42 protein-coding genes (1 of these 42 running past the window's edge) are annotated in these 48207 nt (G+C 29.0%); 8 read left to right on the top strand and 34 right to left on the bottom strand.

Annotated features, from left to right (window positions below; all coding sequences use genetic code 11):
• Positions 1-49: 49 nt before the first annotated feature.
• The 28 genes from VJY32_RS10380 to VJY32_RS10245 form a co-directional block, all read right to left on the bottom strand.
• Complete coding sequence (locus tag VJY32_RS10380) at positions 50-334, bottom strand: ATP-binding cassette domain-containing protein (RefSeq protein WP_353677845.1); 285 nt, start codon at positions 332-334, stop codon at positions 50-52.
• 10 nt (positions 335-344) lie between these two features.
• Entirely contained in the window at positions 345-1361 is a 1017-nt protein-coding gene (locus VJY32_RS10375; RefSeq protein ID WP_353677844.1) for a hypothetical protein, read from the bottom strand.
• Between the two features lie 656 nt (positions 1362-2017).
• Positions 2018-2188 (bottom strand): hypothetical protein, encoded by a 171-nt coding sequence (locus tag VJY32_RS10370; protein WP_353677843.1) that lies wholly within the window; start codon positions 2186-2188, stop codon positions 2018-2020.
• Positions 2189-2204: 16 nt separating this feature from the next.
• Positions 2205-2366 (bottom strand): hypothetical protein, encoded by a 162-nt coding sequence (locus VJY32_RS10365; RefSeq protein WP_353677842.1) that lies wholly within the window; start codon positions 2364-2366, stop codon positions 2205-2207.
• 49 nt (positions 2367-2415) lie between these two features.
• A complete protein-coding gene (locus tag VJY32_RS10360; RefSeq protein ID WP_353677841.1) occupies positions 2416-2952 on the bottom strand; it encodes a TlpA family protein disulfide reductase in 537 nt (178 codons plus the stop codon).
• Between the two features lie 2 nt (positions 2953-2954).
• A complete protein-coding gene (locus VJY32_RS10355) occupies positions 2955-3359 on the bottom strand; it encodes a MauE/DoxX family redox-associated membrane protein (RefSeq protein ID WP_353677840.1) in 405 nt (134 codons plus the stop codon).
• 1 nt (position 3360) lies between these two features.
• Positions 3361-3741 carry a hypothetical protein gene (locus tag VJY32_RS10350; protein ID WP_353677839.1) on the bottom strand — a complete coding sequence of 127 codons (381 nt, stop codon included), beginning with the start codon at positions 3739-3741 and terminating at the stop codon, positions 3361-3363.
• Positions 3742-4022: 281 nt separating this feature from the next.
• Positions 4023-4991, bottom strand: coding sequence for an ATP-binding cassette domain-containing protein (locus VJY32_RS10345; RefSeq protein ID WP_353677838.1), 969 nt, complete (start codon positions 4989-4991; stop codon positions 4023-4025).
• Positions 4992-5609: 618 nt separating this feature from the next.
• The gene (locus VJY32_RS10340) at positions 5610-6458 is read right to left on the bottom strand and encodes an aminoglycoside 6-adenylyltransferase (protein ID WP_353677837.1); all 849 of its coding nucleotides are present in this window, start codon (positions 6456-6458) and stop codon (positions 5610-5612) included.
• Between the two features lie 47 nt (positions 6459-6505).
• Positions 6506-6754 carry a phosphopantetheine-binding protein gene (locus VJY32_RS10335; RefSeq protein WP_353677836.1) on the bottom strand — a complete coding sequence of 83 codons (249 nt, stop codon included), beginning with the start codon at positions 6752-6754 and terminating at the stop codon, positions 6506-6508.
• Positions 6755-6760: 6 nt separating this feature from the next.
• Entirely contained in the window at positions 6761-8695 is a 1935-nt protein-coding gene (locus tag VJY32_RS10330; RefSeq protein WP_353677835.1) for a S8 family serine peptidase, read from the bottom strand.
• Complete coding sequence (locus tag VJY32_RS10325) at positions 8682-10247, bottom strand: hypothetical protein (RefSeq protein WP_353677834.1); 1566 nt, start codon at positions 10245-10247, stop codon at positions 8682-8684. The genes VJY32_RS10330 and VJY32_RS10325 overlap by 14 nt, the downstream gene beginning before the upstream one ends.
• Positions 10244-11680 carry a radical SAM/SPASM domain-containing protein gene (locus VJY32_RS10320; protein ID WP_353677833.1) on the bottom strand — a complete coding sequence of 479 codons (1437 nt, stop codon included), beginning with the start codon at positions 11678-11680 and terminating at the stop codon, positions 10244-10246. Before VJY32_RS10320 ends, VJY32_RS10325 begins: the two co-directional genes overlap by 4 nt.
• A 118-nt stretch (positions 11681-11798) precedes the next feature.
• Complete coding sequence (locus VJY32_RS10315) at positions 11799-12200, bottom strand: hypothetical protein (protein ID WP_353677832.1); 402 nt, start codon at positions 12198-12200, stop codon at positions 11799-11801.
• 73 nt (positions 12201-12273) lie between these two features.
• Positions 12274-13284: an HlyD family secretion protein gene (locus tag VJY32_RS10310; protein WP_353677831.1), complete on the bottom strand. Its 1011-nt coding sequence runs from the start codon at positions 13282-13284 to the stop codon at positions 12274-12276.
• Between the two features lie 85 nt (positions 13285-13369).
• Entirely contained in the window at positions 13370-15073 is a 1704-nt protein-coding gene (locus VJY32_RS10305; RefSeq protein WP_353677830.1) for an ABC transporter ATP-binding protein, read from the bottom strand.
• 156 nt (positions 15074-15229) lie between these two features.
• Positions 15230-18376: an efflux RND transporter permease subunit gene (locus VJY32_RS10300; protein ID WP_353677829.1), complete on the bottom strand. Its 3147-nt coding sequence runs from the start codon at positions 18374-18376 to the stop codon at positions 15230-15232.
• Between the two features lie 27 nt (positions 18377-18403).
• Positions 18404-19636: an efflux RND transporter periplasmic adaptor subunit gene (locus VJY32_RS10295; RefSeq protein ID WP_353677828.1), complete on the bottom strand. Its 1233-nt coding sequence runs from the start codon at positions 19634-19636 to the stop codon at positions 18404-18406.
• Positions 19637-19653: 17 nt separating this feature from the next.
• On the bottom strand, positions 19654-22992 hold the full coding sequence (locus VJY32_RS10290; RefSeq protein ID WP_353677827.1) for an efflux RND transporter permease subunit: 3339 nt from the start codon (positions 22990-22992) through the stop codon (positions 19654-19656).
• A 172-nt stretch (positions 22993-23164) separates the two neighbouring features.
• Complete coding sequence (locus VJY32_RS10285; RefSeq protein WP_353677826.1) at positions 23165-24262, bottom strand: 6-bladed beta-propeller; 1098 nt, start codon at positions 24260-24262, stop codon at positions 23165-23167.
• A 180-nt stretch (positions 24263-24442) separates the two neighbouring features.
• Positions 24443-24706 (bottom strand): hypothetical protein, encoded by a 264-nt coding sequence (locus tag VJY32_RS10280; protein WP_353677825.1) that lies wholly within the window; start codon positions 24704-24706, stop codon positions 24443-24445.
• Positions 24696-25793, bottom strand: a complete 1098-nt coding sequence (locus VJY32_RS10275) for a 6-bladed beta-propeller (RefSeq protein ID WP_353677824.1) — start codon at positions 25791-25793, stop codon at positions 24696-24698. Before VJY32_RS10275 ends, VJY32_RS10280 begins: the two co-directional genes overlap by 11 nt.
• Positions 25794-25973: 180 nt before the next feature.
• A complete protein-coding gene (locus VJY32_RS10270) occupies positions 25974-26378 on the bottom strand; it encodes a hypothetical protein (protein WP_353677823.1) in 405 nt (134 codons plus the stop codon).
• 176 nt (positions 26379-26554) lie between these two features.
• Positions 26555-27688: a DUF4934 domain-containing protein gene (locus VJY32_RS10265; RefSeq protein WP_353677822.1), complete on the bottom strand. Its 1134-nt coding sequence runs from the start codon at positions 27686-27688 to the stop codon at positions 26555-26557.
• 85 nt (positions 27689-27773) lie between these two features.
• Complete coding sequence (locus tag VJY32_RS10260; protein WP_353677821.1) at positions 27774-28148, bottom strand: hypothetical protein; 375 nt, start codon at positions 28146-28148, stop codon at positions 27774-27776.
• Positions 28149-28607: 459 nt separating this feature from the next.
• Positions 28608-28958 (bottom strand): YkvA family protein, encoded by a 351-nt coding sequence (locus tag VJY32_RS10255; protein ID WP_353677820.1) that lies wholly within the window; start codon positions 28956-28958, stop codon positions 28608-28610.
• A gap of 2 nt (positions 28959-28960) precedes the next feature.
• On the bottom strand, positions 28961-31012 hold the full coding sequence (locus VJY32_RS10250; RefSeq protein WP_353677819.1) for a prolyl oligopeptidase family serine peptidase: 2052 nt from the start codon (positions 31010-31012) through the stop codon (positions 28961-28963).
• Between the two features lie 123 nt (positions 31013-31135).
• Entirely contained in the window at positions 31136-31498 is a 363-nt protein-coding gene (locus VJY32_RS10245) for a co-chaperone GroES (RefSeq protein WP_353677818.1), read from the bottom strand.
• 73 nt (positions 31499-31571) lie between these two features.
• Between VJY32_RS10245 and VJY32_RS10240 the strand changes: the two genes are divergently transcribed.
• The 4 genes from VJY32_RS10240 (at position 31572) to VJY32_RS10225 (ending at position 34954) form a co-directional block, all read left to right on the top strand.
• Entirely contained in the window at positions 31572-32189 is a 618-nt protein-coding gene (locus VJY32_RS10240; protein ID WP_353677817.1) for a class I SAM-dependent methyltransferase, read from the top strand.
• 79 nt (positions 32190-32268) lie between these two features.
• The gene (locus VJY32_RS10235) at positions 32269-32904 is read left to right on the top strand and encodes a TetR/AcrR family transcriptional regulator (protein WP_353677816.1); all 636 of its coding nucleotides are present in this window, start codon (positions 32269-32271) and stop codon (positions 32902-32904) included.
• A 1-nt stretch (position 32905) separates the two neighbouring features.
• Positions 32906-33904 (top strand): HlyD family secretion protein, encoded by a 999-nt coding sequence (locus VJY32_RS10230; protein WP_353677815.1) that lies wholly within the window; start codon positions 32906-32908, stop codon positions 33902-33904.
• Between the two features lie 150 nt (positions 33905-34054).
• Complete coding sequence (locus VJY32_RS10225; protein ID WP_353677814.1) at positions 34055-34954, top strand: ABC transporter ATP-binding protein; 900 nt, start codon at positions 34055-34057, stop codon at positions 34952-34954.
• A 40-nt stretch (positions 34955-34994) separates the two neighbouring features.
• On the opposite strand, the gene aroE is transcribed toward VJY32_RS10225, so the two are convergent.
• From aroE to VJY32_RS10205, 4 genes are all read right to left on the bottom strand, one after another.
• Positions 34995-35873: a shikimate dehydrogenase gene (aroE, locus tag VJY32_RS10220; protein ID WP_353677813.1), complete on the bottom strand. Its 879-nt coding sequence runs from the start codon at positions 35871-35873 to the stop codon at positions 34995-34997.
• An 8-nt stretch (positions 35874-35881) separates the two neighbouring features.
• Positions 35882-37303 carry a tetratricopeptide repeat protein gene (locus tag VJY32_RS10215; RefSeq protein WP_353677812.1) on the bottom strand — a complete coding sequence of 474 codons (1422 nt, stop codon included), beginning with the start codon at positions 37301-37303 and terminating at the stop codon, positions 35882-35884.
• Between the two features lie 147 nt (positions 37304-37450).
• A complete protein-coding gene (locus tag VJY32_RS10210; protein ID WP_353677811.1) occupies positions 37451-38671 on the bottom strand; it encodes a galactokinase in 1221 nt (406 codons plus the stop codon).
• Between the two features lie 225 nt (positions 38672-38896).
• Positions 38897-40945: an alpha-amylase family glycosyl hydrolase gene (locus VJY32_RS10205; protein WP_353677810.1), complete on the bottom strand. Its 2049-nt coding sequence runs from the start codon at positions 40943-40945 to the stop codon at positions 38897-38899.
• 288 nt (positions 40946-41233) lie between these two features.
• On the opposite strand from VJY32_RS10205, the gene VJY32_RS10200 reads away from it, so the two are divergent.
• The 3 genes from VJY32_RS10200 to VJY32_RS10190 are packed head-to-tail and all read left to right on the top strand — an operon-like array spanning position 41234 to position 45714.
• A complete protein-coding gene (locus VJY32_RS10200) occupies positions 41234-43075 on the top strand; it encodes a sodium:solute symporter family protein (protein WP_353677809.1) in 1842 nt (613 codons plus the stop codon).
• Between the two features lie 8 nt (positions 43076-43083).
• Positions 43084-44499, top strand: a complete 1416-nt coding sequence (locus VJY32_RS10195; RefSeq protein WP_353677808.1) for an MFS transporter — start codon at positions 43084-43086, stop codon at positions 44497-44499.
• Between the two features lie 15 nt (positions 44500-44514).
• A complete protein-coding gene (locus VJY32_RS10190) occupies positions 44515-45714 on the top strand; it encodes a glycoside hydrolase family 130 protein (RefSeq protein ID WP_353677807.1) in 1200 nt (399 codons plus the stop codon).
• A 112-nt stretch (positions 45715-45826) separates the two neighbouring features.
• Here VJY32_RS10190 and VJY32_RS10185 read toward each other — a convergent pair whose 3' ends face one another.
• A complete protein-coding gene (locus VJY32_RS10185) occupies positions 45827-46855 on the bottom strand; it encodes a PorV/PorQ family protein (RefSeq protein ID WP_353677806.1) in 1029 nt (342 codons plus the stop codon).
• 120 nt (positions 46856-46975) lie between these two features.
• A complete protein-coding gene (gpmA, locus tag VJY32_RS10180; protein WP_353677805.1) occupies positions 46976-47722 on the bottom strand; it encodes a 2,3-diphosphoglycerate-dependent phosphoglycerate mutase in 747 nt (248 codons plus the stop codon).
• A 122-nt stretch (positions 47723-47844) separates the two neighbouring features.
• On the opposite strand from gpmA, the gene VJY32_RS10175 reads away from it, so the two are divergent.
• On the top strand, positions 47845-48207 hold the 5' portion of the coding sequence (locus VJY32_RS10175; RefSeq protein ID WP_353677804.1) for a TPM domain-containing protein. The gene runs 102 nt beyond the window's last position; 363 of the gene's 465 nt are visible here — the first part of the coding sequence; the start codon lies at positions 47845-47847; the stop codon falls past the right edge of the window.

Here is a 48207-nt window from a genome sequence, read left to right as displayed (position 1 = left end):
TCCCTTTTTTAGCTCTTTAAACAGTCCCTTTTATTTTTCTATGTCGGAATTAAGATAGATATTCATTACAGGTAAGATAATCCAATAAGCCAAGCTCTTCAGGAAGTACGCCTATTTTATTCTTTATTTTTATATTATCAATATTCATTTCTTCACCGAGTATCGTTACTTTACCGTTATCAACTTCAAGTATTCCACTTATCAAATTAACCAATGTTGTTTTACCTGCTCCATTAGGGCCAACCAATCCGAAACATGATCCTCTTGTTATACTTAAACTTACATCATAAATTACATAAGTTCCGCTATAACTTTTTTTAACTTGTTCCAACAATATTGAATATTTATTCATAAGTTTTTATTTCACTTTTTACTAATTGTTTTATCAAGTATTCTTTTCTTTTTATAAATAATCTCTTAAAAAATTTTACATGTAGAGACTTATAAACAATTACAGAAACTATTGCTAATAAAATAGTTACCGACAGAAGTATAAATTTATTTTCATAAAATAATAATATAACTAAAGCTAACAACCCTTCTGAAAAAGCAAAAGCAAATAATATATACGGTTGTGACACCATAGGATTAAATTGTCCTACTATACTTTTGTAATTAACTTTATAGGTGAACCACATAGAAATTATTGTCCCAAATATGTTTATAACACAAAGTTGATATAAAAGAATCGGAATTGAAATTAATATAATAATAATATTAACAGAATTTATTATTAACGTCCAAATTATAATTGGAATTGTATATACGATTCCTACAATTGAAATAGCAACATTTTTTTGAAATATAGAACTACATAGAGAAATAGGAGCAATGAAGTAAAGCAATAATCCACTCGCATCAAAAGCAAATAAATTACTGGCTAACGGCAGTAAAATTATTATTGGTGTGCTAATCATAATAACATGTCTAAAAAATGTATCTATTTGTGAAATTGAAACAAACCAAACACAAACACAACTAAGTAAAAACCATAATTGTATTCTTGGATTTCTAATTATACAAAAAACATCTTTTACAATAAAAGCGTTGCTTTGGGGAAAAAGATTTAATAGTCTAATAAATAATTTTTCTTTTTTATTAGTTTTATAATTAAATGGAAATAATTTACTCGATAATCCATTTTTTTTAAATCCATATTCGAAGCTGTGACGCAATGTATATAAATAGAAAAGAAAAACAATACCAACTTCACTTATTAGAACAACCCACCATAATACCCCAAGCAATAATTCACCCAAAGCAATATTACTTATTATACTAACAACTAGTATAGGCGGGTAAAGAAAAAACAGTTTGTTAACTTCCTCAAGAGTTACACCCGCATTAAATCCTTTTATCAACAGAACTAATAGAAAAATATTAAATAGAAAAATGATAAGTAAATAAAATAAACCTAAATAATACTTTGTTTTTAAATATCGTTCTCGTGTATCAATAAGTAGTTCAATAATATTGACTATTATTATCAAAAGTATTAAAAATGTTAAGAAAGTCAATAATGAAAACAATATACCAGTTAGACTAGTTATATTAAAAGTGTATAGTAATAAAATAAAAAATGGAGAAAATAAGATGAATCCAACATCAAATAGTTGAAAAATTACATTCATTAATGCAAAATTAAAAATTTTTATAGGGTACCTAAGTATAAGATTTTTACTCAAGGAGTGAGACAAATCTATTCCACCAATAGTCGATAACAATATCCAAACAGTCATTATAGATATAGTAATAATTTCTGATATTAGTAATTTAAAGTCGTCACTTTTTAAATGAATAATAGGTGTATTAAATAAGGAAATTGAAGAAAATAGATTTTCAAGTAAAAAGAGACTAATAAAGATCACTGAAAACAAATATGGGGCATCATTTCTATATTTCAATATATAAATTAATAATCTTCCCTTTAGTTTCAGTACTAGATTTATTTGACTAAATAATTTCATAATAATTTTAATAAGGGGGTCTAGACCCCCTCCATTATATCCATTATTTTTTAGCTATCGCCTTTAAGACATGCTAATGAAAACATTGTCCCTAAAATTGCAAAAGCGAGAAAATTGCCTGTTAGTCCACTACCCAAGGCAGCCATACCTAGGTATGCACATGCTTTTTCTGTAGTACCTCCAGTTACATTATTCATTTTAGTGTATGATAATATTTTCATTTTTTCCTCCTATTATTTAATAACAACCATTTAAATATCCAGCAACTACAGCCCCCATGGCTGCTATTGGATTCCCCATTCCTAAAGCAACACCTAAAATAAAACCAAGAGCTGCACATCCAGCAGTAGAGCCTCCTCCAATAATTTCTTCCATTTGAAAAATATTTAATTCCCTCATATTACACCTCCATTAATTTAGTTAATAATTTCCCCTGCGGCAACAGGGATTAATTACTGCCGCTAATCTGACGCTGCGCATCGTCAGATTTCCATATTGACTCCAGGAGTCGAGAAAACTTTATTTCACCTATTAACTTATCTACCAATTTTCCATGTATATTAAAAAAATAAAATACAGGCGTAACAGTAATTCCAAACTTTGCTTTATATTCTTCTTTATTGACTATGCCAAATTTTATATTGCTCATTTTCATAATATTATTATACTTTTCATACAATTTTTTATTTACAAATTTATTATCAGTTGTTAATAAGTATACATCGACATTTTTCAATTCATTCACTCTTTTATTAATTTCCATTAAATCATACTCACAGTGAGAACAATCCGGCGAAAAATACATTATCATTATGGGCTTAGCATCAACTTTTATGGATAAAGTATCACCCAGCCATATATATTTAATTTCTGTTAACTTAGCACCTATCGGCAAAATTTCTTCTCGTGTTCCAAATATAATTGCAGTAATCAAAACCACCATGAAAAAACATATTACAAATAAATTTATAAATTTCTTTTTCATTGTTATGCTGCTTGCATTACTCTATTTTTAATTTTTTCTTTAAGCATATAAAAAATTATTAATAAGCTTTTTGTAAAACTTACCAAAGGACTGCTTTCTATTTTCGTTCCATAGCAGCCACAATTGGAATAACCAATTATTATTAAATATAAATTTGTCAATACAAAGAAAGTTAATAGAGCAAGTGTAGAATTATATATTAACTTTTTCTTCCAATAATTCATAAAGAAACAAAAACCTATTAAAACTTCACTTATAATTAAAAAAGCTAAAGATATTTTTACTATGCTTACAGGTAAACTGCTAAAAGATACTATGAAATAAACGGTATTTTGTAAATCAAAGAACTTTGCTAACCCAGATAAAGTGAATATAATACCAATAATTATTTCGAATATTTTATTCATATTAAAATGCATTTGTAAAATAAAATAGTATCATTAATTGCAATATTGTTAATCCTATCCAAATACTAAATGTTAAAATAAAAGCATCATACTTATCAATTTTTTTCAGCTTATTAATTCCCATATACACTATAAAAATCCATGATGCTTCATAAATATTTATATTTTCCAAAAATTTATAAGCAACTAAAGAATATCTATCCTTACTAAAAAAATTAGTAAGTGCTCCAGGGATTAATGTTAATAAATCATTAGTATATTCAACTTTCGGTGTAAGCAAAAGAATTACAATTCTAACTATTCCTAAAATGATATAGGGGACATTGGCATAAGCAGCAATCTTAAATACTTCTTTAAAACCTACTTCTACATTTTTTAACAAAAGAGGCATCTGAATAAGTAATGCAATAAATGTAATTTTTATCCATATTAAGAATGGTAAAGCTAAATAAGTATATAAAGAAAATTTTTTTATTATTTCATAAAAATCATCTATTCTATAGCTTTATTTTCTCAGAGAGCATTATTTGATATACTTCATGTGTCATAATATATTTATCATTTATCAAGGTTATAATTAAATACATAAGTGTAATAAATAAATATAACTGCCAATTTTTTAAGGCAGCATCATTGTTTTCTTCAATATTGTATGCTATTGTATTATTCATCTGTTTTATTAGCATTTTCAAAATAATAATAATTTTTCAAGTTAATCCCGAATGAGTTGCCATTTTTAATCAATAAATCAGGTGACTTATATTCTTCAATTCTACCATCCCTAATTACATATAGATAATCGGTTCTCATTAAATTTGATATATTGTGAGTAATTAAGAACACTGCATTATTTTCTGAATAACTTCTTATTGTATTAAAAATAAGTTCTTCTAATTCAAAATCTATTCCGCTTAATCCTTCATCTATAATTAATACCCTTGGTTTAAATAAAAGTGCTCTGATTAATGCGAGCATTTGCATTTCACCACCTGAAAGTTTCCTTCCGTTTTCCCCTAACATTGTATATAATCCATAATTAAATCGTTTTAAAAATGAAGACAGATTTAATTCATCAATTACATCAATCAAAAAGTTGTAATTCTGAATTGTTCTTCCAACAAGGATATTATCTGCTAGTGTACCATTAAATATTTTTATTTCTTGTGGTACAACTCCAATATTATTTCTATAATCAATTAAATCAAATTCATTTGCATTTATTTCATCAAGTAGAATTTTACCATTATTCAATAAATATTTTCTTTGAAGAAGTTGCACAAGGGTACTTTTACCAGAACCGCTTGGTCCCCAAAGTGAAGTAATTCTTCCAACAGGAATTTCCAAGTTTATATTTTCGAATAAATAATTTCTTCCATCCCAGGAAAACTTAGCATTTTCTATCTTTATTTTATTCTTCAATTGAAACTTTCTTGTAGATTCACTTTTCTCTCTTTCAATTAGCAACATATCCATTAATCGAGTTACAGCAATATTTGCACTTTGCAGAGAAATATTAGCATTAATCAATCCATTAATAGATGGTAAAGCACCAATAGTTAATGAATAAGCCGCCATCATTTCGCCAAGTAATAAATTACCGCTTATAATCCATATAGCTCCAAAAAGAAGCATACTAATTGTTATTAATGCCGTTGAAATTTTAGCAAAAAGATTTAATCTTGCTTGAGTAAATCCAAGTTTTTGTACCCTTACTTGATATGTACTGTAAAATATTTTACTGAAGTCAGCAAAGAATTCGGAAGTATTAAACTATTAATATCTTCCATTCCGCTAAGTTTTTTCTTAACCTGACATCATTACACCTATTGGAATATGATAGTTAATATTACAAGCGAATAAAAAATCGAACTTGACTTTTTTACATAATTATATTAAAAAATAGTATGGGATAAATAAAAACTGGTAAAAGAAATTACTGTTTCATCTTAATTGCTTGTATGCAAAAGCATTGCTTCTTCGGTTTTTACTGAAGAATAAAAATGGTTTAATCCTGAATCCGAGAGAATGATTCAGAGGATAGCAAGCTGTCGAAAGCAAAAAAGGGTAAAAATAAAGTAATATATTTTTTTAATATTTTTCATTTTAATCCCTGCAGAAATCTCACAAGTTGATTTCGTTAGTTATAGTATATTTTACAATTCATTATTAGTTATTATTTCTAGTGGTAGAAATATTAACTTGAACTTCGCTCTACTAATCAACATTTGTTTGAAATTAGTTATAAAAATTTCAAAAAATACTAATAAAATGTGATACTCTTTTTTCAATATATTCTGGATAAGAGTAATTCAAATACTTTGCTACTTCGCGTGCTAATTGGCGGAATAAATCATTACTAGCAAATAGTGTTTTCCAGCTATCTTCCAAATTATAATGTCCAAACAAAGAATTTAATTTTTCTAAAACAAAAGTATCAGCCCATTCATCGATAAATTTCCCCATATGCCATACATCTTTTGACCAATTTGACTTAACACCTGCATGCCACTGTATCATGGTTAATAAACTTTCCTTTAAATATGCGTCACGAACTTTAGCATGCCATAGTTCATTACGAAATAATTGCTTTGCTATATGATATGCTTGGTACCAATACATATTAACAGTTCGTATGTATATCTCATTACTAGGAGGAAAGAAATATTGTGGCTTTTTTTGAAATGAGTTGAGCTGTTTAGCTAACCCGTCTTTATCAAGAATTACCCGGAATCCACGTTGAAATGCAAATGGTAAGGTTTTTGTATTAACCATATTCTCCAACTCTTTTACTGTTTGGAAAAAGAAATCTATATTTTTTCCATCTTCAAAAAGTGTTGAAATACCAGGTTGATTTAGAAAAGATAAATTGACAAGCGAAATTAATATATTCCCAATATTACTAAGCCAGTCATTTTTTTGAATATATTGTTTGATATTTATAGCATATATCATAAAATCAATATCAGACCATTCATCAGCAGGAAAAATCTTTCTAGCTTGAGAGCCAAAAATAATGACTGCTCTAATATCATTTTGAGATTTGGCCCATTGTATGAAATTTTTTTCCAATTTTGATAAAATATTTATAGAGGTTTCCATTTTACCGCTCCTATAAAATTTTCATTTTAATAGCATTAAACTTAAGATTATAATCTTTGTTCAATATATTTTGCTAAAGTTGATATGTTTTGAAATAAAGCCAAACTAAAATCCTCATCGTTAATTACAATATTAAAATTTTCTTCTAAGGCAACTGCCAGCGTTACTGTACCAACAGAATCTAATCCTAAAAAGTATAATGAATCATTTTCATTAATGTCTTCTAACGCAATCTTAAGTCCTACCTTTTGAACAATAATTTTTTTTATTTCCCAAACAATTTCATCATAATTCATATATATTCACGAAAAATAGTTAATAACAGTATCAAGTAACTTTTTTTTACCGTTATCACTTATAACTTCAGTAGCTGGTATAGAGAATTTTGATTCGAGATGCTCTATTTTACTATATATTTCTGATGGGGTTAATTTTCTAAAGGAAAAACTTTTATGTCCTGAAAATTTAGTTTCATTAGTATGATCACTAAAGACAAGTAATATTGTTTTTGCCTTCCCCAAAATTTCCAGAGCGTGAATACAATCAGAAACAAAAGAATCACTGTCATTATAATTTATACATAAAATATATGCATCTGGATTAGTGCTAAATAACATTGCAATTGAAGTTAAAGTATAAGTAGGGGAGTAAGTCTCTATTTCGTAAGGAATTATACCAGATTGACCCGCTAAAATAATAATATCATATTTTTGAGTATCCAATAGAAATAATACACCTCTAAATATAGCTGAATATGCATCGATGGGTAGATTTACACTATTTCCATAACCCATTGGGAAGGTAAAATTTACTCCGAACAATTCAGACTGATGCTCTGTAGAAATTGTAGCTACTTTATATCCAGCTTTTGTCATCTCATCATATAAGGTCAATTGTGTCGTAAATTTCCCCTGATTAGAGCTAGTACCAAATATTCCAATCTTAGGTGTACTATGATGTTTATTGAATGCGTATTTTAATAAACTAATATTTCTAATTAAGTCTGGGTCGATAGATGAGTATCTAATAACTAAATTCTTTTTCAATGCTAATTCATATAATTCTTTGTAGGGTTCTTTATAAATTTGAGAAAGACTATAAATATTTTTTCCCATATTTAGTACTTTGAGTGCAACTTCTTTTAAAACATCCTTTTTTTTGATGCGACTCACTTCATCCAAATAACCCAATATGCAAGTGTCAAATTGATTAGTATACAAGTCTATTTTATTTATAGATTCTATAATAATCCCGGTTGGTTCGATACCAATAACATCACCAGAATCACTGCTAATAAGCAACTTTGAAGGTTCATCAAAAATTCCAACTATATCAAAAGGAAGAAGTTTTCTAAATCTTACTAATGAATGCATTTCTTTATTAAACGGATATATTATTGCTCTCTTAATCCAACTAAAATTTTGTTGTTTTATTATATCACCAAATTCTTTACTAATTTCAACACAAGGATTGATTTCATACTTTTCCAACAACTCAGGAATGTTTATTTCAGAGTTTGAAGCTAAAATTTCCTTTATTTGATCTATTCTTACACCTGGAAATGCTTGCATAATGAGAGCAATAATACCTGAAATATATGGCACCGCAAAACTACTCCCAGAAACAAACATACTCCGATTATCCAACCACAAAACTCTTTGATGATCTCCTCGTGCAATTATTTTGTTAGAACCATCATTATTAAAAGAATAGCCATATTTCTTATGAATTTTCCCGGCTTTTACACTGAAGACATTATCAAAAGATGCTGGATATGAGATTAAACCATACGGATTTTCAGCAGCAACGATTACAATATTTCTTTCATATGCTTTGTTACATAATTTTTGAAGCTCGCTATAATCACGTTGTTGGGTCATACCCAAGCTTAAATTGATGATATTCACCTTATCTTCGATTGCAAAATCTATTGCCTTTAGTAAAAGATCATAAGATGAATTAAGTTCTTTATCAAATATTTTAATAATTAGTAGTTCTACCTCAGGAGCATTTTTTGTTATTATTCCAGCACAGGCTGTCCCATGTCCAATAAAATCCTTACAAATATTATTATCGTTCATATTGTAAGTTGAACTAATTGTATAGTCTTTCATTTTATAAATATTTCTATTTAGCATGGAATTACTTTTATCAATTCCTGAATCAATTACTGCTACCTTGATATTAGCGCCAGTAAGTTTTTCAAAAGAAAGTTTAAGCAAGTTATTTTGATTCATATTTCTTCTTCCACCAATTGTTCCATTCCTTCACTGTTGTATAATTTAAGCCAGTAGCTCGCTTCAAATATTTAATAATATTTTCGTTCTCTTCTTTTGTATTCACCCACATTGAAGAAATAGCATAGTATATTTTTAATTCATTAATTCTATTTTTTATTTGTTCAATTTCGAATTGACTTAATAAATCCGGATGATAAAAGGAGTCAAAATAAGAGTAGAATGTTTCTTCAGAAATTTCTCTTGGCAAATTATAAATTATTCTTTTGAGCATATCTAAATAGCGCAATTTATCATCGAACTTATCTATCATCATAATCCATTTATCCATTTCCTCAATGTTCTTAACTATATCAAATTTATCTACGAGTTCCTTGCTTATTCTTCTTGTAGTTTTATAAATAAATTTTATATCATTCCTTGTGAATTGCAATGGGTAAGTAGCCAATGAATCGATTTTATCTTTAACATAATCTTCAAAATATAAATGTGATCTTTTTACATGGTTAAAAAACAATCTTGAAAAGTTAACGAAAAGTAAATAGTCTTCGTCCTTGCCTCCTTCAATATATTTATCTGTAAGATTTATTAAAGAATTTAAAATTTTTTTATTACTAATAATGTAAAGTGGAAACGGAAAATCCGGCAGCACATTACATTTTACATAATAATCTTCATAATCATTATTATTTTCATATTTCTGTATAATATCGGTCGCTTCTCCATGAACTTTTACAGTGTAATATACATCAACCTGATCTCTTCCAAAATATTCATCAAGATAATGAGCTAAAAAATATTCATATATTGGTTCTTGAATAGTTGAAAATGCCCAGTGTGATTTATCAATATATTTTCTTATTAAGTGGGCTGTACCATAAAAAACAATGGCTTTATAATCTCTATTATTATTAAGATTTCGAATTATATTTTTACTAATAATTTTATCCCTTTCTTTCGCAAACCATAAAAACAATTCTTTTCGATATTTTTCTACACCCATCTGATACATGGTAGAAAAATTAATAAATGATGGGGGGTCTTCAACCCCTTTAATAGTCAAACAAATATCTTTATTTGTCTTTTTATTTAATTCATCAATCCTTTTTCTTATGTCTCTTAATTCGAACAAGAATTCAAAATTATCTACGGAAAATTGGTCCCAGCCGCCGAATTTTGTCACCTCATCTATTTGTTCAGTTAAATAATTATCAAAATTTCCATAATCAATTACTTCATTAAATAATAATTGTTTAACAGAATCAGTTTCTAAAAAAAGAAATAATTTGTGAGGAATAGTTTGACCATCAGGATTTTTCTCCAAGCTATCAATCCAGGAATTTAAAATACCACTTACAATGCCTTTGAAATAACCATGTCCATGCATTCCATCACCAAGCATTATAATTCTTTTAGACTTTAGAGACTCAAAAACAAAATTATTTAATGAATCAATGTCAGTAGTTTTAATAACTCGCGGTTTCTCTACTTGCGCTTTGCACGAGTTTATACTTAAAAAAAGTAGTAGTAATAATTTCAACAGATGTTTCATAATATTTTTTCCTTATTATATGTATTGAATAATTCAGGTTTTTCATCCAACAACTTACTATACAAATATGCAGAAGCTTCAAATACTCTTTTAGAAAAATCACATATTTTCGTTGGCTTTTTTGATTCAAGCCCTTCAATAATAAGGCCTTGAGCAACACAAGCCACAGAACAAGAATATCTAACCCAACATTCAGAGCATTTTTTTAGATATTGTACCCATTTTTCTCCAAACTCTTCTAATTTGTCATAATTAATTCCAGTATAAATTGTACCTATTTTGTATTGTTCAAACCCAACAAATCCCTGGCAAACATAAATGCTACCATCTGGAGTAATACTTATTGAGTGACCAGCTCCACAAATTCCATAATAGGTTTTTAGACTACGCATGTGAATATTTTTAATCATTCCCTCGGTAGGAGTAATCCATCTCGAATGACCTTTATTAATAAGGTTATTATAAATTTCTTCATTTACTTTATCAAGCTCCTCTATGTAATTTTCAAAGTCTTTTTCGTTCATTTTATAATCAGAGCAATCAAGAAATGCACTAGGTCCGGTAAAATTTGCTATAACTCTAGTTGCACCCAGACCCCATAGATGATTTATTACATCTTTAAATTTCCTTCCTTTATAAATAGAAGCCTGAATAGTAATTTGACTAGTATTATATTTCATAAAGGTCATTAATCCTTTTATTGTATCATTGTAACTGCCTTTCCCATTTGGATAAATTCGAGATGTATCATGCATTTCTTTTGTCCCATCCACACTAAAACGAACAGAAATATCTTTATTATTAGCAAACCATTTCGCTTTTTCATCATCCATTAGAATTCCATTTGTATTCATAATAAAATTCATAGGTCGTCTATATCTTCTTCTACTGTATTCTACTGATTCCTTTAAAGTATCAAAATTTAACAGAGGTTCACCTCCTATAAAAACAATTGTAAGATTTTCCAAATCGTATTGTAAATTATCAAAAAAATAGTCTAATGCCTTTTTGGCTACTTCTACAGTCATAAATTTATTTTCAGGATTTTTCCCGAATCTACCATATTCAGCTGAACAATATTTGCATCTTAGATTGCAGTCTTGGCTGATAACTAGATATAACCCATTAAATTTTAGATTATTTATTATATCATTTTTCTTAAAAAAATTTCTATTTTGAAGCGATATTTTTTTATTTGTTTTTTTCCTTAAAATAATTTTGTATTTCTTAAGTTCGTTTATTGTTTCATTAATTTCTTTCATAGAATACTGGTTTGAAAATTGTTTTGCAATAATCGATATATCATTGGGTAATTGCTGGACTAATGAATATGTTAATGGAGAAATTTCAGCTAATATTTTTGTGTATATACCATAAGCAAAGTATTTATCTTTATATTTAAAAAAGTGATAATTCTCATTAACGTAATACATTTTTTACCCCATTATCATATAAAAATAATTGAGGCTGCCTAATAAATGAAATAATCAACAGTTAGAATAATTATAAAAACTAAAATTGAGTTATACTTTATTAGGCGGCCAGTATGTATTAAACGTAGGGCTTTATTATGCCCTGTGCACCACCTGTACCTTCTACCGCATCACAAGAATAACCTGGTGTTTGTACCTTTGAAACACACAAAGCTCCAAAACAACCGCCAATTGAAACTCCGTATAGAGCATCACAACCACTACCAATAGCCCCAACATTATTATAACAAGAATCACCCCCGCAATTCAAAGGATCTGTACCAGTTAAGGCATTACATTGCGTGCCGCATACCGGATTAGAACTTGCATTAGCAACAACACATCCGCCAGTGCCACCCCAATAACCACCTCCAGCACCTGATGTATTAAAGCACGACAAGAAACACGAGCTTTCATACAAATAAACCTTATCGCTCGCGTCGTAATTTAGTGGTTTGATAGGTTTTTTTAGAGGTTTCATAAATCCTCCTTGATTAAGGTTAATAATTTATTGATTTATTTCTCAGCAAATAGAGGAATACAATCATAACTTTTTATATGCTGGATTTATCCAAAAGCTTTTCAATTGTATACTCGATAAGTTTTTTAGTCTCCTTGATTATCTTACAATTAGCAACCATCCCTTTTTTTAATTTAAAAGATGCATTCCCCTTTTTAATTTCATTTATATCTATCAAATCAACATATACCGTATATTTAATTTCTTGGCTTTCAGGGGACAGGATTACTTTTTCTACATAACCACTGAAAATTTTATATTTCATATAAGGGAAGGCATTAAAGTATACTTTTACTTTTTGCCCCTCCTTTACATAAGGGATATCTTTATCAGAAGTCATCAGCTTTAACCTCCAACCCTTACTTATATCTACTAATTCAAACAATATTTGTCCTTCAGAAAAAAAACTGCCCAATATTTTTCTTCGGTCAGATAAAAAAACCACACCTGCAGAGGGTGCCAACACAACGCTTCTTTTTATATTTTCTTCCAATAATTTCTTGTTTGCTAATAATTTTTCTATTTCATTTTCAAGAACATTAAGATCATATTTATTGAGCTCTATTCTAGACTTTTGCTCGTCAATTTGTTTTAAATATAATTCTGCTTTTTTTACCGATAGGAGCTTAAACTGAGTCTCAAAAGGAATTATGCCATTTGAAATCAATCCATCTATTTTTTTGAGTAAAGTATCTTCGTGAAGCTCAAGCTTCTTATTGACGAGTTCTAACTTTCCCAGCTCCAATTTTGTCTTGAGCTCTATGTGAGATAATAATAAATCATATTTTACTTTTTCTGCGAGCTCTTTTTTTATAAATAAATCTCTTTCTACTTTTTTCAGTTCTATTAAATAAGCAGTATTGTTAAAAATTACCAATGTATCATTCTCTTTTACATAAGAACCGTCTTCAACAAAGATATTACTGACAATTCCGTTAACCTGGGATTTAATTATAAATTCAGATTTGGGTAATACAATGCCAGAACATTCTATAGTATCGTCTATTACTATTATAAATGAGAAAATTAGTAGTACAATTACCAATGACCCGACAATTAGAATGAAAATCCGTATAAAATTTCGAATAAATTTGAAATGTAATTTGGAGATAATTATACTTTCTTCTTTTTCATAAGACACGTTCAATTTTGTTACCTATTTTAATGTATGAATCATTATTTGATTTTTCTATAATATTCCCGTTTTTTAAAAAAAGTAAGCGGTCCGCTTTACGTAGTAAAGAACTTCGATGTGTAACAAAAACGAAGGTTTTGTCTCTGACAATTTTATCAAGTGCATCAAATATGAAGTCTTCGGACTGTTCATCAATTGCATTAGTTGCCTCATCCATAATTATTATGGGGGTATTCCTCATAATTATTCTTGCTAAAACAATTCTTTGTTTTTGCCCTTGCGATAATAGTGCCCCTCTTTCTCCTATTAAAGTATCATAACCACAGGGTAGTTTTTTTACAAATTCATCAACATAAGCAATTTTTACTGCTCTCTGAAACAATCCGTCATCATCATATTCACCAAAACATGTTATATTTTCTTTGATAGTTCCATAAAAAATAAAAGAATCTTGAAGAAAGAAACTAATATTTTTTCTAAGCGATTTTAATTCAATATCTTTAATATTAATCTGATCAAGATAAACGGTCCCCCCTGTTGGATCATAAAATCTGCCAATTATATAAAGTAGTGTAGTTTTTCCTGTACCACTTGGTCCGGTAATTCCTAATTTAATACCCGGTTCAATAGATAGATTAACTTTATTGAGAATTACTTGGTCGCTGTTGGGATATTTAAATACCACATCGTTAAGTATAATTTCACCTTTAACATTGTCTAATCTAATCGGCTTTTCTCGTTCTTTAATAAAAGATTGATTCTCATAAACCTCAAAAAATCTATTTAGATGAACAAGAGTAACTTGTATCCCTTGAGACATTACAATAATATCTTTAAGGGGGGTATAGAAAAATCCTACATAACTTGAAAATGCCATAAAGGTGCCTATACTCATAGTTCCGTTGATAACATTTGTCCACCCCACATAAGAATAAACTAATGTAGAAATAGCTCTGACAATCCCTAGTACAAAACTTGAGGATTGCTGAACTATACTCAATTTTAATCTGAGTTTTATAGATTCCTGAATAAGGTTTTTGAGTTTATGAAAAATTTTATCTTCGACGCCTAATGACTGAATCGATTTTATTCCATAAATAGATTCATAGTTTTTTGCATTAATATCAGCATCTTTTTCAGCTAATTCTTTCGATAGTGTTTTTATTTTCTTATTCACAAAATGAAATCCAAAAATATCGAATGGTAAAACTATTATACTTAGTAATGTCAATTGCCAATTAATTAATAGAAGAATAAGAGGAAAAATCAACAACTGACAAATATTTATAAACAAACCGTTTATTAGACCAATAACTCCACCAAGAGATGCTTGTGTGTCCGCTTGTCTCGATAAGATTTCCCCAGTTTCATGATTATTAAAGAAATCAAAAGAAAGTAACTGAAGATGACGATAAAATCTTAGTCTGAAGTCCACTCCCATTTCAAATGCAATTCCCATGCTAAAATAATCTTTTGCGATTCCTATTATAGAACTAAATACTGTGAATATTAAAGATAGGATTAATATTAACTCCAGCAGCGAGACATTTTGATTGGGAATAACTTCATCAAAAATAAATTTACTAAATAAAGGAAGTGGTAATGAAAGAAGAGTAATAAAAAAGCTAGAAATTAAATTTTCAATGATATACTTTTTATATGGTAAAAGAAATTTTAAAAATTTGATAAATTGTTGCATGATGAAACTCAAAAATTATAGTTCCCTCAGACTATACATTAACAATTTTGCTGCAAAAATAATGGGGGGGGGGTTAAAATGTCAAGAAAAATTTTTTTTGTGAGCCATCCAGAATGTTAATCACAATAAAAAATTTTTAATTCACTTTGTATTGAATTACTTTTTATTTCCAATCATGTAAAAAATTAATGGGACAAAAAAAACAATAAAAATTGATGATGTTATCATGCCGCCAAGAATACTCAAGCTAAGATTTTTCCAAAAGGTTGTATTGGAATTTAATATTAAAGGCAAAAGAGCAAACATGGTCGTTGATGAAGTAGTTATAATTGCTCTCAATCGGCTTTCTGATAAAATGTATATTTCATCTATTGTTTTTAATTGTTGATTCTTTAATATATAATTAACCATTATAATTGCATTATTTACAGTTAATCCCATTAAGAGCAGCATTCCTGAATAAGCCCCTCTTTCTATGCTAAAATCAAATAACCAAAAAATAAAAATTGAACCTGCAAATGCAAATGGAATAGAAAAGAAAATTATCAGAGAGCTTTTAAAAGATTCAAAAAAGGAAGAAGAAATCATAAATATTATTACCACCGCTGCTAAAAATATTTTTAATATGTCAGATTCACTTTCTAATTCTAATACAATTGGCAAATCTAAAGTTTTAATACTATAACCTGGCGGAATATCAATACTTGCTAATGCAGATTGAAGAAATTGTTGACCAAATTGATAAGGTCCTTTGAATTCATAACTAATATATCTAACATATTGTTGATTTTCTCTGTGAATGGCAGAAAGGATTTTTCTTTCATAAAAATTAATTATATCCTTCACTTTGAAACTCTTTCCGCTATTATCATTTAGTATGATATTTTTTAGTTCCTCTAATTGAACCTCATTATAATTTGAAAACTTTATTTGATATTCAACCCGATTATTTTCTATCTTAAATTTATTATCATCAAAAATGCCTCCAATGTTTTTTGTAATTATTGAAAAAATTTCAGCCAATGTGATATTATATTCTTTTAATTTTTCTCTATCAATTTCTCCGATAATTTCATAAGTCTCTGGTGACCATAAAATTTCTGATTTATCAATATCAACATTATCCACACGAGGATTAATAATAATCTTTCTTCTAAATTCTTCTGCAATTGCTTTGACTTTTTCATAATTATAACCTTTTACAATTAAATTAAACATGCTGCTGGAAATACCTTCGACATTTGAAAATCCTGGACCGAAACCATAAATATATGAGTTCACTCCACCAAGTTGAGTTGCATAAGCAGTAATGTAATTTTTCAAAATATATGGAAAAGAGGTAATAGCTTGATTTTTATCAAATTCTATTCTTAATACAGCATTTTCTTCATCAATAACATTGGTTATAAGATTTTTAAAGTTACTTTTGTATTGTAAAATATCATTTTCCAAATCTTTACAAATATTATTTATCCTTTCTATTCTATTGCCATTAGGAAGCTCAAGTCTGATATAAATATAAGTTTCTTCGCCATAACTCCATATTTCACCTTTTGATATATGATTAAAATATAAATTCAAACATCCCCCCAATGCATAGTTTATGTATGGTTTTATATCTTGATAAAATTCTGAATCAAAGATTAAATTATATATTCCACCAATAAATGGAGTTTCAATCCTATCGGGAATTAACCAAACAGGTAAACCAATTATCAGAACAAGTAATGATAAACTAAATTTCTTGAAACGAATAATCGGCTTTACAATTTTTTTGTATTGCTTATAAAAAAAATCTAAAGTTGATGTAAATAATTCTGTTTGCTTATAAGGTTTATATGTTTTTAGATAAAGAAAAGGAACCACAGTTATTGAAACTATTAGAGAGGCAAATAGATTAGAACTCATACCTAAAGCAAAATGCTTAAAATATAATTTCAACTCACCGGTTAAAAATATTAATGGTATAAAAACAGAAATTACTATTAAAGTAGAAACAAAAAGAGGATTAAATATTTCTTTGATATATACAGTTAAATATTTTATTCCGCGTCCATTGTAATGTTTATCAAGATAATCTAAAACTACAATTGAGTTATCAACAATAAAACCCAGCCCAATTATAAAACATGTTACAGTAATTATGTTCAATGTTAATTTCAATAAATAAAAAAGTGCGAAAGAAAAACTCAACGAAAAGAAAATAGAGATAATAATTATTAACGGATATTTGTAATTTCTAAAAATCAAGAGCAACACTGCGGATAAAATAAAAAATGATAAAATACCATTTTTATAAAGAGAGATTAATTCTGCATTCATCTCTTCACTTTTATCAAGCTCTTTAACAATAATATAATCAAGAGGAAAAATTTTACTGAGCTCTTGAAACTTCTTTTTTACTTTATCAGCAACTTTAAAAGTATTAGCCCCTTGTTCTTTGCTTATAATTAAGTTTACTGTTTCCTTGCCGTTAATCCTATAATATGATTGCGGTTCTTTAAAATCTTCAGTTACATCAGCAATATCTTTAATTCTTATCGTCTGGTTGTTGAATAATTTTTTTACTACCTGATTTTTGATAATCTCCAAATTCTGAATTTCGTTTCTAATATTAATATAAAACTGAAAATTTTGATTATTGATTTTCCCTGCCGACAATATAACTTCAGCTTCTTTAACTGCATTAATAACTTCTTTATTTGAAATTCTCAGGGATTTCATTTTATCATAATTAACTATAACATTAATAATTCTATCAGAACCGCCTCTTATTTCAACATTCGATACTCCGTCAATTGATTTAAGTTGCATCAATACATGGTCAATTAGATATTTTCTTACTTCATTTGCACTCTTATCCGAAGAAATTGAATAAACAAGAAATCCCTGAAGATTCTCAAACTCTTCCGGTATATAAGATGAAATTACAGGTATTGAAATTCCAAATGGCAATTGATGTTTAAGTGCATTTAATTTTTCATTTATTTCTATTCGTGTAAAATTTATATCAACATCTGGATGGAATTCTATAAAAATTTTTGACATACCTTCAGAAGATTTAGAAGATATTTTTTTTATTCCCATTATTGTGGAAAGCTCGGCTTCTACTGGCGATGTCAGGCAAGCTTCTACAACTTCAGGGGAAACATCTGGCCAGTAAATTGAAATCGATAATTTTGGATATTCAACTTTTGGACTTAGTTCAATAGATATATTTAAAATAGATACGATTCCGATAAAAAAAACACCAAATAAAAATATTAATGTAGTAACAGGTCGAGATAAAAATATGTAGAACAATTTTTTCACTAAATGATTATTCTTTTTTTATTTGATTACATTTATTCTCGCATCGTGTGTTAGTGTATAATGTCCCTCAACAATTACTTCTTCATCAGGCTTTACTCCATCAATAATTTCAATGAATTGGTCATTTTCTTTCCCTGTTCTAACATATTTCCATTTTGCAAGATTATTTTCAACAACAAATACTAAAGGTCGTTTATCTCTTATCAGCAATGCGGATTTAGGAATTAATATTCTATCTTTAAGATTATCTACTTCGAGCATAACATTAGCAAACATTCCTGGTTTAATTTTATTTGAGATATTCTGAAGTAATACAGTAACTTTGCAAGTTTTTGTTTCTTTATCCACATAAGGACTGATATAAATTATACGCCCATTAAATTTTTCATAAGGTAAAGAAGGAATTTCTATTAAAGCATTTTTCCCGATATTAATTTTTGGTACATCATTTTCAAGAACACCGACATCAATTTTAAGAGCTGAATTATTTAATAGTCTGCAAAGTTTTTGTCCTGTTTGAATTCTTTGACCTATCACTAAATCACAATCGCCAATAACACCATCAAACGGAGCTTTTATTTTTGTGAACTCATAATTTAATTTAGCGCGTTTATAAGCATTTATTGCACTTGTAAGACCACTCCTGCTTTGTATAACTTCTTCTCTTTTAGCACCAGTAAAAATCAGCTTCATATCGATTTCATTTTTGATGTCATTATATTTTGCCTCATCAATTTTACCCTCAGAAAAATCTTTTTCTAATTTATTAAGTTGTTCTAAATATTCTTTTATTTGGGGATTTTGGGCATTCATTCCTTTGGAAATAGTTGTATCATTAGAATATTCCCTGACTAAAAAGCCATATTCAACTTTTGCATCTGTTACTCTTGCAATTGCATCATTTAATGCAATTTCATATTCACGATCATCCAGACCAATTAATAAATCACCTTTTTTAACATATTTGCCTTCATGAATATTAAGATTGCTAATTATTCCGCTAATATTAGAAGTCAATTCAAGTTCCTCTGATGCTCTTATAATACCGTTAGCATTAATATATAAAATTAAATTTCCCTTTTTGACCTTTTCTGTTTTTACATCAAAAACAACTTGATTAAGCTTATCATAATTAACATTTGCTGATTCATCAATATTTTCATTCACTGAACTTCGGAAGAGAATGAATATTAAAAGTATAACTGAAAGAGAAATTATTGAAACAACTGCAATCCAGAACTTAATTTTCATTTTAACCTCGAAATCAGTTATATTTTTTTATATTGCTGCGATAATTTATCAACATAAGTATAAAGCACAGGGATAACAATCAATGTTAGAAAAGTTGATGTAATTAATCCTCCGGCTATTGCAAGAGAAATAGAAACCCTTAACTGCGTTGCCGCTCCAATTCCCACCATCATTGGAATTAATGCAAAAATAACAGTAAATGAATTCATCACGATTGGTCTAAATCTGTCTTTGCCAGCTTCAATAATTGCTTTTTCGACTGACAATCCCTCTTTTCGTTTTCGTAGTATGAATTCCATTTTAACTACTGCATCATTGTCAGCTATTCCTATTAAAATTAATAAACCAATGACTGAGATAATACTTAGACTTTCACCAAAAATAAAAAGCAAAAGTATACCTCCAATCAATCCTAAAGGAACAGAAAATAAAATTATAAAAGGATATAAAAATGATTCGAATTCTGAAGCAAGAATCATGTACATTAAAAGAACAGAAATTAATAATGCAATATAAAGTTTTGAAAATGCATCTTTTATCTCTTCATTTATTCCTCCAACCAATATTAATTCCTCGTTCGATTTTGGAATACCTGCAATTATATTTTCAATCTTACTTATTATGTCGTCTATATTCACATTTTCAACTTTAGCATAGAGATAAAGAGTTCTTGATTGATCTTCCCTCCAGATTTCATTGTAATTATAACCAAATGAATAATTCACCAGATTTTTAATCGGTATTTTCATATTCTTATTTATCAAATAACTATTAAGGACAGAGTTTATATCTGTAATGTTGTTATTAGAAATTAATACTTTAATTCCAACTTTCTTATCAAAAGAAGAAAAAGAAGTGGCTATTGTTCCTCTTGTTATATTTCGAATTTGATATGCAACTTCTTCTGCACTTAGTCCATAAACAATACATTTATCTCTATCAATTGTTATTGTATACTCAGGATTCCCTTTATCAATTGCAATTCTTAAATCTTTTAGTCCATTTATTTTTGCAGCATTAATTTCATTTAATAATAATTCTGCCTTTGCATAAGCTTTATTTATATCCTTATTCTTTATTTTTATTGCTATATCATCTTCAGAAGGATTTATAACCATTGAATAACTTGTTTTTATTTCCTTGAATGAATATTTGAGGCCTTTAATATCATTAAAAATAATTCTTAATTTTTTTTGAACATCACTATAAAATTTATAAGAATCGAGTTTGATAACGATACTTGCTTTATTGACAGAAACCATTTCTCTATTTAAAAAATCAAAATCATTAACTCTTCCAATATTAGAAACAACAGCTTTTACATGAGGAATTGATAAAATATTCTTTTCAATTTTTGAAGTGTTCTCTGCATTGCCTCTCAATGATGTGCCTGCTAAATATTCAACTTCTACTATAAATTCATCCATTTCAGATTGTGGAATAAATTCTTTCTTCATATTCATAACTGCAAGTATAGTTACTGCAATCAGCAAAAAAGTTATCATTAATACTACTCTTTTATTTTTTAGTGACCATTCTAATAACTTTTCATATTTATTGATGGTAAACTTTAAGAAACTTTCAGCGGCATTAAAGAACAAATCAAATCTCTTCTTCAGAAAAAAGGTTAAATGTATATAAATATAAACGGCAGTAAACTGTATTGATTTAATCGCTGCAATAAAAGGAAATAAAAACCTGTTGAGTTTAGAATCAGGCCTGCTTGATTCTTTTATAAAAGAATAAAAGTTTTGATACCTTTCAATATTTTTAATCAATTTAAAACTATTTAATGAATCAAGCATAGGTATAAGTGTTAAAGCAGTTATAATTGATGATAAGAGTGAAAATGCTATTGCATAAGATTGATCTCTAAAAAGTTCTCCGGCAACACCTTTAACAAAAATAAGTGGCAGAAATACTGCAATTGTAGTTAGTGTAGATGCAACTATTGGCATCGATACTTCATTTGTTCCTTTGATAACTGCCAAACGGTTTGAATCCCCCATTTCTCTGTAACGGGTATTATTCTCAATGACAATTATTGCATTGTCAAGCAACATACCAATTCCAATTGCAAGTCCCCCCAATGATATTATATTGAAGCTAATATTAAAAAGATACAGAAGAAGAATTGTTATAAATAAAGAAGCTGGAATAGTAATTCCAATAATTAATATGTGTTTTAGATTTCTTAAAAAGAAAAAAAGAACCATAACTGCTAAAATTCCACCATAAAAAATTTCCTGTTTAACATTTGATATTGCTTGCTCAATAAATCCAGATTGATCAGAAACAATTAATAATTTATACTCTGGATATTCTTTATGTAGAGAATTTATAGTTTCTTTAACAGTTTGTGCAATTGATACTGTATTAGCATCAGGTTCTTTATAAATTAAAATTCCAACAGCCTCGTATCCATTATAACGTGTAAATCCTTCCCGTTCTTTAAAGTTTTCACTTACACTTGCAATATCTTTTAATAATATTGTGCTTCCATCATAATTTCTTTTAATAATTGCATTTTTAATATCGGTTACATTCTGAAATTCACCTAGTATTCTTAATGAGTATTTAGAGAAACCTTTCATTATTGAGCCGGCAAGTATATTTATATTTGATGCATCTAAAGATCTTTCAATGTCATTGAAAGTGATGTTGTATAAATTCAATTTTACCGGATCAACATTTACTAGAATTTCTCTTTCAAGTCCTCCTGTTATAACTGCTTGAGCTATTCCTTCAATTTGTTCAAATCTTCTTTTAAAAATAGTTCTGCCTGCTTCTTTAAGATTTATCAATCGTTGAATTTCTTCCTGTGGAGAATTGTGTTCAACAAACTCAGGATTAGAAGCATTTAAATATTTTCTTTTTTCATTTGTTGACAAAAATTTTTTCTCTGAATCTTCTTTATTATTAAATGATAACACAAGAGTAAGTATTGGTGCAGCTGCTGGATCCGTTTTTATTATTGTAGGTCTTTCTGCTTCTCTGGGCAACATAATGCTGACATTATCAAGTTTTTCACGAAGAGATAGAATTGCATATTTCATATCAGTGCCCCAGGCAAAATCTATACTGATAATCGACATACCTTCTTTTGATACTGAGGTTATCTTTTTAATTCCTGGTATTGTAACAATAGCTGATTCAAGAGGTTCTGTTATTTGTTTTTCTACTTCTTCTGGAGTTGAATTTCTATAAGTCGTTTGAACTATTAAGCGAGGAATGTTAACATTTGGCAATAAATCAACACCAATACTTGAAAAAGCAAAAATGCTTAGTAATGCAATGCCTGTAAAAAACATTGCAATTGTAACCGGGCGGCGTATGCTAATTAAGCTTATCTTCAAATTTATTCTAAAAATAACTTAATTAATTTTGTGGATTATGAAAAACAGATTTTTAAACTTGATTAAAAACTGCTTTAACTTGCATTTGAAAAACTACCCTCTTACCACAGTCTAATCAAAAAAATTATAGTAAAAAATTTTTAATCTAATAACTTTATATAAAATCAAAAATTTATTTCACTTTTACAAGGTCGTATGCTTTTATTTTAATATTATCAGTATTTTCATCGGTTAATAAATAAATATGCCCATTTGAAACAAATGCTAAAATCCCTTCTACTTTATCATCAAAAATACAATCGTAATTCGAATTATAAATTTGTAAAAAATGCTCACCGCTTAACATAGACCTATTGTACCAGGATTCCTTATAAAGATTCACATAGTAAACTATTAATAATTTATTTTTTTCATCATAGTCTATATTACGGAACCATGTTATTTTTGAACCAAAATCTGCAGTAGCTTCAAAAGATTTCATAACTTCTTCCAGAGATATGTTAGGTGGTTCTTTGAAAAACCTCGGCTTGATTCCAAATACCTTTATCTTTTTTAAGTCTTTATCAATATGATGTATCAACGGAGATGCTAATTGTTTTGCATAAAAAGTATTTTCAGCACCTTTGACTAAAAGTACTCCTTTACGATAAATATTATATGGAGTTTCATTTTTATAGCTTTCATCCCAGGGTAATATTTCTTCTAATAATTCAAATGCTGAGTCACATACTGTTATAGATTTAGCTTTATCAAAATGTTTTTTTAGATTTAATGAGAGGTAACTTGCACCCGGCAAAATAAACTTATCATTAAATTTTATTGCGGGATACATTTGATAATAAATATGTTTAGGTAAATTATAATTTTTAATATAAATAAAGTTGGTATCGTATAAATTAGCTTTTTTTGTTCTATAGTCAATTAAAATGATATTTTTGTTATCAGTGCAGATATAGGGAGGGAAAGTATATTCGCCAGGACCTGTACCTTTTCGTCCTACTGATTTTATTAAATTCATTCTTTCATCAAATATCCAAAGTTTCTTAAAATAATGGTCTGTTATTAATATTTTCCCTCGCCAATATTTAATATCTTTTATTAAGCCAATATAATTCTCTTTTGTATTTCTATATATTATACTGTCCTTTAATTGCAACTCGTAATTAGCAACATAATTAGATTTATATATGAGCTTGTCATCTGCACTATTACATGATATAAACACTATTAATAATAAGTATAACAGAATTTCTTTATATACAACATTCATAACTTTTTACTTGTTAATATAAATTTATAGGGGGATAAATAAATTATTATCCCCCTTATAACATTGTAACTGTGTATTATAATAAAGCAAAATTAATTTTGTCAATTTATATTGTTAAATTATTATACTTTGCAATAATCGAGATAAATCACGCATTACAATCAGCATCTTCACAAAACTTCATAATATTATGGACGTATAACAATTATTTAATATTTCACTGCTCTTTTCTGAAATAATTTCTTCTAATTTTTTACCTTCGAGAGATTCTTTTATTTTTAAGTCATTCTTAAATGTCCTAACAGAATCTTGATATTGATATAACAATCGATTATAAGCTGGTTTAGTACTACTGAAATAAGCTAATAATAATACAATAATTAAAGATACATATACAATATCATTCTTATAAAACACAATTTTCTTAATGAATTTATTCAGCACTGTTTTTTCTCTCCAGTCTGCATATTAATAACTTTAGAAATTTTGGATCCTCTTTATGTATAACATAAATCTTCCCGTTATCTACAAAAGCCAATCTCCCCGGTAATTTATCATCATAAATTACATTGTAGTTATCATCAAACACCTGTAAATAATGTTCACCTCTCATAAGAGACCTATACTTATAAAAATCTTCAAATAAATTGGTATAGCCGAGATACAATCTCTTTTCGCTTTTATCATATTTTATATTATGCCATCTTGTAATTTTAGAATGAAATTTTGCATTAGCTTCTACTGATGCCTGTGTTTCTCTTAATTTTAATTTCGGCGGGTCTTTATACTTTTTTGGTTTCCTGCCAAAATGTTTTATAAGATTCAGATTCTTATCATAAAGCTTTATGTAATATGCAGCACCTTGAATTGTGAAAAAATGATTTTCATCTTTTTTAGTTACAAAAGCATGATGAAGTTCTCGAGTGTAACCCTCCAGCTCATCATTAAAATAATTATCGTCCCATTCATCAAAATTTATATAAGTTCTAAGTGTTGTATCAATTTTTATAAAAGGCTTGTATTTTTTATAATATGACTTTTCTACTATTGAGTATGGGTATGAGACATTAAAAATAAAAAAATCTCCAAAAGAAATTGGAGTATACGGATCATATATTAACTCATTTGGAAGATGCTTTCTCTCAATCAATTCTAAATTTTGATTATACTTATCAATAATTCTATCTGTAGTAAGCCAGATATAATTACTATCATATATTATACTTGGGGGATAAGTATATTCTCCCGGTCCTTTACCTTTTCCCCCAATAGTTTTAATAAAATTCAGTTCTTTTGAGAATAACCAGATTTTTTTAAGAAAGAAATCTGATATCAATATTTTGTTGCCTATAAGTTGAATATCATGAACGCGGCCTATAAAAAGTGTATCCCTGTAATAATATGTGAGACTGTCAATAACTTTGAGATTGTAATTATCTTCATAGTTTGATGTATATATATCATTATTTTTATTGGTAGAACATTTAACTATAATTAAAATTATGAATAGTGCAGTTACATATCTTTTCATAATAAATTTTATATTTTACTTTTACATTCTATCATTAGTTTTTAATTTTATTTATAATTCTGAAATTATTTATTATCAATATTCATTTAATTAAAAAAAGTAAGCTTTTAATACTAATATAAATAAGAATAGTTTTAGCAAGAATTTTTCTTATAATATCTAAAAAACTTTAACCTTCTTCTAATTAGAAAAGTATCGATACAAAATTCTATAAAATATTACTGTATATTTTGGGAATTCTTTATTTGGGAAAAAAGAATATTTAACTACTCTATTTGTATCCAATATGAAAACATAAGGTGTATTGTCTTCCCCTGGAAAAAGTTTAGAATCTATCGGAATAAAATAAATATTGTAGTTATATAGTTTATTTATTTTATGAAAATTATAGAAATTTTTTATGCCAGAATAAGAAGTAATTATTATTATTTTATCTTTGCCTATTTTTTCACCTAAATCTTTTAGACGAACTATTTCACTGTCAACACATATTTGACAATTTAATGATGTATATCGAAAAACTAATTTTTCACTTTTCCTTAAAATGCTACTAATCGTAATCTTTTTCCCATTTATATCCAACAATTGCAAATTATGAAGTTTTGTACCATTAATTTTCAGTGAATTTTCAACTGCATATTCTGTATACTTTTTAAAATATTCGTTTCATATTAGTACTTTTTACTGATAAAATTCTTATTATATTAATTAGAGTAATTGATATTATTATTAAAAATATAAACAATATTAAGAAAATCCTTTTATTCATTCTTAAGTTTATACTTTATTACTATTGGATTAGAAAAAGAATTCATCTTTTTGATAATAGCTTTTAGTTTGGCATTTTTAATATATGGTTTAACTAATTCTATATGATAACTATCAAATATCCCATAAATAAAATTATTATCCGTTGTAAAACAGTTTGTAAACCCGATATTAAGTATGTCATCAACAATTTTACTTGTACAAAATGTGACATTATCATGTTTATTATAAAGAAAATAAATTAACTTATTATTAACTATCGATGTAAATAACAAATAATTATCAGTTTCACAGTAATTTGAAATAAAGTATATATAATTAGAAGTCATCAACTTTTTAATTTTATCTTCTCGAGAAAAATCATCAGGAAAAATTTCTTTAGGTAAATTATACTTTCCGAAATCAAGTGTATATTTCTCAGCTACTTCATCTTGAGCATAAATATATACTTTATTTTGTTGTGAGGGAGTAATGTATATTTTATTATTGATATGATGTATTTCCTTTTGTTCTCCCAGCATAAGATTTTTAAATTCTGAGTTAATATGAACTTTTTCCGAATATTTAATTATGTTCCCATTTGAATCGGTAATAATAATTTTTTTCAAATTATCATTGGGATAATTCCCTAAAGAAAAAATGTATTTCCCATCATTTGTTACAGCAAAAGAAAAAGGCGAGAATTTTATGTGTATCTCTCTTACATAAACACCTTTTTTATTATAAACTATTAACTTCCTGTGATTTGTATCGAGTACATGAATTTCTCCATTATAATCATTTATATCAAAGTCATTAGGATATAAATACTCACCAGGACCTTTCCCTACATTATTTATTTTTAGTATTAATTCACCTGTTTCATCAAATACAAAAATCGACTTAGAACCATATGAATCTAAGGTATAAATTTTTCCATTTCTGCAAATCAATTTATCTACATTGCCAATTACATTTGAGGAATCATCTTTCAATTTAATTATGTCATAGACAGTTGAAATATCACTCAGTTTAATAATTTCATTATTGAGCTTGAAATAAATAGATAAAGAGTTTGAGGCTTTTTCTTTTGGTCCACATGAAGTAATTATTAAAAAAAGTATGAAATATTTATATAAGCTTTTCATAAATTCTAACTTTTTTTATAAAACCATAGGAGGTTTACTATAAGTTTTGTAAAAAATCTTATAGAAAACCTCCCCGAACATTAATTTAATGACAGCTAGAAGGGGAACATAATTCGTTGCCGCCTACAATGCATCTTGTCATTGTTCCATAAATAAATTCTACTACTTGTTCATAAAAAGGTGGCCAAGGCACAAAAGTGTAAGTAACTCTTGTTTGTTTAAGACAAGTCGGATCTAACCTATAATAATAAATTGTACTACCACCTCCTCCATTATTTCCGCTACCATCATTTTCTGGTAATGCAAATAGTTCGTTTACAACTTTAATACTCCAACCATTTTCTTCTATTAGTAAGTTTACATTAAACAAAATAAGGAACAAAAACAAAGTAAGAGCAAGAAATTTTACTATTTTTGAGTTAATTATTACTGATGCTGATAAAAAAAATAGTTTTTTCATATGCCCCTCCATTTATTTCATTCTTATTTATACTAGCTTCCCTCTTATAAAAGGGGAAGTTTATTTTCGAATTTATTGTATACAGAAATAAAAACAATTATCAATATATTTATTACAATTTTATACCTCAAAAATAATCCTATGATTAGTTATCCCCATTCTAACAGGTTAACTTATACAACAGCTATCAAATCTTTAGGATTATAAGAAATGAAACAAGCTCACAATTATATTTTCTGACTAACTTATATTTACAGAAGTGCTTGCCCTTTGATATTGTCATTATATAGCTCCCTCTAACTATACATTAACAATTTTGTTACAAATATAATGGGGGGGCAAAATGTCAAGAAAATTTTTTATCAAGCATAAATTTTTTATATGCTTTATCAAGATAAATTCTAAAACAGAATTTTTCTAACACCAAAGTAGTTTAACTCAATACTTACATATTAAATTTTATTCATAATACTGCATTAACTCATGCCCGAGAAATTTTATTACTGCTGTTATAACACCTAAGTCATCAAGATAACCAATAAGCGGTGCTAAATCTGGTATAGCATCAATTGGTGTTATGAAATAAATTAATGCACCTATAACAATTGATTTCCGGTACCATGCAACACTCTTATCTTTCATATATCTGTAGAGTGCTTTAATGTCTTTAGCAAAACGAATTTTGTTTCCTACACGCTCTAATTTTGTCCACAAATTTTCTTCGATGTAATTTGACTTTTCTTCAAATTCTTTTTCTGAACTTACTGTGCTTAGCTCTTTAAGGTCTCTGTCATAGAATTCGTACGACATATTTATTTCTCCTTATAATTTTCGAACCAATCAAAAATTGTATTCCACCACAAAATAGAATTTTGCGGCTTGGTTACAAAATGGTATTCATCCGGAAAATAAAGAAGTTTACTCGGCACACCTTTTCGTTGCAAAGTTGTAAAAAGTTCAAACGCCTGTCCTTCGGGCACTCTAAAATCATTTGCTCCATGAATTACCAATGTCGGCGTCTTAAAATTATCTGCATAACGATGAGGTGACCACAATTCATACAATGCTCTGTTTTGCCATGGAGTTCCTTTGAATTCCCACTCAGGAAACCACAATTCTTCTGTTGTTCCATACATGCTTTCTAAATTATAAACACCGGCATGTGAAACTAAAGCATTGAACCGGTCAGTATGACCTAAAATCCAATTAATCATGTAACCGCCGTAAGAAGCTCCAGCAGCAAATACATTTTTAGAATCAATAAATTTGAAATTGTCAATTGAATAATCACAAGCATTCATTAAATCGATATAAACTTTGCCGCCCCAGTCACCGGAAATTTCATCGACAAATTTTTGTCCATAGCCTGTGCTGCCTCTTGGATTCGGTGCAACAACAACATATCCTTTAGCTGCAAACATTTGTAAATTCCATCGATAATGAAAATCATCAGACCAATGCCCTTGCGGTCCTCCGTGAATTAAGAAAATCATTGGATATTTTTTATTTAGATCAAAGAATGGCGGTTTAATCAAAATCGATTGAACCTTTGTACCGTTAGCACCTTCACACCAGAATGTTTCTATATCATTGAATTTAATTTGTGAAAGTAAATCATTATTTAATTTTGTTATCTGTTCGATTCCGCCGCCATTTGTTTTTAATGAAAAAATTTCTGAAGGCATTGTTGTTTTCTGTCTTTTGAAATAAATATACTGACCATCATTTGACATAATCATATCATCATTCACACCATCTTTAACAAACAATAATAAATCACCTGTTTCAACATTAATTCTATAAATTGAGTTGTAAATTTGATTTGCTGCATCGAAGTAAATGTATTTGCTGTCTGGCGACCAGAGAATCTGGCCAACTGATAAATCTAATTTTTCAGTTAAGTTTCTTAAAATGCCTGTTGTTCTGTTATACAAAATTATATCCTGTTTGTCTGCTTCAAATCCTGCACGAGCCATAGAACGAAATGCAATATATTTTCCATCGGGAGAATAAACAGGCTGATTATCATTTCCTAAACTTTTTGAAATTTTTTTGTAAGGTGCCGGCTTACCACTTTTTATATCAGAAATGTTAATGATAAATACATCGTTATTTGTACTTGTTGCTACAACTTTATCTGTATTCATCACAAAAGCAATTTCTTTTCCATCAGGAGAAAAAGTATAATCCTGACTGCTTCCCAAATCAATTGGAGGCACATCAAATTTTGTATTTAACAATAAATCATAATATTCTTTTTTTTGAATATCATAAAGAAAAAGATGACTTCTTTTTTCATCACGCCATCTGTTCCATGCACGAAACATAAGTTCTGTAATAATCTTAGCTTTTACTTTGCTCTGTTCTTTTTCCTTATCTTTTTGTTCATTACAATTCTGGTCGTTGCAATCGGGATAGACTTCCGAGATAAACAAAATTTTACTGCCATCTTTAGACCACACTAATCCAGATGCTCCAGTATATAAATTTGTAAGCTGAACATCATTTTGTCCATTTAAATCACAAAGCCAGATATTATCTTTATATTCGTATGCAATGAATTTACCATCGGAAGAAAATTTAGGATTACTTTCATTTTCTTCAGAAGTTTTTAGCGGTCTTAAATTTTTACCATCTGTATCAATAAGCCAGATATCTGAGTTCCCTTTATTTTTCTCGATGTCATAAACAGTAACAGTAAAAGCAATTGTTTTGCCGTCTGGTGATAAATCAAAATTTCCAATTCTTTTCATTGCCCAGAGGTCTTCAGGGGTCATTGCTCTTTTTTGCTGAGCAGCAAATTCTCCAGTGATAAAACTTATAAATAAAACTATAAGCAGCAGATTTTTAAATAAAGCTTTCATCATTACCCCGAGGTTATTTTTCTTTACAATAAAATTATAAAAAGATGGCTGGAATTGAAATAAGAATTTGATGAGTATTTGGAAATTAGATTTAAATCCTTGATAAATTTCAGTGAAATAATATTAACTCAAAAGTTCTTCGTCTCTGTAGAGTAAAAGAATAGCAGATTGATTAACAATTACAAATTTTTGTTTTTCAATTTCTACTTCAATTGCATCTTTACGAAGAAATAATGCAAAATCTCCTTCTTTTGCCTGAAGTGGGAAATATTTTATTGATTTTCGTTCTTTCCATGGTTCATCGTCATCAACTGGAATACCGATAGGATAACCCGGACCTACTTTAATTACATATCCTCCTTGAACTTTTTCTTTTTCATGAACACCGGGAGGCAAATAAAGACCGCTGTTTGTTCTTTCAAGATTTTCTTCTGGTTTAATTAAAACACGGTCGCCAACTATTATTATTTTATCTGTGTTAATCAATGTTAACTTCTATTATATTTCATATGCAAAAATATAAAACTTAGTTCAGAGCATCAAACAAGGTAAATACAGAATGAAAGAACTATGGAATAAACGATACTCAATTAATGAATACATTTATGGCAAAGAACCAAATGAATTTTTGAAACAAGAGCTGCAAAAAATTTCCCCTGGAAAAATTTTATTTCTTGGAGAAGGCGAGGGAAGAAATGCTGTTTATGCAGCAAAACTTGGCTGGGAAGTTGATGCTGTTGATTTTAGCGATGAGGCAAGAAAAAAAGCTCTTAAATTGGCAGATGAAAATAATGTTAAAATCAATTACATAATTAGTGACATATCAGAATTCATTCCTGATTCAAATCATTACGATGCAGCGGGAATTTTTTATTTACACCTTGAAGAAAACATCAGAAAATCTGTTCACAGAAGAATTATAAATGCTCTTAAACCTTCGGGCAGATTAATCCTTGAAGTATTTGAAAAAGAACAGTTGAAATATAACTCTGGCGGACCTAAAGACGAATTACTTCTATATTCACTCGAGGAAGTTACAGAAGATTTCATTGAGCTTGATTTCGAAATTTTTGCAAAAGAAAAAATTTACTTAAACGAGGGTATTGCTCATAATGGAGAAGCTGTTGTAATTAGATTCGTTGGAATTAAGCCCAATTCCCCCGATAATAATTCCTAATAATTGAAAACTGCGGAAACTAATATTTGACTTCTTAGTTTCCCATTGCATATATTTAGTTAAAAGATATTTTTTGCTCATGAATGATAAAGAGAAAATATTAATCCATGCTCGTGAAATATTTTTCAACAATGGGTTTTACAAAATCAGCATGGATGAATTTGCCTCTTCTTTAAGAATGAGCAAAAAAACTATTTACAAACATTTCCCTTCAAAAGAAGAGCTTGTTAAGTCAACTGCTTATTCTTTTATGCGGCAAATTAAAAAAGAAATTGAAACAGTAGTAAATAGCAATCTCCATTCAATTGAAAAAATTGTTTCAATCATCAATATATTAAAAGATATTGGCATCAGCAGGATGAGTGACCGCTGGCTTGGTGATATCAGAATACACATGCCTTCTTTGTGGAAAGAAATTGATTCATTCAGACAAAAACTTTTATACAAAAATATTTCAATAATTTTTTCTCAGGGCATTAAGGAAGGATATATCATTAATGTGCCGCATCAAATAATTATTAATGTTTTTATGAGTGCAATACAATCAGTAATAAACCCCGATTTCATAATGAACAACAACTTTTCAATAAATGAAGCAATTAATTCCACATTAAAAATATTGATTAATGGAATACTAACAGAGAAAGGCAAAAAAATTTACAACAAACTTTTAAAGAATAATAACAAGCTTTCAATTAATAAAAAGAAGGTTTAATATGATTTCGAATAAGAATTGTCTTTTTAACACTCGACACAATAAAATAAAATTACTTTTTCTGTTATTTGTGATTCTAATTTTCAATAGCTGTAATAACGATAATCAAAATTATATTGAAGAATCCGGCACTATTGAAGCTACAGAAATTGTAATAAGTTCTCAGGTTGCTGGTAAAGTAATAAAAATACTCAAAGATGAGGGCGACAAAGTTTCTGCAGGTGATACAATTTTAATAATTGATCAAGAAACATTATTAATCCAGTTAAAGCAGGCAATTGCAAATCGTGACATAGCAAAAGCACAATATGATTTATTGGTAAAAGGAGCTCGTAAGGAAGATATCAAACAGGTTGAAGAATCATTAAAACAAGCCGAGGCAAATTTTATTCTTGCTAAAAATGATAAAGACAGAATGGAAAATTTGTATCAAACAAACTCAATAAACAGAAGACAATATGAAGAAGCATTAACTCGTTATGAAGTTGCTCTTGCGCAATTAAATTCTGCAAAAGAATTATATAACAAAATAAAAAATTATGCTCGACCCGAAGAAATTGCACAAGCAAAAGCAAATTATGAAAAAGCAGAAGCTTCTGTAGAATTAATAAAAAAAAGTATACGTGATTGTTTTGTTACTTCACCAATTAATGGATTTGTTGTAAAAAAATTTGTTGAAATAGGTGAAACAGTATCCATGATGTCATCGCTTGTTAAAATTTCTGATTTGACAGAAGTAAAATTATCAATTTATGTTTCGGAGATAGACTTAGGAAAAATAAAACCTGGACAGAAAGCAGAGGTCAGTATTGATTCTTTCAAAGATAAAGTTTATGAAGGAACAGTAATTTATATTTCTCCCGAAGCAGAATTCACACCAAAGAATATTCAAACAAAAGATGAAAGAACTAAACTCGTTTTTGAAGTAAAGATAAAAATTCCCAATCCTAATTTTGAATTAAAAGCAGGGATGCCGGCAGATGCCGTTATAAAATTCTAAGTCATTGAACATAAAAAAATTCTGTAACGCCGATTGATTAAGAGTAATTGAATTTCACTTAAATTCATGGTTCAAAAAAATTCTAAATTTTAGAAAACTTCAAAACCAAAAACAAAATTTTAGATAACATTTAATTTGTAAAAAGTATTAATGAATCCGATCATAATAAAAAACTTATATAAATCTTACGGAAATATTAAAGCTGTAAATGGAATAAGTCTTACAGTAGAGAAAGGAGAAATGTTTGGTTTAGTTGGCCCAGATGGAGCAGGAAAAACTACCACTATCAGAATAATGTGCGGATTAATTAAACCCGATGATGGAGAAGTTAATTTACTTGGAAAAAATATATTAAAAGATAAAAAAGAAATTCAGAACAACATTGGATATCTTTCACAAAGATTCAGTCTTTATGGTGACTTAACTGTAGATGAAAACATTGAATTTTTTGCTGAGATTCATAATGTTCTTAATTATCAAAAAAGAAGAGATGAATTATTAGAATTTACCCGATTAAAAAGTTTTCGTAATAGACTTGCAGAACACTTATCTGGCGGAATGAAACAAAAACTTGCACTTGCATGCAGTTTAATTCATAAGCCGCAAATTTTATTTTTAGATGAACCAACAACAGGCGTTGACCCTGTCTCAAGGCGTGATTTCTGGAAAATACTATCTCAGCTTCTTAAAGAGGGAATTACAATTTTTATGACAACTCCATATCTCGACGAAGCAGAAAGATGTCATAGAATTGCAATGATGAACAAAGGAGAAATAATTGCACTTGACCAGCCAAATAAATTAAAAGAAAAAATAAATAAACAAGTAATTGAAATTGTATGCAGTCCCGCAAGAAAGGCTTACGGCATATTAAAAGAAAAAACCAATTACGAGGCTCAGCTTTTTGGTGATAGGATAAATATAATGACAGATATTTCTTATAATTATAAAGATTTAATAAGTTTACTTACAGAAAATTCTATTGAAATTATTGATTCAAGAATTACTGTTCCTTCGCTGGAAAATATTTTTATGCATTTAATTAAATAATTGATGAATTAATCAACAATTAGAAATGATAAAATAATACTTAGCTTAGAAGATAAGATTCGAGAGCTTTATAAACTTTTTCTTTTGGCATTTGTTCTCCTGTCCAGATTTCGTAAGACTTAGCTCCCTGCTCTACAAACATTTTCAATCCAGTAATAATTCTTGCACCTTGAGATTCAGCAAGTTTAAGTAATTTTGTTTTAATTGGGGTATAAACTACGTCAAACACAATCTGGTCTTTTGTAAACGATTCTAAAATTGTAGTAGCAGCATCATCAACATCGGGATACATTCCAATCGAAGTAGTATTAACAATTAATTTAGAATTTCTGAAAACATCAATTAAGTCCGGGGGAACAAGCGGATAAGATTTGATATTTGAAAAAATCATCTTAGTAGAAAAATATTCTTTTAGAGATTCAGCCAATTGCTCTGTTCTATTTACAATGTTTATTCTTTCTACTTTAAAGTTGCGAATTAATGAATAAATAACACTTCTTGATGCTCCACCTGCCCCAATAACCGTAACAGTAGCTCCCTGAAGTTCATCTTTGAAAGGAAGCAATGATTCTGTAACACCAAGTACATCAGTATTATAACCTCTTAAAATTCCATCATCATTTACAATTGTATTGACAGCACCAATAATACCTGCTTCTTCCGAAATATCTTTAAGAAATGGCAATACTTTTTCTTTAAGTGGGATTGTAACATTAAAACCTTTTATTCCGAGTGCAATCATTCCTTTAAGTGAATCTTTTAATGCTGATGGCGGAACATCAAATGGAAGATAAATATAATTTAAGCCGGATAATTCAAAAGCAATGTTGTGCATTAACGGAGAATAAGAATGCTTGATTGGATGACCAATTACTCCAACAATTTTAGTATTGTGATTAAATTTATTTTGAATTTGCATGGCAATCTTCAAGATTTATTTTCTTCGAGCAGTTTTACAAAAAGTTTTGAAGATTTTACATCAGGATAATCTTTTGTAAACTCATTCTTTATGTCCGGGTCAAGCTCAAAGGCTTTTTTCAAACAATCGATTGCTTGTTGTGTATGACTTAAAAGAAAATTTATTTTGGCTTTGTTGTAGTAAATACCTGCATAATCAGGTTTCAATCTCAAACATTCATCGTATGCATTTAATGATTCAACCCATCTTCCCATTTCAAAATATGTTTCTGCCAATTTGAACCATGCACTAAAGTTATCCGGATTTATCTCGATTGCTTTTTTGTAGCTTTCAACCGAATCCTGAAGTTTACCAAGCGAATATTCCAAATCTGCTTTAGCATACCAGGCATCTTCTGGATTTGATGTTAAAGAAATTGCAGTGTTAAAATCTTTTAGTGCAAGCTGGTATTTTCCAATTGAATCATAACAATAACCACGAGCTAAATAAGCTTCGTAATATTCCGGGTCCAATCTTATAGCTTCATTGTAACATTTAATTGCATTGTGGAATGAACCAATCTCCTCATAAGTTTGCCCCATATTAAAAAGAATCGTTTCGTCATCACGATCTAATTCATAAGCTTTTTTATAAGCATTTAGTGCATCATTAAATTTACCTAACTTAAAATATGCATAACCGCAGTTGAACCAGGAACTTGAAAAATCTTCTTTAAGTGCAATTGAAAATTCAAAAGCATCAATTGCTTTTTTCCATTCTTCCAATCTTAAATGAACAATTCCTTTGTTATACCATGCCGTATAACTATCAGGTTCATAATCAAGATAAATTTCATAAGCTTTTAAAGCTTCTTCAAGTTTATCTGAGTTCTCATAGCAATATCCTAATTCATACCATGCTTCTGCAAATGATGGGTCGATTTCAAGTGCCCTCTTAAAATTAGATATTGCTTCTTCAAACCTTTCTTTTCGTTCGTATAAAAGTCCAAGACTATATAGAGTTTCTTCGTTATTTGGTTCTATTATTAAAGCTTTGTTTAGTGATTCAATTGCCTCTTCAAACATTCCAAGATTATCTTCTGCAATAGAAATATTGATATATGAATCTACATCATTTGGATTTAATGAAAGAGCTTTCTGAAAACATTTATAAGCTTCTTCAAAGTCAAAAGAGTTATTTAAGAAAATACCTTTAAACTGCCATGTGTCAGAATTATATGGTGCAACTTGCAGTACTGCATCTGTTAAATATAATCCATCTTCAATGTAATCATATTCAAGACAAAGTTGAATCGTATCTTCTATTAAATCAAGATTTGAAAGTATCTGGCCATTATCAATATAATTCCGGCATAAATCAATTTTTGATTTAATTTCTTCTTCACTTATATACGAGTTATAGTCATCAAAATATTCTTCTGAAAAATTCATTTATACTCCTAAGAAATTCGATGGAAAATGTATTATTAAGGTATATTAAAATCAAGTTGATTTTGTGATATAAAATTTGTTATACAATAGACAATAATTTTACATCGTTCTGGTTACTTTGGTGTGGAAAAATTTTTATACTGAAAGTTAAAGCACCTTTTCGAACTTTCTGGAAGAGAATTCTTTCAATCCATCTGTAAAATTAAGTTTATAAACAACTAAGTCTCGTCCAAATTTTTCTTTGAATAAATATTGTATATAATTTATAAAATTTTCAGAACAATCTTTTTTGACAATATGATAGGTGCTACGCAGAGAATTACAACTTATAATTTTAGAACCAATTACACATTCATTTTCTGTTGCTTTTGAAACAATATAATCGCAGTAATCGCAGCTCAGTTCATAATCTTTAGACATACTCCAGTGAGATTCTACAATACATTTTCCGAATTCATCAAATGAATTTTCTTTAAGACTGGCAACTGCTTTTTCAACTCGTTCTCTTTCTTTTACATTGTAAAGAACACGATTAAAAATTTTTCTTGGAAGCATATGATAATGTTTAATTAAAAAATCTAATCCAACATCACGCAGATTTTTAATTCCCCATATATAAAGTCTTAACCCTTTTACACCAACTTCACATTCTTCTATTCTTTCATTGCAAATCTTTAACGACTCATATATTCTTTCACCTGTATCAATTACAACGACTTCAAAGTTATTTTTAACAGGAATTGTATTGTATTCCTTTGAACGTAAATCGTAAAAAAAGAATTTATTCTTTTTTGATAACAGGGAAGTGTAATAATGGGTTTTGTTAGAAATCTTGCCAATAATATTTAAATCATTCTGATAAACTAAATTCACCAATTCGTCAATGCTCAGCTTTAATCGCAAAGCTTTTTTTAATGCAGATACAAATCCAGTCTGAAGTGAAGCATATTTCCCTATTCCCATGCATTCAGGCACTTCTGATGAATAAACACAATCAAACCCATTTTGAATCAGATTATCCTTCTTAAAAATTTTTATTAATCCAACATGATATTTAAAATCTATATTTTGTTCATCAGGAATATTATTAAGAGCAAATTCAATCTTTCTGTCATTTTCTAAATTAATAATATTTACATAATTATCTTTCCTTTTTCTTAAAACAACAATAGTATATTTATTCAGTGCTGTTGATAACAATATACCATCATTGTAATGAGTGTGGTCTCCAAGAAGAATCATACTTACTGGTGTAACTGTTATGGCAGAGTTGCTGGAATCTCCAAAAGCTTCTTCAAATTTTGATTTGACCAGCAATGTCTTTTCAAAAATCTGTTCTGAAGTATTGTACTCATCAAATATTTTCATTATCCACCTTTTAGACTTTATAGAGCAAAGAATATTTTTGTCTTATTAAACACTTCAATAAACAGTATTTTATAAACGTAAAACAGAAATTACTATAATTTTTCTGCAAATTTACAAAAAAGTATATTAAATCAGGAATGAATGCTTGAATTTAAATTAAATAACAATCGTGAATTATTAGTGGGTTATTTAATTTCACAAAACAATTTTTAATTCAAGTGTAGTTTAGAAATGAGTTTTTATTTGTTTTAAAACTGCACCAGTTATTGGTTCTAAAATTATTTTCTTAGAAATTTTATATAGGGGTTTTATACCTGCAGACTCTTTATCAACAAGAACTTCCCAGGCACCATTAGGGAGAGGAAATTCAAGATTCTTATCCTGTTCTGCATTAAAAAGCACCATAAAGATATCATCTTCACTTTTTAATAAGTAACAAAAGCCAAATTCACTTTCATAATGGTCATAAAATGATATGTCATTATAATCAGCTCTCCTAAAAGCTGAATAAGTATTTCTTAGTTTTATCAGTCCTTTGTAGTAATTAAATAATTCTATGTTAATATCTCGATGATGATAATTCAAATAGTTGGTTGCATTATCTTTGTTATAAGAATTGTAATCAATTTGACCTTTATGTGAATCATTATATTTGGTCTTAGATGAGATAATTTTTGTGCGAGCAAATTCCTGTCCCTCATGAATCATAACAATTCCTTGAGAGGTAAAGAGAAATAAAGCTGCAAGTTTATTTAACTTCATTTGTCGGGGGGTTAGTTTTACAAATTTATTTACATTGTTAATAACTTTATCGGGAGGGAATTTATTGTCTGCTATTCTTATAAAATCTCCAAGTGTATAACCATCATGAGATTCTAGATAATTTACTGAATGTTCTTTTTTATAAAAAATACCATGTTCATCTTTTACTAATGTTCCATTAACATAACTCTTTATTCTTTGCCGGGAATTATTGCCATACCATTTACCAAAAATCCAACCTAATCCATAAAATGGATTTTCCCCTTTAATTCCATTTCTTATCTGGTCATTCCATGCTGCAAAATTTTTTTCTGAAAATCCTTTCGGATTATATCCACCACCCCATGCTTCCGAAATTAATATAACATCAGGATTAATTTTTCTTGCTTCACGATTAATCATTTCAATTGTTTCCCAATCAATCAAGGTGCCTAAATCAAAACGAAATCCGTCAATATGATATTCTTTCATCCAGAATAAAATGCTATCAAGAATTAATCTTCTTAGCATGGGTCTTTCTGTTTTTAAATCATTTCCGCAGCCGCTATGAGAAATATAATTTCCACTTTCATCGAGTCGAAAGTAATATTCTTTGTCAATTTGTTTTAAGTTGCCAAGTTCATATTCAGAAAGATGATTATAAACTACGTCCATTATTACAGCAATTCCATTTTTATGAAAAGCTTTGACAACATTTTTAAATTCATTTATCTGCTTTCCACTTTTTCCAATCCACTTATTCCATCTGAATTTGGTTTCGGAATAATATGCAGCTGGAGCAAAGAATGCAGCTGTCATATAACCCCAATAATTTCTTTCATAAGGATTCCATGAGTTTAAAAGATTTCCTTTCAGTCTTCCAAATGGAGCCTCACAATAACCAAATTCCTGAACAGGCATAATTTCAACTGCATTGACGCCAAGTGACTTAATGTAGTCAATACCACCTTTAATCCCTTTTTCAATTAATCCAGAATATGTCCCTGATTTTTTTGCACCCGAAGATTTGTGAGCTGTCATATCTCGAATATGCATTTCATAAATAATTAAATCTTTCCAATCAATTTTTTGCCATGTAGTTCCTTCCCAATCATAAGGTTCTTCTTTAACAATTATCGAAATTCGAGGATTAAAGTATGATGTAAAAGTTGCAACTGCTTTTGAATATGGGTCAATGCAAATTGGTTTGTAAGAATTTGCTAAATCTTCTCCTTCATGATAAACTTTATATCCATAAAATTTATTATTAAGTTCTGAATCAATTTCAATTTCCCAGACCCCATCGTTATCTTTAGACATGAAATATTCTTTATGAATTTTATCTTCTGGATTTTCAAAGATGCATAATCTCACCTGAATTGCAGACGGTGCAAAAAGTCTAAAAAATGTTTTACCATTTTCTACAAACGAACCAAGCTTCTTTGTTGAATAGTACTTATCTAATTCTTTACGTTTATTTTGTAAAGTCAGTATAGAAGATTCGATTATATTTTCTTTATCTATTACAAACAAGTATTCACCTTTATAAGAAGATTAATCCACACGGTATTATCGTAAAATTTCAAAAAATATTTTGTGAGAATATGAAATTATTTTAAAAACTAAAAACATATTTAATATCGTTCTAAATCGAATTAAATCATTTTAATAATTATCAATTTCATAATTTTTATTATAATAATAAAAACAGAGGATTAATTAATTGCATAATAATGTTGGAATTGTGAAAAAATTAATTTTTTTATGATGGCATTATTTCTGATAAAAAATAATAGCCCATAATAATGCTTGGTTTCATATATGATAATTAATACAATCGACCTGTTAATAATTATAGCATACTTTGCTATTATCTTAGTAATTGGAATTTTAGTTTCAAAAAGAGCAATTAAGGATATTGATTCATATTTCCTTGGAAGTAATGCTCTACCCTGGTGGATACTTGGGATATCAAATGCTTCGGGCATGTTTGATATAACAGGGACAATGTGGCTTGTTTATTTAATGTTTGTATATGGATTAAAAAGTGTATGGATTCCCTGGCTCTGGCCAATCTTTAATCAAATATTTTTAATGGCATATCTTTCAATCTGGCTGAGACGTTCAAATGTAATGACAGGTGCTCAATGGATTGAAACTCGCTTCGGAAATGGAAAAGGGGCACGACTTGCTCACTATATTGTGGTTTGTTTTGCACTTGTAAGTCTTGTCGGATTTATTGCTTATGATTTCAAAGGAATTGGAAAATTTGCAAAAATATTTTTGCCCTGGGATTTATCTCCTGATGTGTATGCTATAATTCTTATGAGCATAACTGCAATTTATGCTGTGAAAGGTGGAATGGTCAGTGTGGTAGCCACTGAGGTTCTTCAATTTTTTGTGATGACCATTGCATCAATTACTGTTGGTATTGTGGCAATGAATGCCATAGCTCCTGAAACATTAAATGCTGTCGTCCCATCGGGATGGAAAGAAGTTTTTTTTGGCTGGCACTTAAACCTTGATTGGTCTGGTATCATGGATTCTGTTAATCAAAAAATTGCTCAGGATGGATATGAACTTTTTACAATATTTATGATGATGGTTTTATTCAAAGGAATTTTAGTTAGTGCAGCAGGTCCAGCTCCAAATTATGATATGCAAAGAATTCTTGCTACAAAAAATCCAAAAGAAGCTGCTAAGATGAGCTGGTTTGTTTCTGTTGTACTTTTCTTCCCGAGATACATGATGATTGCTGGATTAACAGTTCTTGCATTGGTATTCTTAATGCCTGAACTAAAAGCAATGGGTTCTAATATTGATTTTGAAATGGTTTTACCTTTGGCATTGAAGAATTTAATACCTGTTGGTTTAGTAGGTGTTTTGTTAGCTGGATTATTAGCTGCTTTTATGTCAACTTATGCTGCAACATTAAATGCTGCTCCAGCTTATGTAGTTAATGATATCTACAAAAAATTTATAAATCCAAATGCTCCTCCTAAAAAATATGTTAAGCTGAGTATTATAGTTTCAATTTTCTTTGCTGTATTGGGATTTGTATTTGGTATTCTTGCTCAATCGGTAAATCAGGTTACATTATGGATTGTAAATGGATTGTGGGGAGGTTATACCGCAGCAAATGTTCTTAAATGGTACTGGTGGAGATTAAATGGATATGGATATTTCTGGGGAATGGTAATTGGAATTGCATGTGCTCTTTTAATGCCGGTGCTATTTCCAAATTTACCTGCTTTGACTGCATTCCCGTATGTTTTAGCTGTATCCGTAATTGGTTCTATTCTTGGAAGTTATTTAACTGAACCAGAACCAGATGAAGTGTTAATGAAGTTTTATGTTAAAGTAAGACCATGGGGATTGTGGAAACCAATTAGAAAAAAAGTAGAAGCCCGCTTTCCCGAATTTAAATCAGATGCAAATTTCAAAAGAGATATTTTTAATGTAGTTGTTGGAATTATCTGGCAATCTACTCTTCTTGCTGCTCCAATGTATCTTGTTATAAAAGAATATAAATCTTTTGTCATTACACTGATAATTACTCTGATTACATCAATTACTTTGAAATTCACATGGTGGAATAAATTAGAAGAAATAGCAGGGGAAAAAACTGAGAAGTTCTATAACGAAATTGCTGAAAAAATTTAATAATCAAAATGAGAGCCGAATCTGTTCAAATAGAGCCAAAAATAAAAATTTCACTATTAGAAAAAATTTCTTACGGTTGCGGTGATTTTGCTTCTTCCATGTTCTGGAAATTATTTTCAATGTATCTATTGTTCTTTTACACAGATATTTTTGGATTACCCGCTGCTGCTGTTGGAACTATGTTTTTAGTTACAAGAATCTGGGATGCAATAAATGACCCAATGATGGGTGCAATAGCTGATAGAACCAACACACGCTGGGGTAAATTTCGTCCCTATCTTTTATTTGGTTCAATACCTTTTGCAATAATCGGTATCATTACTTTTACCACACCAAATTTATCTGCTTCAGGAAAACTAATTTATGCTTACGTAACTTACACTTTGATGATGATGATTTACACAGTTGTTAATGTTCCTTATTCATCTTTAATGGGTGTTATAACAAATGATACAAACGACAGAACTTCTCTTGCATCATTTAGATTTATTGGTGCTTTTTCGGGTGGAATACTTGTAACTGTTTCGGCTAATTATCTTATAAATTATTTTAGTATTGGAAATAATTTTTCACGCGGTTATCAATGGACGGTTGGAGTTTATGCTATTCTCGCAGCTTTATTTTTTATACTAACTTTTGCAGGAACAAAAGAAAGATTAAAACCTGCAAAAGAAAAAAAATCCTCTCTTAAAAATGATTTGACAGATCTCGCTCATAATAAACCATGGTTTATTATGCTTGGAGCTGGAATCTCAGTTTTAATTTTTAATTCCCTTCGCGACGGCTCAATTCTTTATTACTTTAAATATTTTATTAAATCTCAGGAAATAAATTTACTTGGATACAAATTTTACCTGACTCATTCAGAATTATCCTCTGCATATATGACTATCTGGCTTGCAACAAATATTATAGGTGTTATTCTTGCTAAACCATTTTCTTCTAAGATTGGAAAAAAGAATACTTTTCTTCTCTCTACAATCTCTTCGGCAGTATTTAGTACGCTTCTCTATTTCTTACAACCTCATCAGATTATTTTAATTTTCTTGTTAAATATTTTAATAGGAATTTCGGCTGGAATTGTACTCCCGTTAATCTGGTCAATGTATGCAGATATTTCAGATTATTCAGAATGGAAATCTGGAAGAAGAGCAACAGGATTGATTTTTTCTTCATCTTCAATGTCACAAAAATTTGGCTGGACTTTAGGAGGAGCTCTATCGGGATGGATTTTAGCTGCATTTGGTTTTCAACCTAATGTTGAACAAACCGATTTGTCACTTATTGGTATTCGTCTCATGATTAGTATAATTGCAGCTATTGGTGCTATACTTGCTACAATTTTTATTCTTTTCTATCCACTCTCTGAAGATTACATGAAAAAAATTGAAACTGAGCTTGAACTTGCAAGAAATAATAATTGATAAGGAGATTATTAAATGACCAAGAAGCAATTCAACGAAAGATTAAAAAAGTTGTTTGAAGATCACAATAAATTAATTAGAAGAAAAAATGCAAGACTGGCAAAAACAAATGGCATCTTTTATCGTTACAAATATCCCGTGCTGACTGCAGAGCATACACCTATATTCTGGCGTTACGACTTGAATTATGATACAAATCCTCATTTAATGGAAAGAATGGGAATAAATGCAACTTTTAATTCTGGGGCAATGGAATTTAATGGCAAAATTGTTCTTGCTGTTCGTGTTGAAGGTGTTGATAGAAAATCTTTCTTTGCAATTGCAGAATCACCAAATGGAATCGATAATTTCAAATTCTGGGATTTCCCAATTACTATTCCTGAGACAGATGAACCTGATACAAATGTTTACGATATGAGACTTGTCAAACATGAGGATGGATGGATTTATGGAATTTTCTGCACTGAAAGAAAAGACCCAAACTCGCCTCCAACTGATACTTCTGCAGCAGTGGCACAAGCTGGCATTGTTCGTACAAAAGATTTAATTAATTGGGAAAGATTACCGGACTTAAAAACAAAATCGCCTCAACAAAGAAATGTTGTTCTTCATCCTGAATTTGTAAACGGCAAATATGCATTTTACACACGTCCACAGGATGGATTTATTGAAACAGGAACCGGTGGCGGAATTGGCTGGGGCTTATCAGATTCAATTGAGAATGCTGTAATTGAAGAAGAAATAATTGTAGATGAAAAAATTTATCACACAATCAAAGAAGTAAAAAATGGATTGGGACCTGCTCCAATTAAAACGGATAAAGGATGGTTACAATTAGCTCATGGTGTAAGAAATACTGCTGCTGGATTAAGATATGTTCTATACATGTTTTTAACAGATTTAAATGAACCTTACAAAGTTATTGCTAAACCAGGAGGATATTTCCTGGCACCTGAGGGAGAAGAAAGAATTGGAGATGTATCTAATGTTGTTTTCAGCAATGGCTGGGTTGCAAAGAAAAACGGAGATGTTTTGATTTATTACGGCTCGTCTGATACACGAATGCATGTTGCAGTTTCTACAATAGATAAACTTTTAGATTATGTATTAAATACACCTGAAGATGGTCTGAGAAGTGCTGTTTGTGTTCAACAAAGAAATGAATTAATTAAGAAAAATCTTGAAGTAATGAAAAAACTTAAAATCAAAAAATAACTTTTCCCCTATCATGGTACCTCCTAAAAAAGACCGTGCTGCAAAAGTTTTTATTGTAGCAGCACGGTTTTTCTATATTCAGATTTAACTTATCGATTTCCAAAATGATTTTTTATTTCCCCTCCCTTATAAATTCTGGCTCTTCAAGTGTTAGAATTAAAGAAATCCTGTGAGTATCTGGTAATCTTTCTGATTCTGATTGTGTTATTCTTGCAAACGAATAATCAATTGTAAGTTTGGGAAGATTAATTCCTGCTCCAACCGTAAATTGTTTTACATCGCTGTAACCAGCACGAACAGAAAAAATATTTTTATAATTATATTCAAGACCTGAATGCAAATCGAAACTTACTGGACCTATATTGAAATTTGATGCTGACTTTCTGTTTTCAAATCTTAAATCTAAATCAAATACAGGGAGAATTGCTCCTCCCCAAATATTAAGCATGTATGCAGCTCCAACTTTAACAGTTGGAGTAATTAATTCATTTCTTCCAGTATCCCATGCAACCAATGTTGTTGTTATATCTTGAAAATTCAGACCGAGAAAAAGATTTTCATATGGTTTATATTGAGCGCCAATATCGAAACCAATTCCAGCAGCACTAAATTCTGCTATGTTTCTTTTTATAATCTTAACATTTGCACCCCACGAAAAATTTTCTGAATTACGTTTTGCAAATGTTAAGTAGAATGCCCAATCTGTATTGTTAAATTCAGTAATTTTTGAATAATCTGGTTTATCATCGTGAATATCTAATATTCCATCTCCATTAACATCATAAATTGCATTTCGTGTATCAGGAATTCCATCAATGCTCAAACGAATAATGCTTAATCCAAAACTCATATCTTTTCCATATGGAACAGCCACGGATGCATAATTATAATTAACAAGGCTCCCGAAATGTTCTTCGTGCATCAAACTAATTTGAGGATAATTGATTAATGATAGTCCAGCAGGATTCCAGTAACCACTTGTAACATCATTTACAATTGCTACTTGCGAGCCACCCAATGCAAGTGCTCTGGCACCAACACCAATCGACAAAAATTCTCCGCCGTATTTACCAATTACAGTTTGTGAGTATATCGAAATTGAATTCAGGAGAAAGAACAAAATGAAAATTATTTTTTTCATAATTGAATCCTTGAATTATGATTCAGTAAAATTATTCTGTTTCTTTCTCCCTAAATAATCATGGTTAATTTCAATGAAATAAAGAATAAATTCATTTAATAATATAGCATTTAATTCCAGCTATTTCTTTTCGGTTTGCTTAGCAACAGCATTTATAGCCGCATTAATTGCTTCTTCGTCACCAAGATAATAATGTTTAATTGGTTTCAGTTCATCGTCAAGTTCATAAACAAGCGGAATTCCTGTTGGAATATTTAATTCAACTATATCTTCATCAGAAATATTATCAAGATATTTTACAAGTGCACGAAGACTATTTCCATGTGCAGCAATTATAACTTTCTTACCACTTTTTATTGTTGGAGCAATTGTATCGTGCCAGTAAGGTAAAAATCTTTCGACAGTAAGTTTTAAACTTTCTGTTAAAGGTATATCTTTTTTATCTAAATCTTTGTAGCGCGGGTCTTTGCCCGGATATCTTTCATCATTTTCATCAAGTGGCGGAGGAGGAACATCATAACTTCTTCTCCAGAGTTTAACCTTTTCCATACCATATTTTTCTGCTGTCTCTGCTTTGTTCAAACCTTGAAGTGCTCCATAATGTCTTTCATTTAATCTCCAGGATTTAATAACAGGAATCCACATCAAATCCATCTCTTCAAGTGCTATATAAAGAGTTTTGATTGCTCTTTTTAATACTGAAGTAAATGCAATATCAAAAGTATAACCTTCCTGCTTTAATACCTTGCCTGCTTGATGTGCTTCCTCTACTCCTTTTTCTGAAAGGTCAACATCTGTCCATCCAGTAAAAAGATTTAGTTTGTTCCATTCACTTTCTCCATGTCGAAGCAATACTACTTTATGCATTTTTATCTCCATAGATTTGTTAAAAAATCAAAAGCAAATATATAAAAAATTCTATTCCCTGCTGTTTTTTTTGATTACTTATTGAATTATCTTTATAGTAAAATTAGAAATTGGATTATAAAATGAGCTCAACAAAAAGTTTAATTTATAATTTCTTTACAGATGATGACTTTCTAAGATTCTCAAAAAAAATTAAAGAAGCAGAAAAAAATACATCGGGAGAAATTCGTGTCTGCATAAAGGAATTTAGAAATTTCTTCGAAAGAAAAAAAGAATTGCGTCAACTCGCAGAAAAAGAATTTTACAAATTAAATATGCACAATACCAGAGATAAAACTGGAATTTTAATTTATCTTCTTCTTGGTGAAAGAAAATTTTACATTTTAGCTGATGAAGGAATTAATTCAAAAGTTGAACATAATACATGGGATAAACTTCGTGATGAAATACAATTAAAATTTATTGATGGAAAATTTTCGGAAGGA

The organism is Rosettibacter primus, from assembly GCF_036860675.1.
Taxonomy (GTDB): Bacteria; Bacteroidota; Ignavibacteria; order Ignavibacteriales; family Melioribacteraceae; genus Rosettibacter; species Rosettibacter primus.
This window is presented reverse-complemented; position numbering and strand designations above follow the sequence as displayed.

What these genes read in the sequence shown, in the direction of transcription:
- VJY32_RS10340 (WP_353677837.1), bottom strand. Translation starts at nt 6,458, where the DNA reads ATGGAAACCTCTATAAATATTTTATCAAAATTGGAAAAAAATTTCATA.
- VJY32_RS10355 (WP_353677840.1), bottom strand. Translation starts at nt 3,359, where the DNA reads ATGAATAAAATATTCGAAATAATTATTGGTATTATATTCACTTTATCT.
- VJY32_RS10295 (WP_353677828.1), bottom strand. Translation starts at nt 19,636, where the DNA reads ATGAAAATTAAGTTCTGGATTGCAGTTGTTTCAATAATTTCTCTTTCA.
- VJY32_RS10235 (WP_353677816.1), top strand. Translation starts at nt 32,269, where the DNA reads ATGAATGATAAAGAGAAAATATTAATCCATGCTCGTGAAATATTTTTC.
- VJY32_RS10285 (WP_353677826.1), bottom strand. Translation starts at nt 24,262, where the DNA reads ATGAATGTTGTATATAAAGAAATTCTGTTATACTTATTATTAATAGTG.
- VJY32_RS10275 (WP_353677824.1), bottom strand. Translation starts at nt 25,793, where the DNA reads ATGAAAAGATATGTAACTGCACTATTCATAATTTTAATTATAGTTAAA.
- VJY32_RS10240 (WP_353677817.1), top strand. Translation starts at nt 31,572, where the DNA reads ATGAAAGAACTATGGAATAAACGATACTCAATTAATGAATACATTTAT.
- VJY32_RS10320 (WP_353677833.1), bottom strand. Translation starts at nt 11,680, where the DNA reads ATGTATTACGTTAATGAGAATTATCACTTTTTTAAATATAAAGATAAA.
- VJY32_RS10230 (WP_353677815.1), top strand. Translation starts at nt 32,906, where the DNA reads ATGATTTCGAATAAGAATTGTCTTTTTAACACTCGACACAATAAAATA.
- VJY32_RS10255 (WP_353677820.1), bottom strand. Translation starts at nt 28,958, where the DNA reads ATGTCGTACGAATTCTATGACAGAGACCTTAAAGAGCTAAGCACAGTA.
- VJY32_RS10250 (WP_353677819.1), bottom strand. Translation starts at nt 31,012, where the DNA reads ATGAAAGCTTTATTTAAAAATCTGCTGCTTATAGTTTTATTTATAAGT.
- VJY32_RS10200 (WP_353677809.1), top strand. Translation starts at nt 41,234, where the DNA reads ATGATAATTAATACAATCGACCTGTTAATAATTATAGCATACTTTGCT.
- aroE (WP_353677813.1), bottom strand. Translation starts at nt 35,873, where the DNA reads ATGCAAATTCAAAATAAATTTAATCACAATACTAAAATTGTTGGAGTA.
- VJY32_RS10345 (WP_353677838.1), bottom strand. Translation starts at nt 4,991, where the DNA reads ATGCTTCTTTTTGGAGCTATATGGATTATAAGCGGTAATTTATTACTT.
- gpmA (WP_353677805.1), bottom strand. Translation starts at nt 47,722, where the DNA reads ATGCATAAAGTAGTATTGCTTCGACATGGAGAAAGTGAATGGAACAAA.
- VJY32_RS10195 (WP_353677808.1), top strand. Translation starts at nt 43,084, where the DNA reads ATGAGAGCCGAATCTGTTCAAATAGAGCCAAAAATAAAAATTTCACTA.
- VJY32_RS10370 (WP_353677843.1), bottom strand. Translation starts at nt 2,188, where the DNA reads ATGAAAATATTATCATACACTAAAATGAATAATGTAACTGGAGGTACT.
- VJY32_RS10365 (WP_353677842.1), bottom strand. Translation starts at nt 2,366, where the DNA reads ATGAGGGAATTAAATATTTTTCAAATGGAAGAAATTATTGGAGGAGGC.
- VJY32_RS10185 (WP_353677806.1), bottom strand. Translation starts at nt 46,855, where the DNA reads ATGAAAAAAATAATTTTCATTTTGTTCTTTCTCCTGAATTCAATTTCG.
- VJY32_RS10265 (WP_353677822.1), bottom strand. Translation starts at nt 27,688, where the DNA reads ATGAAAAGCTTATATAAATATTTCATACTTTTTTTAATAATTACTTCA.
- VJY32_RS10330 (WP_353677835.1), bottom strand. Translation starts at nt 8,695, where the DNA reads ATGAATCAAAATAACTTGCTTAAACTTTCTTTTGAAAAACTTACTGGC.
- VJY32_RS10360 (WP_353677841.1), bottom strand. Translation starts at nt 2,952, where the DNA reads ATGAAAAAGAAATTTATAAATTTATTTGTAATATGTTTTTTCATGGTG.
- VJY32_RS10335 (WP_353677836.1), bottom strand. Translation starts at nt 6,754, where the DNA reads ATGAATTATGATGAAATTGTTTGGGAAATAAAAAAAATTATTGTTCAA.
- VJY32_RS10315 (WP_353677832.1), bottom strand. Translation starts at nt 12,200, where the DNA reads ATGAAACCTCTAAAAAAACCTATCAAACCACTAAATTACGACGCGAGC.
- VJY32_RS10225 (WP_353677814.1), top strand. Translation starts at nt 34,055, where the DNA reads ATGAATCCGATCATAATAAAAAACTTATATAAATCTTACGGAAATATT.
- VJY32_RS10190 (WP_353677807.1), top strand. Translation starts at nt 44,515, where the DNA reads ATGACCAAGAAGCAATTCAACGAAAGATTAAAAAAGTTGTTTGAAGAT.
- VJY32_RS10260 (WP_353677821.1), bottom strand. Translation starts at nt 28,148, where the DNA reads ATGAAAAAACTATTTTTTTTATCAGCATCAGTAATAATTAACTCAAAA.
- VJY32_RS10325 (WP_353677834.1), bottom strand. Translation starts at nt 10,247, where the DNA reads ATGAAACATCTGTTGAAATTATTACTACTACTTTTTTTAAGTATAAAC.
- VJY32_RS10215 (WP_353677812.1), bottom strand. Translation starts at nt 37,303, where the DNA reads ATGAATTTTTCAGAAGAATATTTTGATGACTATAACTCGTATATAAGT.
- VJY32_RS10305 (WP_353677830.1), bottom strand. Translation starts at nt 15,073, where the DNA reads ATGCAACAATTTATCAAATTTTTAAAATTTCTTTTACCATATAAAAAG.
- VJY32_RS10210 (WP_353677811.1), bottom strand. Translation starts at nt 38,671, where the DNA reads ATGAAAATATTTGATGAGTACAATACTTCAGAACAGATTTTTGAAAAG.